Source organism: Clostridium sp. LBM24168 (assembly GCF_052953915.1).
Genome location: NZ_CP196861.1, coordinates 57,672 through 115,342, shown reverse-complemented (window position 1 = coordinate 115,342; position 57,671 = coordinate 57,672). Strand labels below are relative to the sequence as shown.

Annotated in this window: 55 protein-coding genes, 1 other RNA gene, 1 pseudogene and 1 riboswitch (2 of these 58 cut by a window edge); of the genes and pseudogenes, 13 read left to right on the top strand and 44 right to left on the bottom strand. The window is 34.0% G+C overall.

What is annotated here, in order from left to right; translation table 11 throughout:
• Together ACSVC9_RS00595 and ACSVC9_RS00590 are read right to left on the bottom strand one after the other, a co-directional pair.
• Positions 1-1,091: the 5' portion of a sugar diacid recognition domain-containing protein gene (locus tag ACSVC9_RS00595; protein ID WP_446898459.1), read on the bottom strand. It extends 64 nt beyond the left edge of the window; only the first 1,091 of its 1,155 coding nucleotides appear in the window; it begins with the start codon at positions 1,089-1,091; its stop codon lies beyond the left edge, outside the window.
• Between the two features lie 97 nt (positions 1,092-1,188).
• A complete protein-coding gene (locus ACSVC9_RS00590; protein ID WP_446898458.1) occupies positions 1,189-1,605 on the bottom strand; it encodes a putative ABC transporter permease in 417 nt (138 codons plus the stop codon).
• 103 nt (positions 1,606-1,708) lie between these two features.
• Here ACSVC9_RS00590 and ACSVC9_RS00585 point away from each other — a divergent pair, with 103 nt between their 5' ends.
• Together ACSVC9_RS00585 and ACSVC9_RS00580 are read left to right on the top strand one after the other, a co-directional pair.
• Positions 1,709-1,942: a hypothetical protein gene (locus ACSVC9_RS00585; RefSeq protein ID WP_446898457.1), complete on the top strand. Its 234-nt coding sequence runs from the start codon at positions 1,709-1,711 to the stop codon at positions 1,940-1,942.
• Between the two features lie 30 nt (positions 1,943-1,972).
• On the top strand, positions 1,973-2,227 hold the full coding sequence (locus ACSVC9_RS00580) for a spore coat protein (RefSeq protein WP_446898456.1): 255 nt from the start codon (positions 1,973-1,975) through the stop codon (positions 2,225-2,227).
• Between the two features lie 49 nt (positions 2,228-2,276).
• Here the strand turns inward: ACSVC9_RS00580 and ACSVC9_RS00575 are convergent, their stop codons facing one another.
• From ACSVC9_RS00575 to ACSVC9_RS00545, 7 genes are all read right to left on the bottom strand, one after another.
• The gene (locus ACSVC9_RS00575) at positions 2,277-4,295 is read right to left on the bottom strand and encodes an alpha-glucosidase (protein ID WP_446898455.1); all 2,019 of its coding nucleotides are present in this window, start codon (positions 4,293-4,295) and stop codon (positions 2,277-2,279) included.
• Between the two features lie 26 nt (positions 4,296-4,321).
• The gene (locus tag ACSVC9_RS00570) at positions 4,322-4,990 is read right to left on the bottom strand and encodes a DUF4867 family protein (protein WP_446898454.1); all 669 of its coding nucleotides are present in this window, start codon (positions 4,988-4,990) and stop codon (positions 4,322-4,324) included.
• 30 nt (positions 4,991-5,020) lie between these two features.
• The gene (locus ACSVC9_RS00565; RefSeq protein ID WP_446898453.1) at positions 5,021-6,355 is read right to left on the bottom strand and encodes an L-fucose/L-arabinose isomerase family protein; all 1,335 of its coding nucleotides are present in this window, start codon (positions 6,353-6,355) and stop codon (positions 5,021-5,023) included.
• 71 nt (positions 6,356-6,426) lie between these two features.
• Positions 6,427-7,536, bottom strand: coding sequence for an ABC transporter ATP-binding protein (locus ACSVC9_RS00560; protein WP_446898452.1), 1,110 nt, complete (start codon positions 7,534-7,536; stop codon positions 6,427-6,429).
• Between the two features lie 14 nt (positions 7,537-7,550).
• Positions 7,551-8,381: a carbohydrate ABC transporter permease gene (locus ACSVC9_RS00555; protein ID WP_446898451.1), complete on the bottom strand. Its 831-nt coding sequence runs from the start codon at positions 8,379-8,381 to the stop codon at positions 7,551-7,553.
• A gap of 22 nt (positions 8,382-8,403) precedes the next feature.
• Complete coding sequence (locus tag ACSVC9_RS00550; RefSeq protein ID WP_446898450.1) at positions 8,404-9,312, bottom strand: carbohydrate ABC transporter permease; 909 nt, start codon at positions 9,310-9,312, stop codon at positions 8,404-8,406.
• A 69-nt stretch (positions 9,313-9,381) separates the two neighbouring features.
• A complete protein-coding gene (locus ACSVC9_RS00545; protein WP_446898449.1) occupies positions 9,382-10,656 on the bottom strand; it encodes an ABC transporter substrate-binding protein in 1,275 nt (424 codons plus the stop codon).
• Between the two features lie 293 nt (positions 10,657-10,949).
• Between ACSVC9_RS00545 and ACSVC9_RS00540 the strand changes: the two genes are divergently transcribed.
• Positions 10,950-12,200, top strand: a complete 1,251-nt coding sequence (locus ACSVC9_RS00540; protein ID WP_446898448.1) for an ROK family transcriptional regulator — start codon at positions 10,950-10,952, stop codon at positions 12,198-12,200.
• Positions 12,201-12,233: 33 nt separating this feature from the next.
• On the opposite strand, the gene ACSVC9_RS00535 is transcribed toward ACSVC9_RS00540, so the two are convergent.
• The 6 genes from ACSVC9_RS00535 to hpsG form a co-directional block, all read right to left on the bottom strand.
• Positions 12,234-13,091 (bottom strand): NAD(P)-dependent oxidoreductase, encoded by an 858-nt coding sequence (locus ACSVC9_RS00535; protein WP_446898447.1) that lies wholly within the window; start codon positions 13,089-13,091, stop codon positions 12,234-12,236.
• Positions 13,092-13,110: 19 nt separating this feature from the next.
• On the bottom strand, positions 13,111-13,974 hold the full coding sequence (locus ACSVC9_RS00530; RefSeq protein WP_446898446.1) for a class II fructose-bisphosphate aldolase: 864 nt from the start codon (positions 13,972-13,974) through the stop codon (positions 13,111-13,113).
• A 14-nt stretch (positions 13,975-13,988) separates the two neighbouring features.
• Positions 13,989-14,723 (bottom strand): GntR family transcriptional regulator, encoded by a 735-nt coding sequence (locus ACSVC9_RS00525; RefSeq protein WP_446898445.1) that lies wholly within the window; start codon positions 14,721-14,723, stop codon positions 13,989-13,991.
• Positions 14,695-15,876 (bottom strand): diphosphate--fructose-6-phosphate 1-phosphotransferase, encoded by a 1,182-nt coding sequence (locus ACSVC9_RS00520; RefSeq protein WP_446898444.1) that lies wholly within the window; start codon positions 15,874-15,876, stop codon positions 14,695-14,697. The genes ACSVC9_RS00525 and ACSVC9_RS00520 overlap by 29 nt, the downstream gene beginning before the upstream one ends.
• A 101-nt stretch (positions 15,877-15,977) precedes the next feature.
• Positions 15,978-16,871, bottom strand: coding sequence for a glycyl-radical enzyme activating protein (locus tag ACSVC9_RS00515; RefSeq protein ID WP_446898443.1), 894 nt, complete (start codon positions 16,869-16,871; stop codon positions 15,978-15,980).
• A gap of 19 nt (positions 16,872-16,890) precedes the next feature.
• Positions 16,891-19,380, bottom strand: coding sequence for a (2S)-3-sulfopropanediol dehydratase (gene hpsG, locus ACSVC9_RS00510; RefSeq protein WP_446898442.1), 2,490 nt, complete (start codon positions 19,378-19,380; stop codon positions 16,891-16,893).
• 462 nt (positions 19,381-19,842) lie between these two features.
• On the opposite strand from hpsG, the gene ACSVC9_RS00505 reads away from it, so the two are divergent.
• Positions 19,843-20,874 (top strand): ABC transporter substrate-binding protein, encoded by a 1,032-nt coding sequence (locus ACSVC9_RS00505; RefSeq protein ID WP_446898441.1) that lies wholly within the window; start codon positions 19,843-19,845, stop codon positions 20,872-20,874.
• Position 20,875: 1 nt separating this feature from the next.
• Here the strand turns inward: ACSVC9_RS00505 and ACSVC9_RS00500 are convergent, their stop codons facing one another.
• Complete coding sequence (locus ACSVC9_RS00500) at positions 20,876-22,288, bottom strand: MFS transporter (RefSeq protein ID WP_446898440.1); 1,413 nt, start codon at positions 22,286-22,288, stop codon at positions 20,876-20,878.
• Between the two features lie 79 nt (positions 22,289-22,367).
• Complete coding sequence (locus ACSVC9_RS00495; RefSeq protein ID WP_446898439.1) at positions 22,368-23,756, bottom strand: hypothetical protein; 1,389 nt, start codon at positions 23,754-23,756, stop codon at positions 22,368-22,370.
• Between the two features lie 152 nt (positions 23,757-23,908).
• Here ACSVC9_RS00495 and ssrA point away from each other — a divergent pair.
• Together ssrA and sugE are read left to right on the top strand one after the other, a co-directional pair.
• Positions 23,909-24,269, top strand: a transfer-messenger RNA (tmRNA) gene (ssrA, locus tag ACSVC9_RS00490).
• A 996-nt stretch (positions 24,270-25,265) separates the two neighbouring features.
• Positions 25,266-25,365, top strand: a riboswitch (guanidine-I (ykkC/yxkD leader).
• 61 nt (positions 25,366-25,426) lie between these two features.
• Complete coding sequence (gene sugE / locus ACSVC9_RS00485) at positions 25,427-25,744, top strand: quaternary ammonium compound efflux SMR transporter SugE (protein ID WP_446898438.1); 318 nt, start codon at positions 25,427-25,429, stop codon at positions 25,742-25,744.
• A gap of 340 nt (positions 25,745-26,084) precedes the next feature.
• Here sugE and ACSVC9_RS00480 read toward each other — a convergent pair whose 3' ends face one another.
• On the bottom strand, positions 26,085-26,315 hold the full coding sequence (locus tag ACSVC9_RS00480; protein WP_446898437.1) for a hypothetical protein: 231 nt from the start codon (positions 26,313-26,315) through the stop codon (positions 26,085-26,087).
• A gap of 159 nt (positions 26,316-26,474) precedes the next feature.
• On the opposite strand from ACSVC9_RS00480, the gene ACSVC9_RS00475 reads away from it, so the two are divergent.
• From ACSVC9_RS00475 to ACSVC9_RS00465, 3 genes are all read left to right on the top strand, one after another.
• A complete protein-coding gene (locus ACSVC9_RS00475) occupies positions 26,475-26,669 on the top strand; it encodes an alpha/beta-type small acid-soluble spore protein (protein WP_446898436.1) in 195 nt (64 codons plus the stop codon).
• Positions 26,670-26,798: 129 nt separating this feature from the next.
• Positions 26,799-27,290 carry a hypothetical protein gene (locus tag ACSVC9_RS00470; RefSeq protein WP_446898435.1) on the top strand — a complete coding sequence of 164 codons (492 nt, stop codon included), beginning with the start codon at positions 26,799-26,801 and terminating at the stop codon, positions 27,288-27,290.
• A gap of 164 nt (positions 27,291-27,454) precedes the next feature.
• Entirely contained in the window at positions 27,455-28,675 is a 1,221-nt protein-coding gene (locus ACSVC9_RS00465; protein ID WP_446898434.1) for an MFS transporter, read from the top strand.
• A gap of 12 nt (positions 28,676-28,687) precedes the next feature.
• On the opposite strand, the gene ACSVC9_RS00460 is transcribed toward ACSVC9_RS00465, so the two are convergent.
• The 3 genes from ACSVC9_RS00460 to ltrA form a co-directional block, all read right to left on the bottom strand.
• A complete protein-coding gene (locus ACSVC9_RS00460) occupies positions 28,688-28,906 on the bottom strand; it encodes a hypothetical protein (RefSeq protein ID WP_446898433.1) in 219 nt (72 codons plus the stop codon).
• An 85-nt stretch (positions 28,907-28,991) separates the two neighbouring features.
• The gene (locus ACSVC9_RS00455; RefSeq protein ID WP_446898432.1) at positions 28,992-29,474 is read right to left on the bottom strand and encodes a hypothetical protein; all 483 of its coding nucleotides are present in this window, start codon (positions 29,472-29,474) and stop codon (positions 28,992-28,994) included.
• A gap of 133 nt (positions 29,475-29,607) precedes the next feature.
• On the bottom strand, positions 29,608-30,852 hold the full coding sequence (gene ltrA / locus ACSVC9_RS00450; RefSeq protein WP_446898431.1) for a group II intron reverse transcriptase/maturase: 1,245 nt from the start codon (positions 30,850-30,852) through the stop codon (positions 29,608-29,610).
• Positions 30,853-31,555: 703 nt separating this feature from the next.
• Here ltrA and ACSVC9_RS00445 point away from each other — a divergent pair.
• Entirely contained in the window at positions 31,556-32,101 is a 546-nt protein-coding gene (locus tag ACSVC9_RS00445; RefSeq protein WP_446898430.1) for a CGNR zinc finger domain-containing protein, read from the top strand.
• 2 nt (positions 32,102-32,103) lie between these two features.
• Here the strand turns inward: ACSVC9_RS00445 and ACSVC9_RS00440 are convergent, their stop codons facing one another.
• The gene (locus tag ACSVC9_RS00440) at positions 32,104-32,544 is read right to left on the bottom strand and encodes a GNAT family N-acetyltransferase (RefSeq protein WP_446898429.1); all 441 of its coding nucleotides are present in this window, start codon (positions 32,542-32,544) and stop codon (positions 32,104-32,106) included.
• Between the two features lie 236 nt (positions 32,545-32,780).
• Here ACSVC9_RS00440 and ACSVC9_RS00435 point away from each other — a divergent pair, with 236 nt between their 5' ends.
• Positions 32,781-33,119 (top strand): PadR family transcriptional regulator, encoded by a 339-nt coding sequence (locus tag ACSVC9_RS00435; RefSeq protein ID WP_446898428.1) that lies wholly within the window; start codon positions 32,781-32,783, stop codon positions 33,117-33,119.
• The gene (locus ACSVC9_RS00430) at positions 33,112-33,672 is read left to right on the top strand and encodes a DUF1129 family protein (RefSeq protein ID WP_446898427.1); all 561 of its coding nucleotides are present in this window, start codon (positions 33,112-33,114) and stop codon (positions 33,670-33,672) included. Before ACSVC9_RS00435 ends, ACSVC9_RS00430 begins: the two co-directional genes overlap by 8 nt.
• Before the next feature lie 88 nt (positions 33,673-33,760).
• Here ACSVC9_RS00430 and ACSVC9_RS00425 read toward each other — a convergent pair whose 3' ends face one another.
• The 4 genes from ACSVC9_RS00425 to ACSVC9_RS00410 all read right to left on the bottom strand — a co-directional run bounded on the left by ACSVC9_RS00425 (position 33,761) and on the right by ACSVC9_RS00410 (position 38,232).
• Complete coding sequence (locus tag ACSVC9_RS00425) at positions 33,761-34,900, bottom strand: acyl-CoA dehydrogenase (protein WP_446898426.1); 1,140 nt, start codon at positions 34,898-34,900, stop codon at positions 33,761-33,763.
• Between the two features lie 47 nt (positions 34,901-34,947).
• Positions 34,948-36,381 carry an FAD-binding oxidoreductase gene (locus ACSVC9_RS00420; RefSeq protein WP_446898425.1) on the bottom strand — a complete coding sequence of 478 codons (1,434 nt, stop codon included), beginning with the start codon at positions 36,379-36,381 and terminating at the stop codon, positions 34,948-34,950.
• 106 nt (positions 36,382-36,487) lie between these two features.
• The gene (locus ACSVC9_RS00415) at positions 36,488-37,426 is read right to left on the bottom strand and encodes an electron transfer flavoprotein subunit alpha/FixB family protein (protein WP_446898424.1); all 939 of its coding nucleotides are present in this window, start codon (positions 37,424-37,426) and stop codon (positions 36,488-36,490) included.
• Between the two features lie 20 nt (positions 37,427-37,446).
• The gene (locus ACSVC9_RS00410) at positions 37,447-38,232 is read right to left on the bottom strand and encodes an electron transfer flavoprotein subunit beta/FixA family protein (RefSeq protein ID WP_446898423.1); all 786 of its coding nucleotides are present in this window, start codon (positions 38,230-38,232) and stop codon (positions 37,447-37,449) included.
• A 452-nt stretch (positions 38,233-38,684) separates the two neighbouring features.
• Between ACSVC9_RS00410 and ACSVC9_RS00405 the strand changes: the two genes are divergently transcribed.
• Positions 38,685-39,173, top strand: a complete 489-nt coding sequence (locus ACSVC9_RS00405) for a MarR family winged helix-turn-helix transcriptional regulator (protein WP_446898422.1) — start codon at positions 38,685-38,687, stop codon at positions 39,171-39,173.
• Positions 39,174-39,220: 47 nt separating this feature from the next.
• On the opposite strand, the gene smpB is transcribed toward ACSVC9_RS00405, so the two are convergent.
• From smpB to ppsA, 18 genes and pseudogenes are all read right to left on the bottom strand, one after another.
• The gene (gene smpB, locus ACSVC9_RS00400; protein WP_446898421.1) at positions 39,221-39,691 is read right to left on the bottom strand and encodes an SsrA-binding protein SmpB; all 471 of its coding nucleotides are present in this window, start codon (positions 39,689-39,691) and stop codon (positions 39,221-39,223) included.
• 30 nt (positions 39,692-39,721) lie between these two features.
• Positions 39,722-41,863, bottom strand: a complete 2,142-nt coding sequence (gene rnr / locus ACSVC9_RS00395; protein WP_446898420.1) for a ribonuclease R — start codon at positions 41,861-41,863, stop codon at positions 39,722-39,724.
• A 115-nt stretch (positions 41,864-41,978) separates the two neighbouring features.
• Positions 41,979-42,212, bottom strand: coding sequence for a preprotein translocase subunit SecG (secG, locus tag ACSVC9_RS00390; RefSeq protein WP_446899774.1), 234 nt, complete (start codon positions 42,210-42,212; stop codon positions 41,979-41,981).
• Between the two features lie 125 nt (positions 42,213-42,337).
• Complete coding sequence (eno, locus tag ACSVC9_RS00385; protein ID WP_446898419.1) at positions 42,338-43,636, bottom strand: phosphopyruvate hydratase; 1,299 nt, start codon at positions 43,634-43,636, stop codon at positions 42,338-42,340.
• A gap of 67 nt (positions 43,637-43,703) precedes the next feature.
• Positions 43,704-45,233 carry a 2,3-bisphosphoglycerate-independent phosphoglycerate mutase gene (gpmI, locus tag ACSVC9_RS00380; protein ID WP_446898418.1) on the bottom strand — a complete coding sequence of 510 codons (1,530 nt, stop codon included), beginning with the start codon at positions 45,231-45,233 and terminating at the stop codon, positions 43,704-43,706.
• 25 nt (positions 45,234-45,258) lie between these two features.
• Positions 45,259-46,005, bottom strand: a complete 747-nt coding sequence (gene tpiA, locus ACSVC9_RS00375) for a triose-phosphate isomerase (RefSeq protein WP_446898417.1) — start codon at positions 46,003-46,005, stop codon at positions 45,259-45,261.
• 59 nt (positions 46,006-46,064) lie between these two features.
• A complete protein-coding gene (locus tag ACSVC9_RS00370) occupies positions 46,065-47,261 on the bottom strand; it encodes a phosphoglycerate kinase (RefSeq protein ID WP_446898416.1) in 1,197 nt (398 codons plus the stop codon).
• Between the two features lie 108 nt (positions 47,262-47,369).
• Entirely contained in the window at positions 47,370-48,374 is a 1,005-nt protein-coding gene (gene gap, locus ACSVC9_RS00365) for a type I glyceraldehyde-3-phosphate dehydrogenase (RefSeq protein WP_446898415.1), read from the bottom strand.
• Positions 48,375-48,463: 89 nt separating this feature from the next.
• A complete protein-coding gene (locus ACSVC9_RS00360) occupies positions 48,464-49,483 on the bottom strand; it encodes a sugar-binding transcriptional regulator (RefSeq protein ID WP_446898414.1) in 1,020 nt (339 codons plus the stop codon).
• 148 nt (positions 49,484-49,631) lie between these two features.
• The gene (gene rpoN, locus ACSVC9_RS00355) at positions 49,632-51,020 is read right to left on the bottom strand and encodes an RNA polymerase factor sigma-54 (RefSeq protein WP_446898413.1); all 1,389 of its coding nucleotides are present in this window, start codon (positions 51,018-51,020) and stop codon (positions 49,632-49,634) included.
• A 120-nt stretch (positions 51,021-51,140) separates the two neighbouring features.
• A complete protein-coding gene (locus ACSVC9_RS00350; RefSeq protein ID WP_446898412.1) occupies positions 51,141-51,980 on the bottom strand; it encodes a DegV family protein in 840 nt (279 codons plus the stop codon).
• 17 nt (positions 51,981-51,997) lie between these two features.
• On the bottom strand, positions 51,998-52,465 hold the full coding sequence (gene trmL / locus ACSVC9_RS00345; RefSeq protein ID WP_446898411.1) for a tRNA (uridine(34)/cytosine(34)/5-carboxymethylaminomethyluridine(34)-2'-O)-methyltransferase TrmL: 468 nt from the start codon (positions 52,463-52,465) through the stop codon (positions 51,998-52,000).
• 129 nt (positions 52,466-52,594) lie between these two features.
• Positions 52,595-53,173, bottom strand: coding sequence for a 5' nucleotidase, NT5C type (locus tag ACSVC9_RS00340; protein WP_446898410.1), 579 nt, complete (start codon positions 53,171-53,173; stop codon positions 52,595-52,597).
• 683 nt (positions 53,174-53,856) lie between these two features.
• A complete protein-coding gene (locus ACSVC9_RS00335; RefSeq protein WP_446898409.1) occupies positions 53,857-54,117 on the bottom strand; it encodes a hypothetical protein in 261 nt (86 codons plus the stop codon).
• A gap of 56 nt (positions 54,118-54,173) precedes the next feature.
• Complete coding sequence (locus ACSVC9_RS00330) at positions 54,174-54,662, bottom strand: flavodoxin family protein (RefSeq protein WP_446898408.1); 489 nt, start codon at positions 54,660-54,662, stop codon at positions 54,174-54,176.
• A 469-nt stretch (positions 54,663-55,131) separates the two neighbouring features.
• Complete coding sequence (locus tag ACSVC9_RS00325; RefSeq protein ID WP_446898407.1) at positions 55,132-56,514, bottom strand: radical SAM protein; 1,383 nt, start codon at positions 56,512-56,514, stop codon at positions 55,132-55,134.
• A 33-nt stretch (positions 56,515-56,547) separates the two neighbouring features.
• Positions 56,548-57,240 carry a FadR/GntR family transcriptional regulator gene (locus ACSVC9_RS00320; RefSeq protein WP_446898406.1) on the bottom strand — a complete coding sequence of 231 codons (693 nt, stop codon included), beginning with the start codon at positions 57,238-57,240 and terminating at the stop codon, positions 56,548-56,550.
• A 220-nt stretch (positions 57,241-57,460) separates the two neighbouring features.
• Positions 57,461-57,671, bottom strand: a pseudogene (ppsA, locus tag ACSVC9_RS00315) (phosphoenolpyruvate synthase); its annotated part runs 2,291 nt beyond the window's last position; the annotation flags it as partial.

Genomic DNA, 57,671 nt, shown 5'->3' with positions numbered 1-57,671 from the left:
TTTGGATTCATATTCGTAAGCTTGTATATTTTATTAAGACGGTAATTCAGGGTATTCCTATGTATAAACAACCTGTTGGATACTTTGTTCAGTTCGCCATTTTCCTCTATAAATACTTTAAGCGTTTCCCTTAATTCACCATTTTTATCGTTTACAGCAATCATATTATAGTACTCTCTCAATTCATTAACCTTCCATTGGGCATTATCCTGCGCAAACAACATCTCATATTTTAGAAAATCAAAAATATATACATTATCGCCGGGATGATTTTTTTGTCCAAAAATGAGAGTTTGATTTGCTATTTCATAGGATTTATGTATATCGGATAATTTATTATATATTTTTCCCACTGATATTTTGACATCATTATCAGTTTGTTTCTGTATTTTCTCATGAATTTTCTTTATTCTGTCCATGCAGTTTATTGTCTTGTAATGGATAGTAGGACATTTGTATATGAGAACAATCGTCTTTGAATCGATAACTGCCACAAGTGACTCCTTGAGTGCTCCTTCGAGAATTTTTACTATATTGTTCAATAAATCCAGATCTTTTCTCCGTGAAATCTTTTTAAAATCCACCTTTACAATAAAAATTGCCATGGGATAATTATAATCCAGTTTGAATTTTTTCGTATATTTTTGAAGCAGGCGAAATGATACTTGATTGTTGTTTATAAGGGATATTATCATATCCTCTTTGATCCTGTTGCTCCATTCAAGTTCCCTCATGACATATGCCTGCTCTATCATCATCTCTGCAGTCATCTTGATCAATTTACCATAACCTATAACCTCATCCCTTTTGCCTGTGATACCAATTACTCCCACAACATGATCCTGGAACTCAATGACTACATTAGTTCCCTGCTGTACTCCATTCAACTCCCTGCACTGCTTTTCATCAATATTGAATTCAGATTTTCTTTCAATTGCAAGAATTGCACCCTCATGAACATTGCCCACTCTATTTTTATCACCGGATGCTATAATTATTCCCTTGTCATTCATAATATTCACATTTTTATTGACAGCTTTCATAGTCCTTTCTACTATTCTTTCAGCAAGTTCTCTGCTTAGAACCTCCATTGAATGTTCCTCCTTAAAAATATATAAACATCTTACTGACAACGATTTTATATTATTTATTTCAATATTATCATATCACAAACAATGGCGTTCAATTTTAGGAATCCCTCTTTACAATCGTAAATTTCGAAAGCATATCATGCACCTTTTCAAATAGAAGTCCGACTACAAACCACACTGGAATGAAATCCAGCCTTATAATTCCATTTATTGAATAGGCACATCTACCATAATTCCAAGGACAATCTCCAACCAGAAACTTTATTGCATAGCCGGTAGCATATTCCATAAAAAAAATAACAAGTGTATACACGCCTCCCCGCAAAACAACCGGCCAGTTTCTGATTCTATCATGAACAGGTTCAAGGAAAACCGCCATTCCATATATGGGAAACATCCATATATATGTGAAAGCAGGCAATTTCAAGTTTCCCTGAAGCAGTGCTCCAAAACCAGTCCAAACTATTTCCATACACCATCCCAGCAGCCCATAAATTATAAATCTACTTTTCATAAACATATGTTTTACATTATATGAATTTATATGCAAGTAAATTTTTTCATATTTATTTATATTTGGGTAACAATATAATTGTACAAATAAGGAGGCGATATTCATGATGCAACAGACAATTACTCCTCGTGAATCACTGGAACTTCACGAGATACTTTCTTCCAAAAATCTTTGCCTTACAAAAGCAACAAGTGCAATTTCTCAGGTTACTGATCCTCAATTAAAACAAATTCTACAGGATGACATAACCAAAACAAGAACTCAAATCACAGAATTGAAAACTTTGATGCAGAAATCCGATTTAGCCAAAAGAGCTCTGGCAGGAAATCCTGTATAATATGGAAACAATGAGAAAAGGGGTGTAACAATGAATGATCAAATGATAGCTGCCGATTTCTTGGCATCCACAAAGGCAAGTATGAAAAATTACGCTTCTGCCATTTCAGAGACAGCTTCACCGGAAGTTAGAAACATATTGAAAAAACAATTAGATGATGCTATATGTATGCATGAAAAAATTACAGAATACATGATAAGCAAAGGATTCTATAACGCTCATGATCCACAAAAGCAATTTAAAATGGATATGCAGGCAGCAGATACTGCCTTGAACCTCAAATAATTGCACTGAAAAATACATTGGTGATATTAATATCACCAATGTATTTTTATCAAAATCCCCCGTATTCTATATTCCCAATTTTTTTGAATAGATCTTTATATTCTGAGTTTTTTCTATAGAATACAGAAGGCTGTCCAATAGGAACCTGTATACTGATTTCTCCACCTTCATACTCTTTTCCCGTCCATAAATGCACCCAATTATCTTCTGGCAAATACAATTTCCACATGCGTTTACCGGGTTTATAGACAGGTGCTACCAAAATATCCCTTCCATACAAATATTCATATTTAATCGTATAACATTTTTCATCATTCTCATAATGCATGAATAATGGTCTCTGCAGTGGAATACCTTTTTGTGAATTTTCTTTCACTATGGATTTAGTATATTCTGCCAACGAGCTATATACCCTACTCATTTTAGCAAAATGACATATAGTTTCATCATCTGAATCAAATTGCCAATTATCCTCCGGTCTATTACCCTCATGAGTTCTCATTATAGGTGTAAATGCAGCCATTTCCGCCCACCTCATAAATAACTCCTTTGTTCTCTTCATTTCAAACAATGTAGTATATCCTCCTATGTCACTGTGATGTAATCCATACCCAGTCATACCAAGTGATAAAGCGGCCGGAATTACAGAAGCCAGTCCATCATCAAGGCTCCAGTTTACATTTTGGTCTCCCGCCCAAATCATGGTAGAATATTTCTGACTTCCCGTGGAGCCTGATCTCATAAAAAATACAATGTCATTTATCTTTCCGGATTCTTCCACTGCCTCTCTATTTATTCTAGCCCACATTGCGGGCCAGACATTGTGCATTATTTCAGGACTCATTCCATTTTTTAAAACAACATCGGCTGGAAGATATTCTCCAAAATCTGCCATCCAACCTGAAAGTCCCAAATCTATCATTTCTCTTTTTATTAGGGATTTATACCATCTGCAAGCTTCCGGCATAGTAAAATCAACTATTCCGGCATAAAATTCTCCAAATTCCACAAGATAATCTTTCCCATCTTTGTCTTTTGCCAGATATCCATTTTTACTGGCTTCTTTAAATAAAGAGCCTTCAACAGCTAAATATGGATTTATATATCCTAAAAATCCTATTCCTTTTTGCTTTAATTCCTTGATTATCTTATCTAAATCAGGATACAAATTTTTATCCCAGGTCCAGTTCCACATGAGTCTTTTTCCAAAAGAGGTAATCCTGATTCCCTCCCAATCCTGGGCCCATATGCCGCTCACCTTGACTCCTTTTTCCAAAGCATCTTTTAGCTTACCGAGCACTACATCAGTTCCACCCTGTATTCCAAGCCACACTCCGTTATAAACCCACTCTGGAAGTTCTGGCTGTCTTCCCAAAAATCCAGTTAATTTCATGATTAGTTCCAGATAATTTTCTCCGGATTCAAAAATTATCCTTTTAGGCACATCCCATATCTGCAGTTCGTGAAAATTGCTGTTGCTAAAATCAAAATCCATATAGGAGCTGCCGTCAACATGGCAATAATATTTCCTGCTGGAAATAAAAGTCGGTTCCGGGAAGAATGTAGTATAATAATCTCCGCCGGATTTACCCATTGAATCTGCTAAAAAAGTGACATAAGTACTCTTATTCCTGCCGATACCCTGTTCAGAAGTCCACAATGGATAATTTCTTCCCCTAAGATCAAAATATGAAAATTGCTCTCCACACCCATATACATGTTCTCCACTTTCAGCTTTTATTCTTATCCACAATCTATTGAATTTATATGGATTTTCTAAAAATTCAATTATACTCCTTCCCTTATCTTCATAAAATTTTACTTTCAGGGAATAAATATTTTTTCTAAAAAAAGTAATTGTAACCCCATTATTATCTTCTACTAAATTAAATTCATTTAGTGCTATTTTTTCAAATATATGGTCTTTTATATCAAAGTTTCCCCTAAACATATTATAGTCTGCCTTGCCTTTTCCAACATAAATGCATGGGTTTTGAATGCTATGGGTTATTAGTTCCTTTTCGTCAATCAACAAACTAAAACCATTTTCTTTATCTCTGATCCTCACAATTATTTCCCCTCTTTATAAGCATTTTACTTGATTTTTATCTCAATGTTTTCCCCATCTATTCCTGCATAAGCTCCATTTTCGATTAGATTTTTTTTATCTCCATGAACCAAAAGCCATTTATTCCTGGCAAATAGAAGCTTATCTTTATATCTGCTTTTATTATTTTTCAATGGTTCATTAGTTCCTCTGGGTAAAACAACTATACATTTGAATCCTTCTTCTGAGGTTTTACAGGGGCCAAAATGCAAGGTAGTTTCATAAATTTGTACCGCAGTCCCCTTTTTAATGAAGAAAGCTTCAACTTTACTGGATGAATATTTATTATCCTGTATATCCCTAAGTTGTCCAAGGAAAAGTACCAAATCTGTAACAGCTACATCTATTTCACTTCCCATGTGATATTCAAGTCCATTCAACGTAGAATTTGGTCCATTACAGTACCCTATTTCTATAGGCATCTCTCCATAAAATTCGCTCTGGAGCCTATCTTTTATTTTAGTATTTTCCATTTCAGGGACTGATGCCAGATATGTATTGCCGTTCCCAGGAATAGACGTATTTTGCTCCATATATTGTATTATTTCATTAAAATTATAATCTTCTATTAATCTTCCATATTTTATGAAATCATCGTCATATGGAGACTTTATTCTTATATGAGGATTTAATTCTGCCAGTTCTTGCTGATTCACAATACTTTCCTCCTTGTTTGCAATTCTAAATCAATATCGATATATTTTTATATTCAATATGTGGCACATGACTTCAATCTTAGTAACTATATCGCCATAGGCAACCACAAAATGGGGTTCCCATCCGTCTTCCACAAATTTTGCTATTTTTTCTTCAGCCTTTCCCCCTTCAGGTTTTACAGTTACTGAAGTTCCAAAGAACTTTCTGGGTTCATTCAGGGCTTCACCCTTATAAACAAACATTCTGAAACCGTCTGAATATTTTCCAAGTCTTAGCACAGTAACAGTCCCATTTTTTAATCCAAATTCCATAGTTGGTCCAATTTTACGGTTTGGATGTACTCCAATTTTCGCGCCCTCTCTTTCACAGGCAAGAGAACTTGCACCTGCCCCACAATGCCAATAAACAATACTATCGCATTTTTCATCTACAGCTACCGGATCTCCAAAATACACGGCATTTTTAGTAAGCTGTAAAGCTATAAACATTGTCAATGCCCCTACTACATCCGTCTCACAAGCTGATGCCACGCCATTATCATTCATCATTGACAATACGGTGCAGACGGGAGCATCAAATTTCTCGAAAAAATCAGGCCAGCACCTGGAAGCTACGGCATCAGCTCCCGTATTTACTACAAATTCCTGATAAGCTGTACGCAAACGTGCATATTTTTCCAAACTTTCAGGGGATACGGCATCACAGGCTATAGTACGTGACTTTAGTTCTTCCAGGGCTGGTGATATGTCATCAATACTATATTCCGCGGCTTTTTCCATTATCTGTGATGCCTCAATTTGAGAAATTCTAGAACCAAAAGTAGCTGCAAGCTTTGATTCATCAATGGCTCCAAATCCAAAACCTGCTGGCTGAGAGCCAATAACTCCAATTACCAGGTTCTTTAATTTTTTAATCACGTCAACAGCTTCTCCTATATCACTTATCCTTTTAACCAATTCATCTTCATCTGGATTTCCAAATACAAATTTGTGTTTATGCCCCTGGGTATATACACTGTTACCGGCAGAAAAAGCACCTGTAAGGGAATTAAGCTTCAAACGCCCTCCATCCATTGAAGGCTCACGTACTGCCCAGATCACTATGGGGCAGTCAAAACGGCGTGTTAATTCTGTAACAAAATCTCCACCAATGAAGGTCGTAGATTGATAGATAATCAAATCCGGCTTTGAAATATTATCAGCAAACTCGCCCAATATCTCTAGAGAAGTGATAAGTTCATCTGGTTTTATGATATTGTCGAAAATTCCTCCAAGCATTTTACAGGATCTTTTAAAGTTTTCCCTGGCATCCGGCATAAAAAATGTAGTACGTGCAAATGGGAAAAAGGCTACTTTAATATTCATAACCAAACAACTCCTTATTTTAGTTAATCCTCCAACAACTTTTCCTAATTTTTTACTACTTGAAGTTAAAATTAGATTATGGTTTGCTGTGTTTCTCTATCAAATATATGTACTTTACTATTATCAAAGGCTACTTTTATATTATCTCCTACCCCTATTTTCGAAGTACCTGCTGCTCTTACAGTAAAATCAGTTTTTCCTTTACTTAAATATAAAAATGTCTCAGATCCCATAAGCTCTGTTACAATTACTCTGGCACTAACTACAGAATTGCCGTACCTGTCAATAGATTTCTCATTGCTATCTATATTTTCCGGTCTTATCCCCATAATTACATCTTTATCCATATATCCTTTTTCTCTGATAATTCTACTATGTTCCTCATTTAACGGTAATGATTCGTTATCGAACCGCAGAACAAATTTACCATTTTCTTCTACAACCCTGGCATCTATAAAGTTCATCTGAGGGCTTCCTATAAATCCGGCCACAAAAATATTTGCGGGATGATTATATATCTGCTGTGGGGTATCAACCTGCTGCACTATACCATCATTTATGACCACTATCCTTGTTCCCAAGGTCATGGCTTCCGTCTGATCATGGGTAACATAGATAAATGTAGTTTCAAGTTTTTTATGAAGCTTTGCTATCTCCGTTCTCATCTGGACTCTAAGTTTTGCATCAAGATTAGACAGAGGTTCATCCATTAGAAATACCTTTGGATTTCTTACTATGGCTCTTCCCATTGCAACTCTCTGTTTTTGACCTCCTGACAGGGCTTTTGGTTTTCTATCCAGCAAATGCTCAATATCAAGAATTTTTGCTGCTTCCCTAACTTTGCTGTCTATAACTTTCTTGGGTATTTTTCTAAGCTTTAATCCAAATGCCATATTACCATATACAGTCATATGGGGATATAATGCATAATTTTGAAACACCATGGCTATATCTCTATCTTTAGGCGGAATATTATTTTTTAATTCTCCTCCTATATATAATTCACCTCTAGAAATATCTTCCAGCCCAGCTATCATTCTCAATATGGTGGATTTTCCACAACCTGAAGGCCCTACAAAAACAACAAATTCCTTGTCGTCTATCTCAAGGTTGAAATCTTTTACCGCCGTAACATTGCCAGAATATATTTTATATATGTGTTTTAAGGATAAATTAGCCACTAAAAATCACTCCTTTAACTTTTAACTGCTCCACTTGTAATACCAGATATGATTCTTCTTTGAAAAATCAGTACTAGTACTATAACCGGAATTGTAGCTATAATAGACGCTGCAGATACTTGACCCCAAGGCACATTGTATTCACCCTGAAGCATAACTATACCTACCGGTACAGTTCTTATATCCCCGTTCGTAGCAAAAATAAGCCCAAAAAGGAATTCATTCCAGGCCGTTATAAATACCATTATAAAAGTAGTAAATATACCTGGTGTAACAAGCGGCATTATTATTTTTAAAAATATTGTAAATGGTGATGCTCCATCAATTTTTGCAGATTCATCCACCTCTTTGGGTATAACCTTGAAAAAAGCCTGTAGATTCCAAATAGCAAGAGGAAGAGAAAAAGTAATATATGGAAGTATCAATCCCCAATAGGTATTTAACAATTGTGTTTGTTTGAATATTATAAATAATGGACTGACTAAGGCTATTCCAGGAAAAATCGATACCGAAAGCACAAATGCCAGTATAAAATTTTTTCCTTTAATATCAAGCCTTGCGACTGCATAAGAGCAAAATATTCCTATAACCAAACTTATTATAGTCGAGGTAATGGAAACTATAAGGCTGTTTAATATATACTTTAAAAAATCAGTTTGAGTAAAAATATAAATATAGTTTTCCAGATGTATTCCATGGGGAAGCAAACTCATATCTGAGTTATTTAGTTGTGCAGAACTTCTAATGGATACAATAAACTGCCAGTAAACCGGGAAAAGTGATATTATAACTACTAGAATTACCAGTATTATAAAAAATATCTTATTTGTTATTCTATAATTCATGGTCAGTACCTCCCTATAGCTTTTACTTCTCATCCTCAGAGCTCAAAAGTTTAAGATAAATTAAACACAATATAAATATTATTACAAAAGCCAGCATGGCAACTGCCGAACCATAACCAATATCCAGATTATTAAATAGCTGTTTATATGCATACATTATAATGGATATTGTGGAATTTCCAGGTCCTCCGGCAGTCATTCCATATATGGTATCAAATATTCTGAGGGCTCCAATTATTCTAAAAAGCAACACCACAATGACTATATTCTTTATGTATGGTAAAGTTATACTCCAAAATTTTCTAAAATATCCGGCTCCATCTACATCCGCTGCTTCATAAAGTTCTTTTGGAACGGTTTGAAGTCCTGCTAGAAGTAATAGCGCCATAAAGGGCAGTTGTTTCCAAACATCGGCTATTATTATAGCCCACATGGAATATCCAACAGTTCCAAGCCATAATACAGGAGTTTTAATTATATGCATATTTATGAGTAATTCATTTATTATACCTAATTTATCATTGAACATAAATTGCCAGATCAAGGCGACAATAATTCCAGGTATGGCCCAGGGTATAAGTATTGAAGTCCTCACTATCCCCTTATATCTAAAATTGGCATTCATAATCAATGCCAGTACAAAGCCCAGTACCAATTCAATTATTACTGAAAAAAAGGTAAAATAGAATGTATTTTTCAGTCCCTGCCAAATCACCGGATCTGTCCCCATTTTTACATAGTTTTTTATACCGATAAACCTGGTTGCACCTGGATTTTGAAGCTGCATATCAAAAAAACTATTCCAAAATGTTTTTATTATTGGATACACTGCGATCATGATTATTACAATTAATGCAGGCGCTACCATCAAATATCCCAATCTTTTTTCAGAAAGGTCTCTTCTATTTGCATTACGTCTTGTCCAGCCCATACTGCAATCCCTCCACGTTGCTTTAGGACCAAGCTAAAAATATATTAATTAGCTCAGTCCCTTTATTTTCTATTTATTGTTTATATTTTTCAAATCCTTTGCAGCATTTTTTAATGCATTATCTATAGGAACTTCACCTGTAATCGCTTTATGAAGATTGACCTGCAGGGCATCCGATATCTTTGCATAATATGGAGAAACCGGTCTAGGCTTTGCAACCTTCAATATAGGAAGTAAATCTTTATATTGTGGAAATTTGGCCAATATTTCCTTGTCAGAATATAAACTTTCCCTTGTTGACATATATGACCCTTCAATAGCATTTATCTTCTGTCCTTCATCGCCTGTAACAAACTGAATAAATTTCCATGCTTCTTCCGGATGTTTTGAATTCTTGTTTATACCTAAATTCCATCCACCAAGCGTAGCTCCTGGTTCTGTCCCATCTGGACCTATTGGCATAGGTGCTATTCCAACTTTTCCTTTAACAGCTGAACCCTCCGCATTTACAACCGTATAATTAAGCGGCCAGTTCCTCATGAATAAAGTTTTACCCTGTACAAACTGATCCGTACAATCCTGTGGTTTATATGTAACTACACCTTTCGGGGCAACATTCTGATCTATCAGATTTTTCATTATTTTTATTCCGGCAATTGATTGTGGTGAATCTATCACGACTTTCCCATTGTTGTCAATGATGCTTCCACCATTACCAAATATGAATTCAGAAGCATTGCAGACTATTGCCTCATTTTGAAATGCTTGAAACAATATTCCCTGGTTTATTCCATTTTTCCCTATGTTATCCTTACTTATTTTTATTAATTCATCCCATGTCTTTGGAGGCGTAGGAATCAGATCTTTTCTATAAAACAGTACTCCTGCATCTGTAGAAAATGGTACTCCATAAATACTTCCTTTGTATTTTACAGAATCAATATTTCCTGAAAAAAATTTGCTCTGTGCATCTTTAGTAAAATATTTATCCAGTGGTAGAAGCCATACTGCCGATGAAAATTCACTTGCCCAAACAACATCCATGGTAACCACATCTATACTGCTATCTCCTGTGGATAGTGCTGTTGTATAAACATTGTGCTGTTCTGTCGACGTGGAAGGCAAATTTTCAATTTTAACTTTTATGTTGGGGTTTTTCTTTTCAAAAGCTTCCACTATTTTTGAAGCCGCCGGTGTTGCATCCTGACCCCTTTTCCAGACTATGGTTACTTGTTTGCCTGAATCCGACTTTTCACCAGAACTCTGCTGACCACATCCAGACATGATTATACTAGTTCCCAATATACCTGCCAGTATTGAAATTATAAGTTTTCTCTTTTTCATATACTTATCCCCCTATTTACAAATTTTCAACATACAAAAAAAGCCAATATGCATCTTAAAATAATTCAATTTTAAGACGAACACCAGCCTTCAGTTTTTCTGATCAGCTTTATTCACTTATTTTCTATGCGTTTAATTAATCATATCATAGATATTTTTTGATGTCAATAATTAATTAAAATAATTAATTAATTTAAATTTATCATATAATACTTGTCATAAAATATTTTAATAGTCTATAATGAGTTAGAAAGAAAAAGATATACTTACATTTCATGGATAGGAGTTTTACAATGATAAAAAAAGGTGTCAATTTTTCAGACTTAAAAACAGCAAATAGGAAAAATATACTTATGGCAATAAAAAATTTTGGTGCTATTCCCCGTAAGGATATATCAGATATTATTAGTTTAACTCCTGCCGCAGTTACTATAATAACAAATGAAATGAAGGAAGAGGGTATTCTCGTTGAAAGAGGCAGACTAATAGAAACTGATAAAAGAATAGGGAGAAAAAAAATACTTATAGATATAAATTATAATTTTAAATATATAGTTGGTATTTCCATTGAAAGTGATACCGTTGGCATCGGGCTCTGCAATTTAAAGGGTGATGTGCTGGATAACCGGCAATTTGATATTCCTCAGGAGGACAGAGGTTACGGTATAAATATTTTACAGTTTATAAGTCATACTTGTAGTAATTTATTTTTAAAATACAATGTTAAAAAACATGATATTTTAGGAATAGGTATAGGGATAATTGGCTCCGTAGATATTTTGAATGGTATAAGCAAAGATAGCTATGGTATTTTTGAAAAAAATTTCCCTATAAAAGAGCTATTTGAAAAGCAATTTAACATTCCAGTGTGTATTGACAATAATGTACGTGCATTGGCCATGGCTGAGATTGACTTAAAATCTTCTCAATTCAAAGAAAATAACATGATATTCGTAAAATATGGTCCGGGAATAGGTACGGCTATCATTATCAACAATGAAATATATCAAGGCAGCAACAATAATGCAGGTGAACTAGGTCATATAATAGTTAAACAAAATGGGCAATTGTGCAAATGCGGCAAAAGAGGCTGCCTTGAAACAGTAGCTTCTCAAAATGCTATTTTTTCCAGTGTCAGAAAAATATTTTCCAGAAGCAAAACTCCATTTCTCTTCGAAATCACTGAAGGTAATCCCGAAAATATAAATCTGCTTAATATAGTTAGAAGCTCTCAAAATGGAGACGAAAATATAACTGATATTCTTAACAAAGCCATGTTTTATTTTTCATCGGCCCTATCCACAGCTATTACTCTATATGATCCTAAACAGGTAGTCCTTTATGGTGAAGCCTTCAATTATGATTTTTTTATAGATAAATTAAAATTACATCTGGAATATATTACAGACAACGCCAATATAACAGACATTATAAGTATAAGTAAAATAGAGTATAATTATAAATTCTTGGGTGGAGCAGCTCTGGCATTAAGAAATTTTTTCTATAATAGAGGTGGAAAATCTTTAGCCAAATATATGGATTAGATGAGCTTATAGATAGTCCATCCTCCATGATTTCTACATACTTTTAACTACTTTGATAGTAGCTGAAAAATCTTCTTTCCCATAACCTTCATTCATGGCTTTTTTATAAACTTCCCTTGAATTTTGGGCTCCTGGCAAATTCAAATTTAACTCCCCAGCAAGTTTTACTGCTATATTTATATCTTTATTCATATTTTCAACCGAGAAGGCGGTAGTAAAATCATTATTTTTTATGGCATTTTTTTTGCTGTCCAGGTAGAAATTCTGACCTCCTCCATAGGATATTGCTGTAAATACATCATCTATATTAAGTCCTGACTTCTCCGCCAATGTCACCATTTCATTAACCCCATTTTGAATTTGCGAAACAAGCATATTGTGACATATTTTCATCACAAGGCCTGAACCATTTAACCCCATGTATATTATGTTGTTACCCATATATTCAAGTACTGATTTTGCTCTTTGAAAAGCATCCTTTTCGCCGCCTACATAAATTCCAAGTTCTCCCTTTATTGCTGCAGCCTTACTTTTTACAACAGGTGCATCTATCATTTGGCTTCCCTTTTTTCTTACCTCAGCTGAAAGTTTTCTGGAAACAGATGGATCTATAGTGCTCATCTCTATGAGAAGCTTCCCTTCCGTTAAAACAGGTAATAATTCCTCATAAACTCCCACAACATGCTCACTTTTGGGAACCATGGTCAAAATCACATCGCACTTTTTCCCTATTTCTAAAGAGGAAGCTGCAGCCTCAGCGCCCATAGAAACTAATTTTTCAATTTTTTCTGAGTTCAGGTCAAAAACTAAAACCTTCTCCCTACTTTTTTTCAATATATTTTCGCACATGGATTCACCCATGATTCCAAGACCTATAAATCCTATTTTCATAATCCTTATCTCCTATTTTTTAAAATTCATCGGCTCTATTATCAGAGCCAAACAGTTTTATCTTTTCCTTGACTTTTTCCTTCATTGCTTCTCTTCCATTACCAAGCAGCACTCCCAATTGATACTCTTCAGGATTATTTTTCAAAGTCTCATAAACTCCTTTTGCAAAAGCTTGTCTTAACTCCGTATCAACATTTATCTTGGCCACCCCCAATGAAATAGATTTTCTAACTTGATCATCAGGGACTCCAGAACCCCCATGTAATACAATGGGTCTTTTGACAACATTCGAGATATCTTTCAATCTCTGAAATGCAAGCTTGGGAGTTTTTTTATAGACTCCATGAGCCGTACCAATGGAAACAGCCAGATAGTTTACGCCGGTTTTTTCTACGAATCTAAAGGCTTCATCACATGTGGTAAGCATTGCATCTTTATCTCTTACAGAAATGTCATCTTCTGTCCCTCGGATTTTACCTATTTCGCCTTCAGCTCCAATGTTGAGTGCATTTGCAAATTCCACTATTTTTCTTGTAGTATCTGCATTATCTTCAAAAGCCAGAGCCGACCCATCAAACATAACTGACTGAAACCTCAGCTGGATTGCTTCCAGGGTTTGTTCATAGGAATGACTGTGATCCAGATGTATACATACAGGTACGGAAACATCTCTTATAAAACAATCCACCATTTTCCTCATCTCATAAAGCCCCATATTTTGAATTACTTTTTGCCCTATCTGCATCATTACAGGTGCTCTCTCCTCCTCCGCCGCCTTCAACACTGCCTGGATACCTTCAGCATTGTGAATGCTAAAGGCCCCTATGGCATATTTATTTTTCCATGCATGTTCAATTAACCTCTTCCCTGATATATATGGCATGCTAACATTCCTTCCTATCTTTTCAATTCTATATCATATTTGTAATAATCACTTCTATATCTAGTTTTTGTATACTCTATGGGCAGATCATCCAGCCCAAAACTTAATCGCGTCATTTCCAAGACTGCAGTTCCCGGTAAAATTCCCAAAACATCTGCTTCTTCAGCAGTACAGTTGACTGCCGAAATTTGTTCTTTTGCATTTTTCAGATAAATATTGTTATTTTCCAAAACATCATAATAGTTTATCTTGTCAAGCTCATATTTATTCAGTAAAGTACCAATATGCTCCGGCCAGTAGGTACTTTCCACGGCTACAGGAATATCATCAACAAAACGTACACGTTCCACCAATAGTATTTTTTTATTTTCAGGAATTTTCATGATATATTTTTGATAAAAAAATGTATCTTTGAATTCACACCTAAGTACCCTGGAGTGAGGGCTAAACCCCTTTTCCCTTACTTCTTCCGCAAAACCAGTCAGCCTGCCGAGCTTCTCCATAATATGTGGATGCTTTACTACAGTACCCTTGCCCTGCTTTTTTTCTAGGAAACCATCCTGAACCAGAAGAGAAATAGCCTGACGTATGGTAGTTCTACTTACATTAAATTCTTTCATAAGCTCCTGTTCTGTGGGTATCAAATCGCCCAGAGTCCAGATTCCTTTTTCTATGCGATAAGCCAATATATTTTTTATTTGAATATATAATGTTACATTATTACTTGAATCTACAATATTTTTTTTCATATTCTTTTCTCCTTCCAAGAGCTGGGGGACAGGAGAAATAATCGTGTCCAATCAAGGGTTTCAACCAATTATAATACCGTTTTGGATCACTAATAAATTCATCTGGAAGTCTTCTTTCTCCTTCATTGGTTACTTCTTTAAGTAAACAGCTCTCTAGAGAATAATTATATCCCTTAGAACATCTATTTTGAATGGTGACCATAATATTTGAGTAATTATCTTTTAAAAACCTTGCTGCTTTTTTCCCTGTTTCATAAGCTTCCAATCTATCTTGATCAGAAACTGCCAGTGAAAAACTTCTCTGATTCATTCCCAGGTTTTCTGCCCTTGCCGACAACCCCAGATTTGATCTAACTAAATTTTCAAGATTATTAGATATTCCGCCCAAAACGACCCTGCCATTTGTTACAGATTTTTGAATTTGATTCTCATCATCCAATTTTATCCCTTCACTGACTACAACTACAGCTGTTCCATATTCTTTTACCAGATTTTTAACGTCCATCAGGAATTCCTTTATTTCAAATTTGTTTTCCGGCAAGTACACTATATGTGGACCCTGTTCTTCAGATTCCTTCAATAATCCGGCGGATGCAGCAAGCCACCCTGCATTACGTCCCATGGTTTCAATTATTCTAACCTGTTCAAAATTTTTCATCGACTCCAAATCTTTACTGATATCTCTTGCAGAGAATGCAACAAATTTAGCTGCACTGCCAAAACCAGGTGCATGATCCGTCTTTCCCAAATCATTATCAACTGTTTTAGGTATGCCTATAATCTGCAATTCATATCCCATGATATCAGCTCTATTACTGATTTTTTGCAAAGCTGCCATAGTACCGTTTCCACCAATAAATACAAGTGAGTGGATACCATGGGATTTTAAATTTTCAACAATTACTTCTATTTGATCGTCAGTAAGATTATATCTGCCTGAACCAAGGCATGCTCCTGAAACATACTTATATTTTTTTATCAGCCTCAGAGTTTCACCCTGAAGTTCCACAAGGTCATTATCTACTAACCCCTGATAACCATTTAATACACCATATACTTCACTATTATCATCAATACCATCTAAAAATCCTACCAGACTAGTATTTATAACAGCAGTAGGCCCTCCAGCCTGCCCTATTGCAATTTTATGCACGTCTGTCTCCTTCCATATTTACATCTTTTTATTAAATAATTCATAGTAATGTTACTATCTTTATATAAACATAGCTATGTTTATATAAAGATAGCTATGGATCACTTGTGAAATTGCCTTTTTAGGCTATCCATTTTTTGTGAATCCAGCTTCACATCACCTAGTGGATACTTCCTGCCAAGCGCGTAATACTTGGGTTCTCCAAGTCTATGATAAGGTAACAATTCATATTTTACATTTGGAAACTGACTTATAAAATCAAAAATTTCCTGAATATCCTCCTTTGTGTCATTAAATCCAGGTATCACAGGCGTACGTGCAAGTACAGGCAAGTTCCTGTATTTTCTACACATCCTACTAAAATTCTCCAATATCAATTCATTGGAAACTCCGATAAACTGCTTGTGTTTTTTGTTATTCATGGATTTTATATCATATAAAACATTGTCCAAATATCTGCATGCTTCATCCAGTACTTCCCACTTTACAAAACCTGAAGTTTCTATAGCACAGTTGATTTTTCGATATTTAGCTTCCTTTAAAATAAAAATTGCAAATTTACTTTGAAAAAGAGGTTCTCCCCCGCTTAACGTCAGGCCACCATTTGAATTTGCATAAAATATGCTATCTTTTTCCACAATATCAACTATTTCTTCTGCAGTCTTTTCATATCCCATTATGTGAAGAGCCTGTGAAGGACAATTTGATGCACAATCAAAGCAACTTTTACATAAGTTTCTGTGGATGGAAACTCCTTTTTCTGTTATTGAAATTGCATTATTTTTACAGGTATTTTTACAAATGCCACATCCAATACATTTTTGCCGGCTATAAGCCAATTCATATTTTCCACTTTGGGATTCGGGGTTGGCACACCATAAACAATGCAATGGGCACCCTTTTAAGAACACAATAGTACGAATACCTGGTCCATCATTAACTGAGAAATTTTGTATATTGAATATAGTACCGCTGTTATCTAAATGTGTGGCCATAGAATCCATATCTCCTTTTTTAAATCGCCTCATGTTCTGTTCTCAATATGATATCATCCTGTAATTCAGGTGACAAATCTACAAAATATGCGCTATATCCAGCTACACGAACTAATAGGTTTCTATATTTTTGTGGATCTTTTTTTGCTTTATACAAAGTCTCCTGATTGATGATATTAAACTGCAAATGCCACAATTTCAAATCACACCAGCTCTTAATGAATGCAATTAATTTTTGTGTTCCTTCACTACCTGCAACAGTAGCCGGGCTCAATTTAATATTCAATAATCTGGAAGCCCTGTTTTTAAAAGCAGGATTCTTAGTATTATAATTTGAAAGTAAGACTGCTGTAGGCCCTTTCACATCAGCACCATGAGATGCAGAGGATCCATCAGATAAGGCAGTGCCTGCTTTTCTTCCATTAGGGAGTGCTCCAATAACCCGTCCAAATGGGATATGGGATGTAACCGGAACATATCTAAGATCAAGATAGATACCAATTTTTTTAGAGTACTTATTTGCAAATTTAACCGCTTCCAAGTCTATATTCCTTGCAATATCATCTGCATAAGGATCTGCATTTCCATAGCAAGGTGAATTGATTAAAATTTGTCTTATAACTTCCTCACCTTCAAAATTTTTGTCAAGAGCATTCCATATCTGATTTAAAGTCAATTTTTTTTCATCAAATACATGCTTTTTAATAGCTGACAGCGAATCCGCAGCACTTCCAAACCCGATCAAGTCAAAGTAGCCCAGATCAATACCACCATCTATATGTGCGGAGTGCAAATCCTTATAGTTTTTCATGCACAAATCATGTAATGCTGAACCAAAAGGTGAGGCAAAATGTTTTTCTCTTAAGTTTGTTACAATATACTGCTGCTTAAATGCCTGTTTTAAAAGGTAGGTCTGTTGTTTAACATAGGCATCCCAAAAATCCTCCCATGTCTTGAATTTATCCAGGGAACCTGTCTCTATTGTCAAAAGTTCATCGCCATATTTTTTAAGACGTCCATTATTCAGTGTCAATTCAATGGCTGCTCCAAGATTTATATAAGCGCAGGGACTTGTATAAGTGTCTCTATTTGGCATTCTCACTTCTGTGCATCCAGATACAGCATAATCATTGGCTTCTGCAAATGTGGCTCCCTTTGATACAAGCAGAGGTACTACTTCCTCGTCATTAATCAATTTCGGGAAACCAGAGCCTTCCTTAATTGTTTCTGCAACTTCATTTAGATACCTTTCTGGAGACCTTGAATGTATACGTGCCGCCAAATCCGGATAGTTCAATGGGAATTCCCTTTTGTCCTCAAGGAAAATATAGGTGAGTTCATTTGTAGCATCATGACCATTTTCATCCACTCCCCCAATTGTAACAGCTTCCCAGTGCGCATAACCTTCATTAAAGCAGGCACCTGCTGGACTAACATACAGATCAAGGTATTGTGCCATACCTAGCCACATGCACTGGAGCAGCTCTTTAACTCCGTCCCTGTCTATTTTTCCTTCTTCCAAATCTTTTTTGTAAAATGGGAATAAGTATTGATCCATACGCCCATTTGAAATTGTTGCCCCAGTTTTTTGTTCCAATCTAGAGAACATTTGAAGAAACCACTGCGACTGCATTGCTTCATGGAAATTTCTTGCAGGATATTCTGGTACATGACTACAAATATCCGATATTTCCAATAATTCCAGTCTTCTTGTTTCATCTTTTTCATTTAAAGCAAGCTTTTTTGCAAGTTCGCTATGTCTGTGCGCCCATAAAACTATTGCATCGGAAACTATTACAATACTTTGAAGAAAAGGGGCTTTCTTAATTGTATCAATGGGGTTAAACTCATCCAGTGAATCCAATTTATTCTGTGCTTCTTCTTTTATTGCCTTGAACCCTTTCGTGATTCCCTTTTTATAATCGTGAACCCATTGTAATGCAGAACGCATAGAAGATGTTTCATTTACTATATATCTTGAAGAAAAAATATTGTTTGGATCATAAGTAACTTTTAATACATCTTCCGGAAGTGCCTTCGCTAGACTTTCATAATAACTTTTGTCCTTCCAGTAAGGTGCTATCTCATCTTCAATAGTGCGCAGGTCCTCTTCATCGATGTCAAAAGGTGATTCTACTCTTTTTCTTATACTTTCTGCAAAATTTTCCAGGAAACAGCCATCTAGCTCTGGATAAATCAACCCATATTTCCCTTCGCCTCCAACTCTTCCCACCAACAATTGATCATCGTCAATATAGACAGGTATATTTTCTACTATATGGTACAACGCTTTTGCCCATCTTAGAATAAGAGGTTGTCCTTCTGTTTCTTTAAAAGATTCCGTAAAGTACTTTGCCCTGTTTATATCTACCAATGAACGTGAATTACAAAAAGATTTGTATATTTTTTCAATTCTGTCTGACCTTTTGGACTTGCTTAAAATAGAACTTAGATTTTTTGAATTTGAAATCAAACGTTTTTCCTGTGGTGATAAAACATTACCTGACATATTAAATTACCTCCTTTTTATTATAGTATATGCATATTAAAAATAAATTTTGAAGCCCAAAAAGACCATGCTAAATTTAAATAAAAATATACTACACCATACTTTTAGTACATTATAAAATACTAAAACCAAATAAAATACTAAAACCAAGTAGTTTTAAATTCATTTAAAATTTGCATGATCTCTAGTTTTTCTAGTCAATCATTTTCATTTAATTGCTTTTTAATTTATTTTTAAACACAAATAAACATTATTTAAGTATACTTTAATGTTGGTTCGAGTATACCCCATATCTTTTTATATGTCAAGGTAAATAATATTTTAGTAATATAATGCCATAAATTTTATCAATCTATTAGATTTTTTAGATAAAACTATTGATATTTACACCATTAGTTTTTATAATATAAATATCAATATATATAAGAAAATTCAGACTTATTTTTAAAGGAGGCCGATCTTATGAATGAAGCTTTAGAAAGCATACTCGTTACTGAGGATACCAACCTTAAAAATCTCAATTTTATAGGTTTAACCAGCTGTCCCATGAAACAAATCTTCAGAGAAAATTTAGAAGACACTCTCCAGAAATACAAAAAAGACACGGACAAAACTTTAAAATGCTACACACCCACAGGTTGTCATAGTAAAGAACTTGTGGAAGAGGTACTGCTGACCCCAAATTTTGAAGAGTTTCCAGATGTATTCACATGCCTTGGTTTTAAAAATATGTTCAGGAGCAATATAATAGACAATTTTGCAGCCAAAGGGCTTTTCAAATCAACCCAGAGCAGCAACATAAACAAATCTCTCGAGGATCTTGGATTAATCGACCCTGAAGGTGTATTTTCCATGTATTCCATATCTGCAGAAGTAATCCTTGTTGATAAAAATAAACTTGGTAATCTTCCTATACCTAAAACATGGGGTGATCTATTAAATCCCATATACAAGGGAAAATTAATAATAGGCGGATGTGATGGTGACATTCATGAAGACCAGCTTCTATATTACTATAAAGAATTTGGACATGATGGAATAAACGCTCTGGCAGAAAATTCCAAGAACACCTGGCATCCAGCTGAGATGGCAAAATCAGCAGCCATGTCAAGCAGCCATGGTGCAGCACTTTATATAATCCCCTGGTTTTTTGCAAATGCTTGTCCTAGCAAACCACATCTACAAATCGTATGTCCGGAAGATGGTGCCATGGTGGGACCGTCCTGCATTGTAGCAAAAGAATCAAAAATCAAAGAAGTAGGCATACTTGTGGATTCCCTGTTAAATTCTGAATTTGGAACAAAATGTGCAGATAACCTGTATCCATCTTTAAACCCCGACGTAGACAATAATATACCTGAAGGCTTTAAATTCAAGTGGCTTGGTTGGGATTTTATAAGATCTCACAATATGGAAGAAACCACAAAAAAAATAACTGATGAATTTATAGAAACTTTCAACAGTACAGAAAGCGATATTGTAATTGAAAGATAATTTATTCATATTCTCTAATAATCCTTACCACAGTCAATATCATACCTAATACACATATAAAGGCCGCAGACAAATATACTACTTTCATGCCATACAAAAAAACCTCCGGCCTTCCCTGTATGAACCCGGTAACTTTATAGCCTATTCTACTGCTCATTCTATTGTAGAGAAGTGCAACGGAAAAAGTTATACCTGATACCATACCTATATTCCTTACAAGTGCATTCATACTTCCTACTATGCCCAGTTTGTTCCTCGGTGCCAATGACATTACAATAGCGTTATTTGGAGATTGAAACATACCGTTGCCTATTCCAATAGCAGCAATACAAACTGCCATATTAAAATAAGTTGATTTCAAATTCAGAAAAGCCATTGCACAAAGCCCTGCAGACATAATTAAAAGTCCAATTGCCGTAAGTACTTTAGGCCCTATCATATCAGCTGCATAACCACTTATGGGTGCAAATACGGCCATACTTACAGGAAGGGCCAGCATAATTATTCCGGATACAGCAGGTGATATTTTCATGGCACTTTGAAGATAGAAGGGCTGAATTATATTTACACAGAACATGCACAAAAAAGAAATAAACGCACAAAGTATGCTTATATCAAAAAATTTGTCATTGAACATTGACAAATCCACCATTGGATCTTCTGAATGCTTCTCTGTAAAATAAAAACCTATTCCACAGAGTATTCCCAGGATAAAGCTTATAATTATTTTTTTGTTGCTCCAGCCAAGTTCTTCTCCACTCAAAAATGCCCAAAAAATAGAAATTATAAAAATTATAAACAGTAGTGCCCCTCTTAAATCAAAATTCAGAGCTTTTTCTTCTATTTTCTCCTTAGGTAGTATGATTCTCCCTGCAATAAATGCAAAAACAGCTATTGGAATGTTTATAAAAAATATAGACTGCCAGTTAAAAACTTGTACCATAATTCCGCCAACTGGAGGGCCTACCATGCTGCCAATAGCTACAGTACTTCCCAAAAGTCCAAGTGCTCTTCCCCTTTCCCCTTTTGGAAAGGAAGCAGCAATTATAGCCTGATTTACAGACATAAACATTGCAGCTCCTAAAGCCTGAACCACCCGTGAAAAAACCAGGAAGTCTATATTCTGGGAGATTGCACATAAAAATGATCCAAGCCCGAATATCAAGAAACCACAATTAAAAATAATTACCTTCCCAAATTTATCGGACAGCTTTCCAAATATAAGTATAAAAGCCGATATCACTATCAAATAACTTGTAACTACCCACTGTATGCTGTTTATTCCCACTTCAAGATGTTTTGCCATAACAGGAAGTGCTATATTTACAATACTGCCATCTATAGTTCCCATGAAAGGTGATATCAAAACTACAGCCAATATTTTCCATCTGTTTATATAAATATTATCATCCATTGTATATTCTCCTGTCAATAATACATTATATTTAGAAATATACAAATATAAACTAAATTTGTCAACTCTATTTTATGAATTATATAAGAAACACTGCGAATATGCTAGTTACAACAAGCCCCAGTATTACAGGTTTCAAGTTTCTCTTTGTAAGTTCAAATACATCTACTTTACATATGGCTGCCACAGGTATTACAGCCCATGGAATTATAGTTCCTCCTCCTACATATATAGCTGCTATCTGACCCATTGCAGTCAATACATCTATTCCGCCTCCAAGAGAGATGGAAAACATATGTGCTACAGAGCCTACCAGCGATATACCTGAAAATCCGGAGCCATCAAGTCCTGTTATAGCCCCTACCAAAGTAAGGGTTCCCGAAGCCATAAGCGAATTTAAAGGTACTGCGTTGGAAAGTGCAACTCCAAGATCGTTTACTATTCCACTTGAGTTTCCCGGCAGTACTTTTGTGAATATTTCATTAAATGCTGAATCACCCAGATAAAAAAATGCTGCTATTGGAATTACCACTCCAAATATCTTGAATCCAAACTGCAGTCCCTCTACAATGTCCTTCGTTATCATCTCAAGGCATTTCCCCTTATATGCAATAGCTGATATGAGGCTTAAGATAAATACAGCAGTTCCACCTATGAGAGCCGTAGCATCACCACCTTGAAACCTATAAATATACATGACAACTATATCGAATATAAAAATTCCGATAGTCGCTACAGCCAGTATTTTGCTAAGTTTTTCTGATATCAGCAGTCCTGGTTCATCCTCCATTTCATCCTCTACTTCAAATTTCATATCCACTTTTCCATTTTTCATATCCTTTTTAAGCATATAAAAAGCACTTACTGTAGTAACTACTCCCATTACAATGGTCAGTGGCACACTTGCAGATATTACTTTGGATACAGGTACTCCTGCTGCATCAGCTGTAAGCTTTGGAGCCGCCTGTATTATAAAATCACTGGATAGCGCTATACCATGTCCAAACAGGTTCATTGCAACTGCTGCCCCTATGGCTGGAAGCCCTACCTTTTTAGCTATAGGGAGAAACAAAGCCCCTATAAGTGCCACTGCAGGTGAGGGCCAGAACAGCCAGGAAAGTACCATCATAACCAATCCTATCACCCAATAAGCCGTTGAAGGTGACTTTATTATCTTTTCAAAAGGCTTAACCAGCTGTCTATTTATACCAGCTGTCATCAGTACTTTGCTCATTGCAGTTATTATTGAAATAATAAATATTGTGGGCATAAGTTCTTTTGTGGCATAGACAAGACTGTTAAATATAGCCATAACGGATTTGGATATAGATGCTGTTGCAAATATTCCAAGAATAAAAATGCCGATCATACATATTAGAGATATATCTCTTTTCATTATCATAGCTGCAATTATTATAATTATAAAAACGAGATATATAAAATGCAGATTTGTAAGTATAACACTCATATATTTCCTCCATATCAATAGATATATTAATAAAATATGCATATAAAATTCTACGGTGATATAGAATTTCAAATATTTTTTTGACATATGGATATTTAGGTGTTATAATTAAGAACTGCACTGGATATTAAAGAGTGTAGTACTTTTTACAGGGGGGCGTATTTGGCTTCGACGGGGGCAAGTTGGGTTTGAGAAGCGAGTCGAGGGAACCTGTGGACCCGCGTTAAAAAACTATGGGATTAAATATAAACGCAAACAATAACGAAGAATTAGCTTTAGCAGCATAGTCTGCTAACCGTCAGTCCAGAATTCCCGCGATCTGGAATCTGGCGCCGATAGCGGGGCCCCGAGTCCAGGAAAGCTTTGACCTGGAAACGGAATTTATGAAGCTACTGAATTCAGAAGCCTGTCCTTAGGCGTCTGAAGGAGGGAATTTCAAACTAAGGACTGCACTCGGAGATGCTCAAGCGTTTCTGCTTTCGGACAGGGGTTCGACTCCCCTCGCCTCCACCAAATAAATCCACAATTGATATAAGAAAATATAGACATAATATATATACATAAAAACATAACTCCAGCTAAATTCAGGCTGGAGTTTTTACTTACTTCATAAGGCATAGACAAGTTACAATTAGAAGGCTCTGATTTTAATGATTGGCTTCACGATGTATTTGTAGGACTGTACATCAAAAAAGCCCGTATAGCCGGAATCTCCTTGGGAGCATGGCTTGCGCTAAAGTTTGCCACCGCAAATCCCAAAATGGTCGATAAACTTGTTCTGCTGTGCCCAGCCGGTGTTGGTCCGCAAAAAACTTCCTTTGCATATGTGTCATTATTCTACATGCTTTTAGGAGAAAACGGCGTTGAACGGCCGTACCGTAAAGTGAACGGGGAAAACCCATACTACAGGAGATAATGGATTATCAAAAACTGATTGAGAAAAACTTTAATTTCAGGCGGGAGAAAATTCCGCTTTTTACAGATGCCGAACTGTCGCAATTGACGATGCCGTCCCTTTTATTCGTGGGACGAAAAGACATAATGTTTCACTCGCTGAAGACAGCACAACGCTATAGAAGCCTCGTACCCAACTCAAAGGTTATCGTGCTGCAGGAAGCGGGTCATACACTTATCAATTTAGCGGATGACATATTAGCGTTTTTGCGGCATTAAAATGGCAAAAAGGGTCTTCAATAGAGAGTAATTATATAAATAAGAAAAGTACCTTACTACAGGTACTTTTCTTACGAGATTCATAATCTCTAAAATTAAATGGTAGCTTAAACAAGATTTAATATCACCAAAATTAAACAGTAAGCTTAAAGAAGCAATTTCTGTTATCACACATATGATAACGTTATAATATATTGTAAATGTTTTTATGTTATAAATCAATACCTATTTTATAAAAAATAAAAATACCTAATTAAATTGTACCTGTTTATGCATAATAGTTGACTAACTATATTTTTCTTGCTAATATTTAAATAAAAAATAAAACATTAATAGATTAAAGTTTTATAGGGTTCCGCAGTTTAAAATTTCTGGTCTGGTCCAAGATAAAACGCACAGTATACTGTGTTCACGGAAGGATAAAAGCCTGGGAGATATTTTTTAATATCAACTGTGACTTTTTTATTTTTTGTATATTATGAGAAAGGGTGAAAACTATGAAATGGACAATATTAGTCATTGCAGGCCTATTTGAAGTATGGTGGGCCGTAGGTTTAAAATTTTCGCATGGATTTACAAAACTCATACCAAGCATATTTACAATAGTAGGCATGATAGCAAGTTTCTATTTTTTATCCTTAGCGTTAAAAACCCTCCCTTTGGGTACAGCATATGCAATTTGGACGGGAATAGGAACTATTGGTACTGTGATTTTAGGGATAATATTATTTAAAGAGCCTATCACTATGATCAGATTAATTTGTATCGGATTCATAGTAGCAGGAATAGTTGGTTTGAAACTTGTATCCCATTAACTTTTTAATAATTTTCAAACTTGTTAGATCACAGAATGGAATAAACCCTAGAGCAGTTTTCTCCCCAGGGTTTATTCTACTTCCATTGAGCCACTGTATTTCCAATCCGGCCTGTTAAAATGATTATTTAAACTTTTTAGTCTTTATCAAAAAATTTAGGGTATAAGTATAATATACACCCACTTATTAGAGAGAGTATAATATAATTAATTATGTTACCTCTTAATTTTATAATTTGGAATCCTATGAAAAATACCAAAAATATAACTATAAAATTTATTATTGCAAGTAATCTTTCCTTTTTTATATAATCATCCCCTTATATCAATAATATGAACAATCAGTTTGTTTTCCAAAACAATTTCCATACATCTTTTAATGTAAAATTCTTTTTTATAAAAGTCAGATATAGAAAAAACAAGCTAAAAACAGCTCCCCAAATTATATCTCCCAGGTTTTCAATTTTAAACCAGAAAGCCAATTGTATAAAAATTATCAGTATATAAGTTACAAGAAAGTATTCAGCATCATTTCTTAATTTTTCAATATTGAACCATAGAAATCGCTTCATTTATATACACTCCTATACTAAAATAACTAACTTCACAGTTTAATAATACCATATTTCAGTTTATCCTTGCCACATTGAATAATAATCCACTAATACCTTCAATTTACTAACATAATAATCATCATGTAGTAAACAATACTACAAAAAGGAGTGTTTACTATGCCATATAATAATAGAGCAGCGGCAACACAAATTAAAGAAAAATTAAATCAATTTAAAATAAAATCCGCTGCAGAAGTAGGTATACATTTAAAAGATGGTTACAACGGGAATCTAACTGCAAAAGAAGCCGGATCTATTGGCGGTAATATGGTTAAGAAAATGATTCAGGCTTATAAGCAAGAGCTTCTGTAAAATTTGACTCCAGCTTGATTTTCAGCTGGAGTTTCCTTTAATTCTCTAGTATAACTATTCTTAATAATACACAAACTTTAACTGTAGTTTAAGCAGATATCCATCATAAATTAGGGGAGAGTGATATAAATGAAGAAAATTTTTTATATAGTTACATCCCTACTGATTACGATAAATCTAGTAGGTTGTGGAACTCAACAGCAATCTAACAATATAAAAAATAAAACTCAAAATATAACGAACAAGGCTAAAAATGATTTAGTAGAACTACCTAAAAATCTAAGCACTGATATGGGACCTGGTAAATTTCATATATCTTCATCATCCAATAAATTCAAGGATGGAAATATTCCAATTATAGATACTAAGCAAAATAATTCATCACAAAAAGTTGAAATAGTTCCAAGTGAATTTAATAATAAATATTTAAGCTATATATTTGTAGATGGTACTTTTAATTCTAAACAACAGTTGTCCAATAATAAAACAAACATAGGATTAAAGGGAAATTCCATTAAAGCAGGTAAACATAGAATAGATATTGTTCAATTTAACAATAATAAATCAACTGATACAGTTCTTACTCATAAAACTGCATATTACTATATTAATGCAGTATAATAGAAAAAGCCCTGGCCTTCTCCAGAGCTTTTTTCATGTGGCTATACCTTTCCACCATTGTTCCAGATAATACTATATGTTATAATAGTTTGATTATAACATATAGTATTAGTAAAACTTTTAACCATACCAGTAAATAATATAGAAATGAAGGTGGAATTGGTATGCAAATTAATAATAAAAAAGAGAAAAAGATGTTAGGAATTGAACGTAATATCTTTTTTACTGGTATAACTAGTTTTTTAACAGACACAACTACGAAAATGATATATTCCATTATGCCAATATTTTTAATGTCTATATGTGCATCAAAGACAGAAGTATCTCTTATTGAAGGAATTGCAGAAAGTACAGCTTCAATTCTTAAAGCTGTATCAGGGTGGTGGAGTGATAAAATCGGTAAAAACAAGCCCTTTATGGTTATGGGCTATAGTTTTACAGCTATTTTATCTCCATTGTTTTCAATAGTAACTTCACCTCTACAGGTACTAGCTATCAGATTTAGTGAAAGAGTTGGTAAGGGGATAAGAACCGCTCCAAGAGACAGCCTTGTAGCTGCTTCATCAAGTGATAGTGAAAAAGGAAAAAATTTTGGATTTCACAAGGCTATGGATAACAGTGGAGCAATATTAGGACCTTTATTTGCTTTTATAATTTTATCGGCCTTTCCCAATGATTATCGGAAGGTATTTATATTTTCAGCACTACCCGGTATACTTGGATTACTTACTATAATTTTCTTTGTAAAGGAAACTAAAAAAAGTAAAGATATTCTTCCTGAAAATATTTCTCTTAAAGACTTTTCAACTAAATATTATATGTTTCTAGTAATTGTTTTCATATTTACCTTGGGCAACTCAACTGATGCACTATTGTTAGTAAAGGCTAATGATATTGGTATACAAGCCTTATTTATACCTCTTGTATATTTGATATTTAACTCAGTATCAGTTATATTTGCTGTTCCCATGGGAGTTCTCTCTGATAAATTTGGCAGAGAGAGACTTATTATCTTTGGATATCTACTTTATTCTATAATATACTTCAATTTTGGAAGAACAAGTAATAAAATACTATTGATTTTACTATTTGCACTATATGGAATTTATAGTGCAGCAACAGATGGAATACAAAAAGCATTGGTTTCAGATCTCATAGATAAAAATAAGCGAGGAACAGGATTGGGAATATATAATTCATTAATAGGTATAACCCTACTTCCTGCAAGTCTTATAGCTGGTATATTATATGATAAAATTAACAATAGCGCTCCTTTTTATTTTGGTTCAGCAATGGCTTTAATTGCTGCAATACTAATGTTCGTATTTTACAAGGGATTAGGGAAAAGACACCGTGTGTCAGTGACAAATGGCATGCGAAATTAATTAGGCTAAACCTTAACATCTATTGTCTATTAGAACACTCAGATTACGGGAAAGTAAATCATAATCTTCCGTAAAACTAATTAATTCCAATTTTCTACAGGTTGTTTGGGGCAATTCCCTTAAGGGAATTTTATCTAATATTTTTCTTGTTTCCCAATCGTCAAATTTAGTAATATCTTTTATATTCCTAACATTCTTCCTGTTTACAGGACAGATAATTTGACATCGCATACAACCTATTAAACAATTGTGCCACTTTACCTTCAAGCCCTTTTTGAAATCTCCACTATTTTCATTTTGAAGTGTAATACATTTACTAGATAGTGTACCCTCCCCAAGAATCATTTTCACAGGGCATATCTGATACATATACTCCGAGCCAATAAAAGCTGCTTTCACTGTTTATGTAACAAATATTGTTTTTTCCATATGATCCTAATCCACTTTTTACTAATACAGGCTTACAGGGAACATTAATCTTGATTAGCTTAAAGGTTTCAAATGAAAGTACTTTTTTAAGTATTCTATTTATTTTACCTATTCTTCTGTGTTCTTTCTCAAATTCACTACTTGAATTCAATAAATACATGGGCGGCATAATTACAGCATATTCTTTTAAACCCAATGTAAAATATACTCTTGCCATCGGTTGTGGAACTGCTACAACTATAAGTGATTTTGGTTTTAAGAAATTTTCCGGTATTTTATAATCAAACTTATTTAAATATGTTCCAATGTTTATATTGATGTCTTTATAAGCTTGCCTTGTATTTTCCATGTCCAGTTGTATATCTTTCATATGTCTAAAAGAAATAACTCTTGCTTTGAAACCATATTTTTCAATTCTCTTTATAAAGTAAGTAAACCAAGGGAACTTCCCCCTTAGTTTCTTTCAGAACCGTACGTGAACCTCTCAGCTCATACGGCTCCCATTATTCAGTCGTTGGTAATATCCCTAATTTCCACTGTGCAAACAATTTTCTATCTCTTAGTGCAATACTTCCTAACCAATACTCTGCTTTCCTTCTATGTTTTCGTTTCTTGTATTTCCTACGAACCCATTTAACTAAGCATCCATTGATATATCTAAGTACTCCATACATTTCAGATTTATAGAAATGTGTGTAATAGTTAATCCATCCCTGTATCTGTCTATTAAACATATTCGATATATCCCACAAATCCTTGTCTACCTTAAGTTGCAGTTTCCATTCCCTTACTTCCTTGCGAATTGCTTTCTTTGCCTTTTCTGCTATCGCAGGTAAAAAGCTTGTAAAATATCTACCATATTTGTTCTTGGCACCTCTCGGTTTAAATGTGTACCCAAGAAAATTAAATGATATATTAGGATAATCTCCTTTTCTATCATCATCTTTACAGTATACAATTCTTGTTTTCTCAAGATTTAACTGTAATCCATATTGTTCAAACCTTGCCTGCACTCTTCTCTGTAGATATTTTGCTTGCTTCAAGGATACACAGTGTGCTACTGCATCATCAGCATATCTGGCCCAAGGAATCGTTTTGAATTCTTTCACCATAAAATCATCAAATACATAATGTAGGAAAAGATTTGCAAGTACTGGGCTAATGACACCACCTTGCGGTGTACCAGAATTTCTCGGAACTATTGCTCCATCTTTCATTCGAAATGGTGCAGTCAACCACCTCTGAATGTATAAAATAACCCATTCTTTTTGAGTGTGCTTCTTTACCATTTTTATTAAAATATCATGCCTAATGTTATCAAATAGGCCTTTAATGTCAAATTCAAGAACCCAGTTTTTCCTCCAACACCTCATTCTAGTGACCTGTAATGCTTGTATTGCTGATTTATTTGGTCTGTATCCGTAAGAATCCTTGTAAAATATAGCCTCTACTTGTGGTTCAAAGTATAATTTTGCTACCATCTGTGCAATTCTATCTTCAACAGTAGGAATACCCAATATTCTGGTTCCACCATTCTTCTTTGGAATTGCTACAGCTTTAACAGATTTAGGAAAATAACTTCCTGATGACATCCTATTCCATATTTTATAGAGATTATTCTTTAAGTTCTTTTCAAAATCTTCTATGGATTGTTCATCAACTCCATATGTTCCTTTGTTTGCTTTCACTTTCTTGTAGGCTGTAAATACAGCTCTTTTAGAGATATTAAACGGCTTTGTTTCTTGCATAAGTTCCTCCTCCTTTCAAAGTTGACTTATTCTCGAAACTGAATAACTTGAAGTCCTTCGCTCCACCTCCATTACAGAAGCTTCATTACTACTATGACTCAATCTGTCCCCATACTCGCATTGATACTCTTTTCTTACGGTTCTTCCGCTTGAAATACTCTCTTAACATCGAGCCGTGGGTTCCCACGTTCCATACAAACGCCTATGCTAAAGTCATGCCACCTTTATGCCGTCCACCGCCTAATCGGTAAACAGGTTTCCTCTAGACTTATCCTAGGTTAACGACTACCCCCTAGTTTTGATGGAATCTATACGCTTTCGACACTTTCATAAGTGGTTCATATGGTCATTCATCTCTTTAGCACCCACTTGACAGTTATGTACTGCCTTTTCCCTAGCGCTTAATACCATAGCTTTTGACTACAGCATCTTAGGGTAGTTTGAAATCTCCACCTGTATGGCGATTTCGGTGGGCCTACCACCATCATTTGTATAGCATAGCTATCTTCAGGTAACCCTTTGGGTTTCCTGGAAGCGCCTTCGTGGCACACAATCATCAGCATAGCTTTTCATCTATTTGCACCTCTTTATTTTATTATGTATAATGTAACTATCAACTTTGTATAATATAGTTACATGGATATAATAAAATAATAACATCAGCTTAGGTAACGGTTAATATAATTAATGGAGGTTACATAAAATGGAGTTTTTATGTATGGATTTTATAAACAGTCAATGGTACAAAACACATAAAATTTTTAAAGATCCTTTAAATGATAAAACCTTGTTTAAAGCTCTTTGTACTAAATGGAATTTACCAATCAACCATATACCTGATGAAAAAATGATTAATAAATTATCAGAACTTAGAGATTTTTTAAGCTATATAATAAATAAACTATATATAAAAAAGACATTAAATTTGGAAGACATTAACAAGATAAACCAATATCTTAAAATTTCATCTTCTTATAAAGTATTAAAAAAAGATAAGGGGAAGTTTTACTTAGAGACTGTCCCAGTTGAACCCCATCTAGATTTGGTTATATTTAAAATCATTTCATCTTTTGTAGAGCTGATAACAAAATATGATATAGACAGAATCAAGCTTTGTCAAAATCCTGACTGTAAATGGATTTTTTATGACGAAAGCAGAAACCATACAAGAAAGTGGTGTGACAACACCTGTGCAACTCTTATAAAAGTTCGCAGATTTAGAGAAAATCAAAGACATAAACAAAAATAAAATTAGGTCAGATACTTTTTAAATCCTTTAACAACGTTATTATTATATCCAATTGATTCATAAAATTTATGGGCCCCTTCTCTATTAAAAGCCGATACTAACATTGTAAAATAGCAATCTTTATTTTTGGCAAAATCCTCAATAAAAATCATTAGTGCCTTACCTATTCCCATCCTCCTACAATCATTTTTTACAATTACATTCTCAATAACCATAAATGGTTTACATTCTCCACCTAGATCTTGACAAATAATACCTAATAGTGAACCTATTAAATTACCACTATCATCTTTTGCTCCAATCAATATATAGTTCTTATTTGAATTAATCCACCTAAACTTATCTTTAAATTTGGTGAAATTTGTTTTTCTACCTAAAAGTTGTTCATATAAAGTTGCTAAATCGCCCAATTCACTATATGTTATATTACTTATAGTAACCAAACTTATCTCACTCCCTTTTTTAATTCTAAGTTCATATTGTATTATAACTTAAAGTTTTATGTTTTTTATTGTTTTTACTGCTGTAAATATTGTAAAAACTGCTAATATCACATATTAGCTATTAATCTTATTATGGGTTATTTTATCTATTATGCTTTACATAATAGATAAATTCCTATATAATAATATCAGTGCTAATATGCAATACATAATAGTTTAAGGTCAGGAGGGGTACTTTGAAACAAACTCAACTTTTGAAAGGTATACTTGAAGGATGTGTTCTTTTAATTGTTTTGGAGGATGAAATATATGGATATGAAATGATTCAGAGGTTAAAAAAATACGGTTTTAAAGAAATAGTAGCTGGCACAGTATATCCATTATTGCAAAAATTAGAAAAGCAGGGTTATCTTTCGAGTAAAACAAAACCTTCACCAGAAGGTCCTGATAGAAAATACTATTGTATAACTTCAGAAGGAAAAATTCATTGTCAGGACTTTATTGAACAATGGAATAACCTGGCATCTAACGTCAACAATCTAATATGCCTGAAAGGGGAAAAATTATATGAGTAGTCAAAATATTTCTATTAGAAAAATTATCAAACAGAATAATCAATTACGTGAAAAACTAAAGAGTGACAACAAAGAATATTATGAACAACTCTTGTTATATATCCGCAGTGCCGGATTATTCTATGACGATTATGAGATGGAAAGCTTATTACTGCAAATTTTACAAGATATAATTTCTTCCCAGAATGATGGACAATCTGCTGAAGAATTTTTTGGAAAAAGTCCACAAGTAGCAGCAGATGAATTAATCCATAATCTTAGTAAATCCAGCAAAAAAGAAATATTGAAACTAATAGGATTAATTTTTGGAATTAGTTCATTTTTTGTCATACTTAATGTACTAATTACTCATAATAAAGGAATAAATATTTTTGTATTAATTCTAAATGGTTTACTAAGTTTTCTATCTGTAGGTATTATATTTTTTATAATGCATAAAAGTATTTATAGAAAAATAATTAAAGGAAAATTTGCCTCCTTTTTAATCCTGTGGTTACTTTTTACGCTGATTATTATATTATTCATATTGATTCAAACGAGAATCAGGTATTAACCTATTTAAATCTAATACTAAAAAACAGATGCCCAGGAAATTATATTCCTGAACATCTGTTTTTTATTTAATTTCAGTTATCTATTTATTATCTAAGCATCCAGCCAGAAAGTACCATCATCTGAACTTCTGATGTTCCTTCATAAATTTCTGTTATTTTTGCATCACGCATCATTCTTTCAATTGGATAATCAGCTGTATATCCATATCCACCAAATAATTGTAAACAACGGCTTGTTACATCAGAGGCATTTCTAGCAGCAAATAATTTTGCCATTGAAGCATAAGGTGTAAATCTCTTATAATTATCTTCTGCATATGCAGCTTGATATACCAAAAGTTTTGCAGCTTCTGTATTGGCACGCATTTGAGCAAGTTCAAACTGTGTGTTCTGGAATTTTGCAATAGGGCGTCCAAACTGAACACGTTCCTTAACATATTTTACAGTTTCATCTAGTGCACCTTCTGCAATACCAAGAGCCTGTGCAGCTATACCAACACGTCCTCCGTCAAGAGTTGCCATTGCAATGTTGAATCCTCTGCCTTCTTCTCCTAAAAGATTTTCTTTTGGAACTATGCAGTTATCAAAGAATAATTCACATGTAGAAGATGCACGGATTCCCATCTTTAATTCATGGCTTCCAACAGAGAAACCAGGAAAATCTTTTTCAACTATAAATGCTGAAATACCTTTTGTTCCTTTACTCTTATCTGTCATGGCAAAAATAATATATACATCTGCATATCCTGCATTAGTTATAAATATTTTACTTCCATTTAATACATAATGGTCTCCTTCTAATACAGCTGTTGTCTTTTGCATAGAAGCATCAGTTCCGGCAACAGGTTCTGTCAATCCAAAAGCACCTAATTTTTCACCTGAAGCAAGTGCTTTTACATATTTTTCTTTTTGTTCATCTGTACCATATTTGTAAATTGGTGTTGTACCAAGACTTGTATGTGCTGAAACAATAACACCTGTTGTTGCACAACATTTAGATAATTCTTCTACACATTGTACATAACTTAATGTATCCATGCCAGCTCCACCATATTCTTCAGGAAATGGAATTCCAAGCATGCCCATTTCAGCCATTTTTGCTACATTTTCTTTTGGGAAACGCATAGCTTCATCAATTTCTTTTGCAATTGGTTTTACCTCTTTTTCTGCAAAATTGCGGTACATTTCTTGTAATTGTTGGTGATTTTCATCTTGTTTAAAATCCATATTAATTTTCCTACCTTTCTTTTTTTATATAATATATTTTAATTTTATTATTTAACACCATCTAATGGATAGCATACTTTACCCGGATTCATGATGGAATTCGGATCAAATACCTTTTTAATGCCTCTCATCAAGTCTATATTTGTTTCTCCAACACTATCTGCTAAATAACTCATCTTTCCACTACCAATTCCATGTTCACCTGAAACAAGTCCGCCAGATTTTGTTGCTTCATCATAAATAATCTTGAAGAATTTATCAACTCTTGATTTAAATTCTGATTCTTCAAGGTCATTACTGCATTCATATATGTGAAGATTTCCATCACCTGCATGACCAAAGCTCTTAATTATCAAGCCACAATCTTCACCAGCTTTATTTACAAATTTAAGATAAGATGCAATTTCGTTTACTGGAACTACGACATCACATTCATCTAATAATTTTGTTTCAGCTGTAATTGCTTCCAGGAAGCTAGAACGTGCAGCCCATGCATCTTTCATCTTTGCAGGTGTATCAGCTACAAGAACATCGATTGCTCCTGCTTCTAATACCAGTTCACTTGCCTGTTCAATAAGATCATTTAATTCATCTTCACTACTTGCATCCAGGGTAACAAGTAAATAAGCATTTGCAGTTACTCCATTAATTACTTGTGGGAATACACTCTTTCCAATATATCTTTCACTGGATAAAACAATTTCTCTTTCCATAAATTCCAATGCTTGAGGATTCAAATGTGCCAGCTTAAATTTAGGAACGGTAGAAATACAATCATCTAAATTTTCAAAAGGAATAATTAAACTTGCAGCTACCTTTGGTGCCGGCATAACTTTCAAAGTAAGTTCTGTAATGATTCCAAGAGTTCCTTCTGAACCAATCATTAAATTCAAAAGGCTATAACCTGAACTTGTTTTTGATACTGTAGCTCCAAAATTAGTAATTTCTCCTGTTGGAAGAACAACTGTCATTGCACGTACATAATCACGTGTTGCACCGTATTTAACGGCTCTCATTCCACCAGCATTTGTTGAAACGTTCCCACCCAAGCAAGCAAACTTTTCACCAGGATCTGGAGCATATAATAATCCTTGTTTTGCACAATCCTCTGCAAGATCGTTTAACAAAACACCAGCTTGAACATGAACAACAAAATTTTCTAAGTCATAAGAAAGTATTTTGTTCATCTTTGTAATATCAATTAAAACGCCACCTAAAAGTGGAACTGCTCCACCTACAAGTCCTGTTCCTGCTCCCCTTGGAGTTACTGGTATTTTATTTTCATTACATATTTTTACTACTGCAGCAACTTCTTCTGTAGAATGTGCTACCACTACAACTTGTGGAGCTGATTTTCCATAAATAGGCATTTCGTCATGGCAATAATCTTCATTTATATCATTGCCTGTTAAAATATGTCCTGGAGCTGCCTCCTGTAATTTTGAGATCAATTCTTCTGTCAATTGATTATACTCTGGCATAATAATCATTCCCTTTCTAAACTTTTTTTATTATATAATGTTTTATATAATGCTCCGATTAATGGAGCATTATATTTGTAAACAAAACTAAGGAATAGAAAAATCTTTACTGAACTTTTACCTTCTTCATCTCTTCAATCATAATTGGAAGAATGTCAATTGCATTTCCAACAATACCTACATCAGCAATTTCAAAAATTGGAGCATCTTCATCTTTATTAATTGCTACAACATAATTAGAACCTGACATTCCAGATGTATGTTGTGTTGCTCCAGAAATACCACATGCAATATAAAGTTTTGGTGCTACAATCTTTCCTGATTGTCCAACCTGATGCGCACGAGAAATCCATCCATCTTCAATTATTGGTCTTGTTGCACCTACTACACCACCAAGTACATTTGCTAATTCTTCTACAAGCTTGAAATTCTCTGCACTTCCCATTCCACGTCCACCAGAAACAATAACCTGTGCTTCTTCCAAATTAACGGATTCAGAAATTTCTTTTATTGTATCAACAATCTTTGTCTTAATAGCATCACCTGGAATTTCCACTTTTTTCTCCGTAACTCCTGCATTTGAAGCAGGTTCTGGCTTTGGGAAACTTCCATTTCTAGTTGTAACCACGGCTGTACCTTCTACTTCAATATGTTCTAAAACTGTACCGCCATAAGCTGGTCTAGTATATATAACTTTACCATCAGTTTTATTTATTCCTATTACATCACTTACACATCCTAAACCTATACGTCCTGCAATACGTGGTGCAATATCTTTAGCCACTGTTGTATTGGCTAACAGAACAACATCCGGATTCTGTTCCTTAACAGTTTCTGATAATACCTCTGTTAAAGTATCACGGTCTGTAGCAGCAGCTGTAAAAATAACTGGAATTCCAAAAGCAGCTATCTCATCTGCAGCACCCCTATTACCTACTACAAGAGCTGTTCCCTCTGCATCTAATGCTTTTACTGCACTAATCAATTCAAGGCTCCCGCCTAATGCTTTTTCTCCATCTGTTTCAATAAACAATAATGCTTTCATACTTTCGCTTTCCTCCTTAATTAGATTGCCTTATCTTTTTTCATTTGCTCCATAGCAACACTTACTGCCAATGCAGCATCTTTCTCTTGAATTTTGATACCAGCCTCTTTCTTAGGAGGTTCAACGTATTCGATGCAACGCACTTTTGCTTGTTTTACCTCTCCAATTTCTGCTGCTGAATAAGTTGGAATAACTGCCTTACGGCTTGCCATTTTATTTTTAATAGTAGGATAACGTGGATCATAATCTGGTTTACTTACCGTTACTACAGCTGGAGTTTTTAAAGCAACTACATCATATCCTTCTTCAGTTTCCTGGTGAATTTCTATGCCATCATCTTTCAAATCGATTTCAACTGCACTACTAACAAAGCCTGTTTTCAGTTTTTCAGCAAGTATTGCTCCTACTTGACCAGTAATTTCATCTGTGGATTCCTTTCCACAAAGAATTAAATCAAATTTTTCACCCTTGTCTTTTTCAATTTTATGAATAGCATCTACCAGTACATCAGCTGCTCCAATAGCATCTAGATTTGCATATGAATCATCTTTTACAAAGAATGCTTCTTTAGCCCCCACAGCAATACAATTTTTTAATGTGTTTAAAGAATCTTCTGCTCCAACAGTTAATACACTAACATTTCCACCATTAGCTTCCATAAAACGAACTGCTAATTCTAATGCATATGTATCAAATGCATTTGCTACCAAACTGACTCCATTTAAATTAGGTTTTTTTGTCTTATTATCCAAATGGATTTCAACAGAATCATCTGGAACCTGTTTTACACATAACAGAATCTGCATATTTTCCCTCTCCTTTACATTTTTACATTATTAAAATGTTTTTTGATAGAACCATTGTGTGTTTAAATTTTTTTAATTGTTCCGTCATTACCAAAATGAATTTTTTCATCATATTAAATATATGTAATATTTTTGTTTTTATACAGACATGGCTCTACAAGTCCCATGCAACAGCTCCTCTTAAGAAATCAACCTGTAAAATAATTATAAATTTTTGCAACATACCATTTTATAACTATCGTTTCCATTAATTTCTACAAAAGTATTGTTTGATGGTACTCTGGTACTACCACTTAATTAAAATCTTATCACAATATATAAAATGCTTCAAGTAGTTAAATAATTTTTTTAGTAACATATTCTGAAATTTTTTTAGTTTTGCAAAATAAAAATTGGAATTTTAACAATAGTTGTAGTAGCATTATTAGTAAGAATACTTTTATCAGGAGAAGGTGAGTACAATATCACTAAATGAAAAAAAATCATCATTTGAAAATAATAGGTTAGTGTCAATACAGGCGGATAAAATAATTAATATATTTAAGAATATACAGAAATCTTTAAGCGTAAGATTCAAAAAAAGCGCAAATGAATATGGATTTACGGTACCACAGCTTTCAGTTATATTTCATTTGTATAAAATGCCATATATAACCCTAAATGAATTAAGTGGATGTATGATGCTCACTAAAAGTACTGTTTCAGGTATAATAGACAGACTTACAAAGCAAGGTATAGTAATCAGGGAAATCCCGAAGGATAATCGTAGAATTGTGAAACTTTCTCTTTCTGAAGATTTTAAAAAAGGACATGATATACCCTGTATGAAAAAAAAATTTATTTCCGATTGCATTTTTGACATTATAAAAGATATGGGACCCATGGAAACGGAAAAATTTATTTCCTCCCTGGAGCACTTCAATTCACTCATAAAAAAATGACAACAATGAACCAGCCTTTTGAAGTCTGGTTCATTGTTGTTTATCTTTTACCTATACCGCTCTTTCATCTGCCTATCTATATCCCTCTTTGCTGCCTTTTCCAAAAGTGAATTCCTCTTGTCATAATCTTTTTTTCCTTTTGCAACCGCCAGATTTACTTTAACCATTCCATATTTAAGATACAGAGCAAGAGGTATTAAAGTATATCCCTTCTGGGCAGTATATCCGAGTAGCTTGTTTATTTCAGATTTATGGAGAAGTAATTTTCTTGCTCTAAGTGGATCTTTATTATATATATTTCCTTTTTCATAAGGACTTATATGCATATTTCTAACAAAAATTTCACCGTCTATTATATCAGCATAACTATCCTTTAAATTGGCCTTTCCTTCCCGTATCGATTTTACTTCCGTTCCAACAAGTTCTATACCTGCTTCCATAGATTCTTCTATAAAATAATCATGCCTTGCTTTTCTGTTTTCTGCAAGAGTTTTATTTCCGGTTTTATTTTTAACCATAAATCTTACATACCCCCTTTAATTCAAACTTTAAATTTCCTCATTTATTGGCTGCTCATCGATTTGTTTGACAAGTGCAAAATAAATCTCATGGGTTGCTAAATCTACTTTTGACACCTTTACCCTGACTTCATCGCCCAATTTATAAATTTTTCTAGACTTCTCTCCCACAAGTGAAAGATGCCTGTCGTCATATATATAGTAATCATCGGTCATAGCACTTAAATGCACCAAACCCTCTATTGTATTTTCAAGTTCTATAAACATTCCAAAATTAGTGACAGACGATACTATTCCATTATACTCCTCACCTATTCTCTTGCTCATATATTCCGCCTTTTTCAAATCATCAACTTCTCTTTCGGCATCCTGGGCTATTCTTTCCATATCAGAGGATTGCCTTGCTGCATAGTCTACTTTTACATTTAAATTATTTATTTCTTTTTCATTCAGTTCTCCGTTTATGAACTTTTTAATTATCCTGTGAATAATCAAGTCAGGATACCTTCTTATAGGTGAAGTAAAATGGCAGTAATACCTGGCAGCTAGCCCAAAATGCCCGGTACATTTTGGAGAATATCTGGCCTGTTTCATGGATCTAAGTAACAACGTACTGACTACAGTCTCTTCTTTTTTACCCTTTACCTTTTCCAAAATCTCCTGGAGTACTTTTGGATGTATTTCCTGTCCCCATTTTATAGTATAACCAAGATTGTGTACAAATTCATTAAAATGCATGAGTTTTTCTTCGTCTGGATCTTCATGTATCCTGTAAACAAAAGGCATGTTGGTCCAAAACATATGTTCGGCTATAGTCTCATTACATACAAGCATAAATTCCTCTATTATATGATTGGAGATTCCTCTTTCATAGGGCTTTATTTCTATAGGTCTTCCTAGATCATCCAGTATTATGCTACATTCTTGAAAATCAAAATCTACGGCACCTCTAAGTATCCTCTTTTTATAAAGTATTTTTGCAAGTTCCTCCATAAGTTTAAAAGTAGGCACAAGATAACCATATCTGCATATTACTCCTTCATCTTCACCTTTTAATATCTTTGTGACATCTGTATATGTCATTCTTTCACTGGTTCTTATTATACTCTCTACAATTTTATGTTCTATAACCTTACCTGTACCATCTATCTCCATAAAACAGCTGAGGGTAAGCCTGTCAGTCTTAGGATTTAAGCTGCATATTCCGTTGGACAGCTTTTTTGGCAGCATAGGTATAACCCTGTCAATTAAATAAACAGACGTTCCACGCTTGAGTGCTTCCCTATCGAGAGGACTTTTGTCTTTTACATAATTGGATACATCTGCTATATGAACTCCTAAATAAAAATTCCCATTTGGAAGTTTCTCAAGGGATACTGCGTCATCCAGATCCTTTGCATCTTCACCATCTATTGTCACTATAGTAAGATCTCTTAAATCCTCTCTTCTCCTGTATTCCTCTTCCGGTATCTTATCAGGTATGGCTTCAGCGTAGCTTTCAACTTTTAGTGGAAATTCCTCAGGAAGATCATTCTTTTTGATTATAGTTAAAATATCTATTCCCTTTTCACTTTTCTTTCCCAGTACATTTATTACTTTTCCTTCGGGATTTCTCCTACCATCGGGCCATTCAGTTATCTCTACAATAACCACATCCCCTGTCTCTGCATTTTTTTTGCAGTTCTTGGGTATGAATATGTCCTGATATATCCTCTTTTCCTCAGGCACCACAAACCCAAAATTTCTACTGTCTTCAAAAGTACCTACAACAGTCTTATTGGCCCTTTCAAGTATTCTTATTATTTCACCCTCGCACTTTCTGCCCTTATTCTCTTCCTTCAAAATCCTAACTATGACTTTATCACCATTCATAGCCCCGTTTAAGCCGGAAATTGGGATAAATATATCCACACCCTCTTCAGGTACAACAAAACCAAAACCTTTTTGATGTCCCTGAAATTTTCCCGTTACGAGCCCCATTCTATCAGGTACCCCGTATCTGGCAGTCCTGGTCCTTACTATATGTCCTTCTTTTTCCATATTTCTAAGTATTTTCTTGAATTCCTTCTTTTCATCTTTTTTTATTTTAAAAATTTTCTCAAGTTCTTTTATATCCATAGGCTTATATGCCTTTTCTCTCATAAAATTTAAAACTGCTTCAGTTATATTCATATATTTTCACCACCTTTTATTATATTGATATAAATTCCTTGAAAATATTCAATAAATTCTCAACAGCATAAAAATAAATACAGCAGGAACACTCATCTACTGTATTTTACAAAAATCATTTCGCCAAATTTTGAATCACACATAATAATGCAAATATTATGGCTAGAACAACAGTCAACCTGGATAACATTGCTTCAGAAGTTCTAGATTTATTCCTTGAATAAAAGCTTTCAGTTGTCCCTCCAGATATAAAACCGCTCAGGCCATTAGTCTTTCCAGGTTGAATAAGTACAACTGCTATTAAAAGTATGGATACTATAACCTGTAATATTAAAATAAAATTATGCACCAAACTGACCCTCCTAATGTTTAACATGAATTATATTTTAACACATCTACATTTTAATTTCAATTTCAATAGATTTTAAAATTTTAAGAATAGAGCAGGACTACACACCTGCTCTATTGAAAATTCTATTTACTTTTCAAATTATAAAATGCACCGACTCCTCTAAATTCTGCCGCTTCTCCCAGCTCTTCCTCTATTCTTAGAAGCTGATTGTATTTTGCAACCCTCTCTGTTCTTGCAGGTGCACCTGTCTTTATCTGGCCTGCATTCACGCCTACAACAAGATCAGCTATGGTAGTATCTTCTGTCTCTCCGGATCTATGGGAAACTACTGCAGTATACCCAGCCCTTTCTGCCATTTCTATGGCATTCAGGGTTTCTGTGAGAGTACCTATCTGATTTAATTTTATAAGTATGGAATTTGCTACTCCAAGATCGATTCCCTTTTTAAGCCTTGAAGTATTTGTCACAAAAAGATCGTCTCCTACAAGCTGAATCTTGCTTCCGAGCTTCTCAGTAAGAACCTTCCATCCCTGCCAGTCTTCCTCTGCCATTCCATCTTCAAGGGATATTATAGGATACTTGTTTACAAGATCCACATAAAAATCCACCATCTGTTCAGGAGTTAAAATCTTTCCTTCACCTCTCAGATTATACTTTCCATCTTCAAAGAATTCAGATGAAGCAGGATCAAGTGCTATATATATGTCTCTCCCCGGCTTATATCCAGCTTTTTCTATAGCCTCCACTATCACCTGTATTGCCTCTTCGTTGGATTTTAAATTAGGAGCAAATCCACCTTCATCTCCAACTCCTGTATCATAACCCTTTGATTTTAAAATTGATTTTAATGTATGGTAAACTTCTGTACTCATTCTCATTGCTTCACTAAAATTAGGAGCTCCTGCAGGCATTATCATAAATTCCTGTAGATCTACATTGTTATCAGCATGCTTTCCTCCATTTAGTATATTCATCATAGGAACTGGAAGAACTTTACCATTAACTCCACCTATATATTGATATAGGCTGAGTCCGAGATATTCTGCTGCTGCCCTTGCACATGCAAGTGATACTCCAAGAGTTGCATTGGCACCTAATTTTGCCTTGTTTTCAGTACCGTCCAAATCTATCATAGTCTTATCAATTATAACCTGATCAAATATGTTCATTCCTATCAATTCTTCTGCTATAATATTATTCACGTTGTCAACGGCTTTGGTAACACCCTTTCCCTGGTACTTATCCTTATCTCCGTCTCTAAGCTCTACAGCTTCAAAAGCTCCTGTAGAAGCTCCTGATGGCACACCTGCTTTTCCTACAGTACCATCTTCTAGCGTTACTTCTACCTCTACTGTAGGATTGGCTCTTGAATCAAATATCTGTCTTGCACTTACATCTACAATTTCCACATAATTTTTCATAAATACCACCGTTAAATGAATAACGGTTCTTTCAACTCCTTTCCAATACAAAATTTTAATACATATTTTATTTAATAAGGCTCTTACCAGTCATCTCCTGTGGTCTTTGAAGCTTCATTACATCAAGAATAGTAGGCGCAATATCTGCAAGTATACCTCCGTCTCTCAGTTCAGAAGCATTTTTTGAAACATATAGAAATGGCACTGGATTTGTGGTATGGGCCGTCATAGGCTTTTTAGTATCATAATCTATTTCTTCTTCAGAATTACCATGATCAGAAGTTATAAATAATATACCGTCTTTCTCTAATATTTTGTTCGCAATTTTGCCAAGACATACATCTACAGCTTCAATTGCTTTTTTTGCGGCCTCAAATATTCCTGTGTGTCCAACCATATCTGGATTTGCAAAGTTCAATATAATCATATCATATTTATCCTGATCCAGTCTTTTTAAAAGTTCATCTGTAACTTCATATATGCTCATTTCAGGCTTTAAATCATAGGTAGCTACCTTCGGAGATGGTATAAGCACTCTATCTTCATTTTTATTTGGTTTCTCCACCCCACCATTGAAGAAGAAAGTTACATGTGCGTATTTTTCAGTTTCAGCTATTCTAAGTTGATTTTTTCCCAAACTACTTACATATTCACCCAGGGTATTTTTATAATGTTCATTTCTAAAAGCCACATCTACATTCTTGATTTCAGAGTCATACTCAGTCATAGTTACAAATTCCAGATTTAGATTTTCTCTCTTAAATCCATCAAATTCTTTATCCACTATGGCTCTTGTAAGTTGCCTTGCCCTATCCGGCCTGAAATTGAAGAAGATGACTGAATCCCCATTTTTTATAGTAGCCACAGGATCTCCATTCTTTTTTATTACTGCAGGAACTATAAATTCATCAGTTTTTCCATTTTTATATGAATTATCTATTGCCTCACAAGCACTGTCAGCTTCAACGCCTTTTCCAAGGATAAGTGCATTATATGCGAGTTCAACTCTCTCCCATCTCTTGTCTCTATCCATTGCATAATATCTTCCCGACACTGAAGCTATTTCACCTATTCCTGCTCGCTTTATATAGTCTTCCAGATCTTTTATATACTCCTTTGCAGAAGAAGGTGGAACATCCCTTCCGTCTGTAAAAGCATGGATATATACCTTTTTGATTCCCTTTTGTTTTGCAAACTTCAAAAGTCCCTTTAAATGCTGTGAATGTGAATGAACTCCTCCAGGTGATACAAGACCAATGAGATGAAAATCGGAATTGTTTTTAAGTACATTATCTGCCGCTTTATTCAGAGCCGCATTTTCGAAAAAATCTCCATCTTCTATGGACTTCGTTATCTTGGTAAGAGCCTGGTACACTATTCTTCCTGCACCTATATTCAAATGACCAACTTCAGAATTGCCCATCTGTCCAGCCGGCAATCCCACACTTAATCCACTTGCTCCCAGTTGGGTATGAGGATAATTATTATAGCATTTATCAAAATTTGGTTTGTTTGCTGCTTTAACTGCATTTCCTTCAGTTCTGTCAGAAATACCAAAACCGTCAAGTATCATAAGCATTACTGGTGTTTTCTTCATATTTACCTCCAAATTTTATTACAAATTAATAGTTTACTATCTTAGAGAAATCTTCTGCTTTCAGGCTTGCTCCTCCAATCAATCCTCCATCTATATCCGACTGTGCCATTTGGGACTTTATTGTAGCAGGCTTAACAGAACCTCCATATTGAATTCTGGTTTTATCTGCAGTATCTTCTCCATAAAGTTTTGCTATTACACTTCTTATATATGATATCGTTGCATTAGCCTGCTCATCCGTAGCTGTCTCTCCCGTACCTATGGCCCATATCGGCTCGTAAGCTACAACTAATTTTTCCACCTGTGCTTTTTCAAGCCCTGCGAGGTCAAGTTTGATCTGTTTTCCAAGAACCTCTTCAGTAACATCTGCTTCTCTCTCTTTCAGAGTTTCACCGCAGCAAACTATGGGAATCAAGTTATGTTTAAAGGCTTTCTTTACCTTTTTGTTTATAGCTTCATCTGTTTCATTGAAATACTGTCTTCTTTCGCTGTGTCCAAGTATTACGTATTCTACCCCCATTGTTTCCAACATAGTAGGTGAAACCTCTCCCGTATATGCACCGCTTTCCTCGAAATGCATATTCTGAGCACCAACTTTTATGTTGGTTCCTTTTGTAGCTTTAAGCACCGCATCAAGGCACACATAAGGCGGGCATACGACTACATCACATTTAGCATCCTTTACCAGTGGTTTTAATTCCTCAATTAATTTTACTGCTTCCTTAACAGTCTTGTTCATCTTCCAATTTCCTGCAATTATTGCCTTTCTCATTTATACCATACCCCTTTTATTTTAAAATTTAAAGCTAAAATTTTAAATTTTGATAACTATTATTTGTCATTAAGTGCAGCTATTCCCGGAAGTTCTTTTCCCTCAAGAAATTCAAGAGAAGCTCCACCACCAGTTGATATATGTGTCATTTTATCTCCATATCCAAGTTGATTTACTGCAGCTGCACTGTCTCCTCCGCCTATTATTGTTGTAGCTCCGGATTCTGCCATAGCCCTGGCCACATCATTAGTTCCCTTTGCAAATTTAGGGAATTCAAATACTCCCATTGGTCCATTCCATACAACAGTTTTCGCATTGTTTATTTCGTCCGTAAATAATTTAATCGTTTTCGGTCCTATATCCAATCCCATGTATCCATCTTTTATATTGGGATCTCCTATTACAACAGCTTCTGCATTTGCATCGAATTTATCTGCTGTTACAGTATCAAGTGGAAGAAGCATTTTAACATTTTTCTCTTTAGCCTTATTGATCATTTCTTTTGCATAATCAATTTTATCTGCTTCAAGAAGAGAATTTCCTATATTATATCCTAGTGCCTTTTCAAAAGTATAGGCCATCCCACCACCAATTATAAGGGTATCTACTTTTTCAAGCAAATTGTTTATAACATTTATCTTATCTGAAACCTTTGCGCCCCCAAGTATTGCAACAAAAGGCCTAACTGGATTTTCCACTGCATTTCCCAAAAATTTAAGTTCTTTTTGAATCAAATACCCACATACAGCTATATCCAGGAATTTAGTAACACCAACAGTAGAGCAGTGTGCCCTGTGAGCTGTACCAAATGCATCATTTACAAACACATCTGCAAGAGATGCAAGCTCTTCTGAAAAGTTGTCTTCGTTTTTGGTTTCTTCAATTCTATATCTTGTATTTTGAAGCAATATCACGTCTCCATCTTTCATTTTTTCAACTGCAGCTTTTGCATTTTCTCCTACTACATTATCATCTGCAGCAAATATCACTTTTTCCCCAAGCATCTCCGAAAGTCTTTTTGCAACAGGCTCAAGTGAAAGTTCAGGCTTTGGCTCCCCTTTTGGCTTTCCAAGATGAGAACACAATATAACTTTAGCACCTTTTTCTACAAGATATCTTATTGTAGGCAAAGCACCTATTAGCCTATTTTCATCTGTTATTTTTCCATCCTGAAGCGGTACATTAAAGTCGCATCTAGCAAGAACCTTTTTCCCCTTAACACTTATGTCTTCGATTGTTTTCTTATTAAAAGCCATAATTTACACCCCTTTAAAAATTTTTATTTATTTTTGATTTTAAGATTAAAGATCCGGCATTATAGCCTCAACTACAAAACCAGATCTTTTACTGTATCATAAATTTAACTATTTAGCAATCTTTGCAAAATAAGTTAAAGTCCTAACTAATTGTGAAGTGTATGACATCTCATTATCGTACCATGCAGCAGTTTTAACCAGCTGTGATCCATTTACATCTACAATCTTAGTTAAAGTTGCATCAAACAGTGAACCATAATTTATCCCTACAACATCCGCTGAAACTATCGGGTCCTCTGTATATCCAAATGATTCATTAACTGCTTCTTTCATGGCTGCATTAATTTCTTCCACGGTGACATTCTTTTTCAAAACTGAAACCAGTTCAGTTATTGAACCAGCTGGAACTGGAACTCTCTGAGCATTTCCATCAAGTTTTCCCTTCAAATCCGGAATAACCTGGCTGATAGCTTTAGCAGCACCAGTTGAATTGGGAATTATACTTACAGCAGCGGCTCTAGCTCTTCTCAAGTCACCCTTTCTATGTGGTCCATCAAGTGTATTCTGGTCATTCGTATATGCATGAATTGTAGTCATAAATCCTTTCTCTATACCGAATTTATCATTTAACACTTTAGCCATGGGAGCCAGACAATTGGTTGTACAAGATGCCCCTGATATAACTGTTTCAGTACCATCAAGTGAATCATTGTTTACATTGTAAACTATTGTCTTTAAATCATTTCCCGCAGGAGCTGAAATAACAACTTTTTTCGCTCCTGCTCTTATATGAGCTTCAGCTTTTTCTTTTTTAGTAAAAAATCCAGTACATTCAAGTACAACATCTATTCCAAGTTTTCCCCAGGGCAATTTTTCAGGATCTGCCTCTGCAAAAACTTTTACTTCCTTTCCATTAACTACAAAAGCTCCATCCTCAACTTCGATGTCACCATTGAATCTCCCCTGTGATGAATCATATTTGAATAAATGAGCTAACATCTTCGTATCAGTTAAGTCATTAATTGCAACAACCTCTAAATCCGGCACTTCAAGAATTCTTCTCAATGCTAATCTTCCTATTCTTCCGAAACCATTAATAGCCACCTTTGTCATTTAAATTCCTCCTAAAATAATAAATTATTTGTAAATCTGAAATAGAGATCTTTTGTAGTACAGGTACCTTATCAAAATATGCTATAATTTTAAAAAACTTGACCGTTTATAAACTCCAAAATTCTTTTTGCAGCACCTTCATCTGTAATAAGCACACTGTTATGATTATTTATTTCAGTAGAAAGTATTGCCTCTGCCTTACTGGATCCTCCAGCCACAGCTATCAGGGTATTTATCTCATGTATCCTGCTATTTTTTATTCCTATGCTTGGAGTTGCATATACTATATTTCCCTTTTTGTCAAAGTAATAGCCGAAGGCCTCTCCAAGGCCACCTTTATTTTCTATTTCTTTTATCCTGTCATCGTTCAGTCCTCTTTTTTCTGCCATTTTATCAGCTCTCCCAATACCATATATCAATATATCTGCATTATAGATATTTTCCAGTACATCTTTTATTGATTTTTCTTTTATCATGGTACTTATGGCAGATTCGCTTAAATTATCAGGAACATGAAGCAATTTATATCTTCCATCCATTTTTTTTGCCATCTTTGCCGCAAGAGTATTTGCCTGTGTCTCAACGTTCGTACCCATACCGCCTCTTGCAGGTACTACAAGGACATCTTTTACAGAATTAATTACAGGCATATTATCCACTACCTCTTTCATAGTAGAACCTCCTGTAATTGCAAGTATATTTCCGTTCTGAATTATACTTTCAAGATAATTTGCAGCTACTCTTCCAATTTCATTCATTATAATCTGATCTTCATCACAATCTCCTGGAACAATTATTACTTTTTTCAATTTAAATTTTGCCTTTATGGCACTTTCCACTTCAGAAAGACCTCTTAACTCATGTATGGATTCCTTAAGTTTTCCTATAATTTCTTCTCCATCTTTTGTTATAGTCATTCCGGATGTATTTATTTCAATGAATCCCTGAGTTTTTAAAAAATTAATTTCTGTTCTCACAATTCTTTCACCAATACCCAAATCATTGGCAAGTACCCTTCTACCAACAGGTTGATTATAGTAAATAGTTCTCAAAATATTGTATCTTTTTTCTAATAACTCAACTAATTCCGGTACTATTTTTTTCTGCAATTTAAGTACTTCTTCCGTAACATCACCCCCCTTGGTACATTATTATCCCATTAATGCTTATATTGTCCCACTCCTATTATAAAACATCTAGAGTTTTTTTTAAATAGTATTTTAAAAAAATATTAAAAATACTTCTTTAAGAAAATTTTTAAAATCTTTTTCTACACTTTGATGATCTTATTCCAAGTTCTTCTCTATATTTTGCCACAGTTCTTCTTGAAATATTCATATTCTTGTGATTAATCAAATCACATATGGCCTGATCAGATAAAGGCTTTCTTTTATCTTCGTTTTCTATTATTGTTTTAATATTTTTTTTAATAATATATACCGAAATATTTTCTTCACTTGAAGATGCCGAAATTCCTGTTGTAAACAGGTCCTTTATTTTAACCGTTCCTCTACTTGTGTATATATACTTGTCCCTTATGGCCCTGCTTATAGTCGACTCATGCATATCAAGACTTTCGGATATTTCTCTTAAAGTCATAGGCTTGAGATAATCATCACCATAATCAAAATAATCCTTTTGAAGTTCAAGTATTTTTTCAAGAACCCTATATATAGTACTTTTCCTGTGCTGTATACTTTTTAATAAAAATACTGCACTGTTTAATTTATCCTTTACATAATTCACTGCATTATTATCTGGATTTTCTGTTTTACCTTCATTTTTTATTATATCTTTATACATAGAATTTATGGTAAGTCTTGGAAGTAAATCATCATTCATAACTATATAGTACTCATCATCAATTTTTTTTATGTAGGCATCCGGCATTATATATTTTACTTCCTCACCAGTGTAAAATCCTCTGGAAGGCTTAGGTTCCAATTTTTTTATTATATCCCCACAACTCTGCGCTTCCTTCACATCTATATCCAATTTTTTTGCTATTACATTATATCTGTTTTTAGCCAACAGCTCCAAATAATTATCTATAATTTCTATTACATTTTCATTTTCGATATTTCTTTTTTTTAGCTGGATTTTAAGACATTCTTTTAAATCTCTTGCTGCTATGCCGTCAGGTTCCAAAGATTGTACCTTTTTTACACAATAATCTGCGAATTCATCTGAAATGTTAAACTCATTTTGAAGTTCATTCTCTGATAGAACAAGGTAACCCCTGCCATCTATATTTTCTATAATATATGCACATATAACTTTCACGTAATCATTTTCACTTAAATCTCTAATCTGTTCTATCAAATATTCTTTCAATGAACTTTCTCGTGAAATAAAATTGAAAGGCGAAATTTCTTCACTGTTATTTCTCTCATAACTATGATGGCTGTAATTATCAAATTCAAGATTTTTTATAATTTCTTTATAATCTAGCTTAGTTTGCTCTTTATCATTATTTTTGAATTCAGTTTCTTTAAAATCAAGAATTGGATTTTCCTGTACTTCTTTTTCGATATACTCTTGAAGTTCAAAGCTCGACATCTGGAGAAGCCTTACCGAGAGCTGCATCTGTTGCGTCATTACCAATCTTTGTTTCTGAATTAAATTAAGTCCGAAATTTAGTCTCATAACTCGCACCCCAATCAACTATTTTAATTATATTATATCATGAAGTTACATAAAATATAAATGCACAAAAAATTTGCACTATATAAAAATCAAAGTGCAAATTAAATCACAGCAGATACTTTAGTAATTTTCCACAAAGAATAAGCCACAAGCGTCAGCTCCAGAATGTACTCCAACCACACATCCCACTTCACTCTCTATAAAATCGATATTTCGTTTTATCAGTTCGTTCCTAAGGGGATCAAGTATTTCAGTTTTACCTACATGCAGCAGTATGGAAAGCTCACCGTCTTTTATCCCTTTTCTGTCTATATAGTCCAACATAGCCTTGAGAACCTTTTTGTTTCCCCTAACTTTATCTGCTACAGCCATCTCTCCATTTTTAGCTTCTATTATTATCTTTATTCCCAAAATATTTACTATAATACCTGCCGTCTTTGACAAACGTCCACCTTTTACCAAATTATCCAGGCTATTAAATTCAAGAGTACTTTTAATATGAGGTACAATTTCCTTAATCTTTTCTTCTATCTGTTCCATGGTATAACCTTTTCTTATAAGTTCAGCTGCTTTGACAACTTGAATTCCAAGTCCAGAAGTTACATTAAAACTGTCTATAACAACTATATCCTTTGTTTCCAGTGCATCTCTGGCAATACAAGCAGACTGATAAGTACCACTCATCCTGGAAGATAAATGAATGGACACTATTTTATAACCTTCATCAAGATACTTTTTATAGCATTTCATAAATATTTGAGGATTTACCTGTGCCGTAGCAGGAAACTCCTCACTATTTTTCATCTTTTCAAGAAGCACTGGGAGTTTTATGTCAATTCCATCCCTATAGGTTTTTTTGTTAATAATTACAAAGAGGGGAAGTACCTCTATATCATACTTTTCTATTATAAAATCTGGCAAATCCGCTGTACTATCAGTAATTAATTTTATCTTATACATAAAATTAATACCCTCCTTTACTTCATTATAGGGAAATTCATCTGTCTTAGTGCCTCATAAGCAATTATGGCCACAGTGTTAGATAAATTTAGAGATCGTGTAGTAGTATTTATCATGGGTACTCTTATACAGTTCTCGTGGTTTTGTTCTCTAATATAATCAGGCAACCCACAGGTTTCTCTTCCGAATACTATAAAATCACCATCTGTATATTTAACATTATGATAATAGTTTTCACCATGGGTAGTGGAAAAATAAAAAGTACCATTTTTATACTTTTCTCTCAATTCCTCATAGGAATCATATAATGTCAAATCCAGATATGGCCAATAATCAAGTCCTGCCCTTTTTAAATGTTTTTCATCCAGACTAAATCCAAGTGGCTTTATTAAATGTAATTTAGAACCTGTAAGCACACATGTCCTGGCTATATTCCCTGTATTTTGAGGTATTTCGGGCTGGAACAATACTATATTTAAACTCAAAATTTTTCCCCCTTTAAAAATAAAAAAATAACATATTTAAAATAATACTTATACCGGATAGTATAAAGTCCTATTAAATATATTACTATATTACAATTATTCAGTCAAAAAATAATAAAAAAGATGCTGCTATACAGCTTTGCCCTGCAGCAGCATCTCCTCTATTACTCCATATATTTCATCCCAGTTAAAAACTCTTATTATATTTTCATTTAAAGGATTGCGGTTATAATTGGTATCTATCAAAAGTACCTTAAAACCACTTTTCGAAAGCTGGACAGCATTTTCATAACTGTCTTCCACAAATATATCACATTGAAGTTCCCTAGCTTTATCAACTTTATAAGTAGTTCCCAGGACAAAAACATCATCATAGGGAATTCCATGCCTGCTCAAGTAATGATAAGTCAGTATTTCCAAATCCTTGCCTCTTGCAGTAACAAAATATATATTATTTTTATCAAATAATTTTCTTATAATAATGCTGGCATCTTCTCTTATAGGTTCAGCATCATGAATTTGAAACTTATTTCTCTCATAAAATTCAAGATATTCATTTCTTGATACACCCATTACCCTATCTACATTGTATCCTATAACTTCTTCAGGTTTTACATTTTTATTAAAATACCTATTTGCACTATCAAGCCAATAATATGGATCTGTAATTGTTCCATCAATATCTATACATATACTAAGATTCTTCAATTTATACATCCACTCCTTAAAAAATCAATTTCAATATAATTTTCATGCAATAGTACATAATAGTCTACCTGCCAAGCAAATGTTACTCACATATATCATGATATAATAAAAGTATTAAAAGAATATTAAACAGAAGTTAGGTTTTTGATAACAATATTCGAACAAGAAAAAAGACACCTGGAATGTAAGTGTCTTTTTTCCCCTCTAAGTTTTTAAACTTAGGACGCATTTTTTTCATTAAGGGATTGGCTTTTAATAAACATCTAATATGTTTTATATATTACTACTAATTTATTAAAAAATCAATAGTTTTATTAATAAATTATCAAAACTAAAGTAAAAAAAATAAATACTAACAATCGTAGCCAATAATTGTTAGTACTTATTTCAGGAAAATGAAACAAATGAATTATCAATGGTAATGGCATCAATAATTTAATAATGTTATATTTATTTTAATACTGTTTTATTAATAAATCAAGTAATTTATTAATGTTTTGTTATGTTATGTTCATTTTTATTATATTTTGCAGTTTATATTATTATGTACTATTTTCTTCACAAGTTTTAATAGTTCCTCCCTTTCCTCCTACAAACTTTTCTTATAATAAGATTCCGTTTTTCGAGTCTGTTTATTAGACCTGTAAGAGTACTTTTTGGTATTTTCGATTTTTTCTTAAATATTATCTACGAATTATAGTATTAACAAGCACAAATAGTGCAAATGCAGAAACAAACCACATAAAAACTGCCAATTCTTTTTGTTTTTGATATACAAAATAATTAATACCACTCAGCAGCATTGTCAGACACAAGCCTCCTTGAGTTAAAACACGTAATATATAAGAATTTCTATTACCTACAGATAGCGATGCAAATATAATGGTCAAAATTGAAGTAAGTAAAATTGTAACCAGTACTCTTCTTTTAATATTTATTTTCATAATTCCCAACCTTTCTTCTTGCCTTAGTGAATAAATTATTATTATAAATGAGATCTTTATTTTTTACAAACATCTTCAGCCCATTTTACAGCTTTTTCTACATTTTTTTCTGTATCATTTTTAAGAGGATTTTTGAACTCAATTTCACCTAAAAATTCATTTTCTCCAAGTTCACTTCTCATATTTTCAAAGGTTTTTCCATTATTTCCACCGTTACAGCTAAATAAAGCTATTTTCTTGTGTCTTAAATTTGTCCTGGCAAAAAAGCTTCTCATAGCAGGAGCAAAATTCCACGCCCAGACTGGAGTTCCAATAAATAAGACATTATATTCTTCAGGGTTTATATCATAGGGCAAAAGTTCCGGTTTTTCTTTACTCATAGATTTTTTCCCACCTATCAAATATCTCATTTTACTTTTTGAATCTATATCTTTTTTTGGTTTTATCTCCAATATATCACCTGATACAGCCTTTGAAATAGCTTCGGCCATTAATTTTGTATTTCCTTCAAGAGAATAGTATACAACAAGAATTTTATTTTCCATAACAGAATCTACCTCTTTTCTATACACTAAATTTTATTCTATTTACATATTATAATAAGTAATTAAAAAAATCCATTTAAATATAAATTATATAAACTGGCTTCAATGAAAAAATAGATCAGAAACAAAGCTAGACAAGGATGTCGGGGTTTACCCGATTTTATCTTATCTAGCTTTGTTATTTGAAACAGTGAAAATGCTATGTATATATGCGTTACACAGGGTACACAGCCGATCATGAGTTTTTATCGTGGCAATGGTAACAAGAATTTTCTCCTATGTTTATCCTCTTGGCGTGTACACGAATATCATTGCCCCGATTTTATTGGTTGTCGGCTGCATTGATTTTGGTAGATAGCAGGATAGTTCTTTGTTTTATTCAGGAACTATCCATATTCTCCACCTTTATTCCCTGAGCTTTATATCTTTGAGGGACCTGTATTAATGAAAACAGGTTAGAAAAGTAACTTTAGCCTTTAGCAAACTTATCATTGCCACTCTCCTTGAAAAATTCCTTCCAGGTTTTTTCAGCATATGGTGCAAATTCTTCCGATGATTTCATTATCTTTTTATGAAATTCAGCATCATGAAGCATTTTTTCTGCTCCAGCATCGTCCGGTTTTGCCCCTACCTCCTTACATACATTTATTATGACATTGGTATTATCTATCATGCTGCACGGCCTCAGCATGTTTTTATTATAGGGCTGCATGGATCTTAATTTCTTAAAGAATGGATCCCTAAATGCATCTATCAAATGTCTTCCCTTCAAATTAACAGTTGAAAAATGTGAAAATATGCAAGGCTCAACATCTTCTTTTGAATTAACGTGGAAAAAGTATTTACCTGCAATACATCCACCAACATATGGAGCATCATTAAAGAAGTCGAGAGTAAAATACGGTTTATTAGCCCTTATTTCTCTAGATCTCCTTCCAAGATAATCTCTCTGTTCTCCCGTAAGCATCATATCAAAATCTTCATCGTCCCCATTAACAGGCATGAATAAAAAGTACCAGCTCATTTTAGAGCCTTTTTTAATTAACATATCTGTAAATTCATCACTGAGCACTGCATTTATATTGGTCCTAGTAACAGCTGAAGACACCCCAAATAGTATTCCTCTTTCATGAAGTATATCCATGGCTTTCAATACCTTTTGATATGTGCCTTTTCCCCTACGCTCATCTGTATCCTTTTCGAAACCTTCAATTGAAAGCATAGGTATTACATTACCACTTTTCTTAAGTCTATCTGCAATTTTTTCATTAATAAAAAGTCCACTGGTAAATGGTGTAAACATTATGTCATCATATTTCTCATAAATGTCCAGAAGATAGTCATTGAAAAAAGGTTCTCCACCTAAAATAATAATATAATAAATTCCAAGTTCCCTTGCCTCTCCTATAATCCTATCAACTTCCTCTGGAGGGATATCATCCTTTTTACTAAAACTTGAAGCGTAACAACCCTTGCAATGAAGTGAACATCTCATAGACGGACTTAAAAGCATAACAAATGGTACTTTAGTATCCTCTTCATCCATATATTTCTGTCTTCTCGGTCCAGCAAACCAGTTTGCATTTGCAAAAAAATTAGAAAAGAACTTTTTCAGGCATTTAGTATCCGTATTTTTTAAAATATCCTGAATATATTCATGTTTATATTTATCATTGTTATAATAACTCTCAACAAACTCAATCTGGGCCAATGCAGATTCATCTTTAGTTAGCATTTTAATACCCTTAAAAATTTTGCCTATGTTTTTTTCTGGATTTTTATCAAGATAACCAACAATCTTATTCACAATAGCTTGTTTAGTAGTTTTTTCTAAATTATCTTTTATTTTCATGAAAATTCCTCCTTAATTGCTTAAACAGCCTATTTACTTGTTCAACATACGACTTAACAACTCTTTTGCTTCACCTAGATATTTATTGACACTATCAAAAGCTAATTGTTCATCTCCAATACGAATAGCTTCAAAGAGATTAGTATGAATTTCATTTTCAGAATGAAGCAGATTTCTGCTCTGCAAAATCGCGTTAATGTTATTTTCCAATGCATCCGTAATGTGTGTATAAAGCTCGATGAACATATTATTATGCGTGGTTTTCACAACAGATTTATGGAAAGCAATATCTTTTTTTACAAATTCAAAAAAATTATTCCTTTTTAACTCTCCTTTGCATTCATTTAGACATCTTTTAATTTCTTTGAGGTCATCCTCAGTTCTTCTTTCGGCAGCAAGCTGAGCTGCCTCCCTTTCAAGACCCAAACGTACTTCCAAGGTTTCCAAAACATTACTTTTTTTAATCTTTCGTTTCAAGACCAATCCCAAATCACTGGATGACATTACTGTAGTGCCGATGCCTTGGCGTGTTTCAAGCAATCCGACATGAACCAGTGACTGGATAGCTTCTCTTAAAGTATTCCTGCTGACATCAAACTGACTCATTAATTTAGGCTCAGTTGGAATTCTCTCTCCGACTTTCCACCGACCGCTTTCTATCATCTTCTCTATCTGTGCCGCCACTTGTCCCACTAATGTTAAGCGTCTTGCTTTTTGAATCCCCATTTGTAAAATTGCCTCCTCCAAACATAGGATGATAGTATTTATACTATGATAGTACTATTAATTTATGCTTATGTCAATTACCGTAGTTACAATAAAAACATAATATTACCCAGTATTAATATTACCCAAATATAAAAAAATATAACTGAAAATCAAAATTTCCAGTTATATAAAACTAAGTCCAATCTATTTTGCACAAATAAATCTATATTCTCTTTCTCTACAGGATTTCTACATAGCCTTCAGTTCCATGTACGCGAATTCGCTGGCCATCCTTTATCAATCTTGTAGCGTTTTCTACTCCGACAACTGCCGGCAAACCATATTCGCGTGCGATAACTGCTCCATGGGTCATTAGTCCGCCAACTTCGGTAACCAGGCCTTTTATGGATACAAACAATGGTGTCCAACTAGGGTCAGTAAAAGAGGTA

Bases quoted from the DNA above. Each gene is read 5' to 3' on its own strand.
- ACSVC9_RS00590 (WP_446898458.1), bottom strand. From the start codon at position 1,605: ATGAAAAGTAGATTTATAATTTATGGGCTGCTGGGATGGTGTATGGAA.
- ACSVC9_RS00585 (WP_446898457.1), top strand. From the start codon at position 1,709: ATGATGCAACAGACAATTACTCCTCGTGAATCACTGGAACTTCACGAG.
- ACSVC9_RS00580 (WP_446898456.1), top strand. From the start codon at position 1,973: ATGAATGATCAAATGATAGCTGCCGATTTCTTGGCATCCACAAAGGCA.
- ACSVC9_RS00565 (WP_446898453.1), bottom strand. From the start codon at position 6,355: ATGAATATTAAAGTAGCCTTTTTCCCATTTGCACGTACTACATTTTTT.
- ACSVC9_RS00555 (WP_446898451.1), bottom strand. From the start codon at position 8,381: ATGAATTATAGAATAACAAATAAGATATTTTTTATAATACTGGTAATT.
- ACSVC9_RS00550 (WP_446898450.1), bottom strand. From the start codon at position 9,312: ATGGGCTGGACAAGACGTAATGCAAATAGAAGAGACCTTTCTGAAAAA.
- ACSVC9_RS00545 (WP_446898449.1), bottom strand. From the start codon at position 10,656: ATGAAAAAGAGAAAACTTATAATTTCAATACTGGCAGGTATATTGGGA.
- ACSVC9_RS00540 (WP_446898448.1), top strand. From the start codon at position 10,950: ATGATAAAAAAAGGTGTCAATTTTTCAGACTTAAAAACAGCAAATAGG.
- ACSVC9_RS00535 (WP_446898447.1), bottom strand. From the start codon at position 13,091: ATGAAAATAGGATTTATAGGTCTTGGAATCATGGGTGAATCCATGTGC.
- ACSVC9_RS00530 (WP_446898446.1), bottom strand. From the start codon at position 13,974: ATGCCATATATATCAGGGAAGAGGTTAATTGAACATGCATGGAAAAAT.
- ACSVC9_RS00525 (WP_446898445.1), bottom strand. From the start codon at position 14,723: ATGAAAAAAAATATTGTAGATTCAAGTAATAATGTAACATTATATATT.
- ACSVC9_RS00515 (WP_446898443.1), bottom strand. From the start codon at position 16,871: ATGGCCACACATTTAGATAACAGCGGTACTATATTCAATATACAAAAT.
- hpsG (WP_446898442.1), bottom strand. From the start codon at position 19,380: ATGTCAGGTAATGTTTTATCACCACAGGAAAAACGTTTGATTTCAAAT.
- ACSVC9_RS00505 (WP_446898441.1), top strand. From the start codon at position 19,843: ATGAATGAAGCTTTAGAAAGCATACTCGTTACTGAGGATACCAACCTT.
- ACSVC9_RS00500 (WP_446898440.1), bottom strand. From the start codon at position 22,288: ATGGATGATAATATTTATATAAACAGATGGAAAATATTGGCTGTAGTT.
- ACSVC9_RS00495 (WP_446898439.1), bottom strand. From the start codon at position 23,756: ATGAGTGTTATACTTACAAATCTGCATTTTATATATCTCGTTTTTATA.
- sugE (WP_446898438.1), top strand. From the start codon at position 25,427: ATGAAATGGACAATATTAGTCATTGCAGGCCTATTTGAAGTATGGTGG.
- ACSVC9_RS00480 (WP_446898437.1), bottom strand. From the start codon at position 26,315: ATGAAGCGATTTCTATGGTTCAATATTGAAAAATTAAGAAATGATGCT.
- ACSVC9_RS00475 (WP_446898436.1), top strand. From the start codon at position 26,475: ATGCCATATAATAATAGAGCAGCGGCAACACAAATTAAAGAAAAATTA.
- ACSVC9_RS00470 (WP_446898435.1), top strand. From the start codon at position 26,799: ATGAAGAAAATTTTTTATATAGTTACATCCCTACTGATTACGATAAAT.
- ACSVC9_RS00465 (WP_446898434.1), top strand. From the start codon at position 27,455: ATGCAAATTAATAATAAAAAAGAGAAAAAGATGTTAGGAATTGAACGT.
- ACSVC9_RS00460 (WP_446898433.1), bottom strand. From the start codon at position 28,906: ATGCGATGTCAAATTATCTGTCCTGTAAACAGGAAGAATGTTAGGAAT.
- ACSVC9_RS00455 (WP_446898432.1), bottom strand. From the start codon at position 29,474: ATGAAAGATATACAACTGGACATGGAAAATACAAGGCAAGCTTATAAA.
- ltrA (WP_446898431.1), bottom strand. From the start codon at position 30,852: ATGCAAGAAACAAAGCCGTTTAATATCTCTAAAAGAGCTGTATTTACA.
- ACSVC9_RS00445 (WP_446898430.1), top strand. From the start codon at position 31,556: ATGGAGTTTTTATGTATGGATTTTATAAACAGTCAATGGTACAAAACA.
- ACSVC9_RS00430 (WP_446898427.1), top strand. From the start codon at position 33,112: ATGAGTAGTCAAAATATTTCTATTAGAAAAATTATCAAACAGAATAAT.
- ACSVC9_RS00425 (WP_446898426.1), bottom strand. From the start codon at position 34,900: ATGGATTTTAAACAAGATGAAAATCACCAACAATTACAAGAAATGTAC.
- ACSVC9_RS00420 (WP_446898425.1), bottom strand. From the start codon at position 36,381: ATGCCAGAGTATAATCAATTGACAGAAGAATTGATCTCAAAATTACAG.
- ACSVC9_RS00415 (WP_446898424.1), bottom strand. From the start codon at position 37,426: ATGAAAGCATTATTGTTTATTGAAACAGATGGAGAAAAAGCATTAGGC.
- ACSVC9_RS00410 (WP_446898423.1), bottom strand. From the start codon at position 38,232: ATGCAGATTCTGTTATGTGTAAAACAGGTTCCAGATGATTCTGTTGAA.
- smpB (WP_446898421.1), bottom strand. From the start codon at position 39,691: ATGGTTAAAAATAAAACCGGAAATAAAACTCTTGCAGAAAACAGAAAA.
- rnr (WP_446898420.1), bottom strand. From the start codon at position 41,863: ATGAATATAACTGAAGCAGTTTTAAATTTTATGAGAGAAAAGGCATAT.
- eno (WP_446898419.1), bottom strand. From the start codon at position 43,636: ATGAAAAATTATGTGGAAATTGTAGATGTAAGTGCAAGACAGATATTT.
- gpmI (WP_446898418.1), bottom strand. From the start codon at position 45,233: ATGAAGAAAACACCAGTAATGCTTATGATACTTGACGGTTTTGGTATT.
- tpiA (WP_446898417.1), bottom strand. From the start codon at position 46,005: ATGAGAAAGGCAATAATTGCAGGAAATTGGAAGATGAACAAGACTGTT.
- ACSVC9_RS00370 (WP_446898416.1), bottom strand. From the start codon at position 47,261: ATGGCTTTTAATAAGAAAACAATCGAAGACATAAGTGTTAAGGGGAAA.
- gap (WP_446898415.1), bottom strand. From the start codon at position 48,374: ATGACAAAGGTGGCTATTAATGGTTTCGGAAGAATAGGAAGATTAGCA.
- rpoN (WP_446898413.1), bottom strand. From the start codon at position 51,020: ATGAGACTAAATTTCGGACTTAATTTAATTCAGAAACAAAGATTGGTA.
- ACSVC9_RS00350 (WP_446898412.1), bottom strand. From the start codon at position 51,980: ATGTATAAGATAAAATTAATTACTGATAGTACAGCGGATTTGCCAGAT.
- ACSVC9_RS00335 (WP_446898409.1), bottom strand. From the start codon at position 54,117: ATGAAAATAAATATTAAAAGAAGAGTACTGGTTACAATTTTACTTACT.
- ACSVC9_RS00330 (WP_446898408.1), bottom strand. From the start codon at position 54,662: ATGGAAAATAAAATTCTTGTTGTATACTATTCTCTTGAAGGAAATACA.
- ACSVC9_RS00325 (WP_446898407.1), bottom strand. From the start codon at position 56,514: ATGAAAATAAAAGATAATTTAGAAAAAACTACTAAACAAGCTATTGTG.
- ACSVC9_RS00320 (WP_446898406.1), bottom strand. From the start codon at position 57,240: ATGGGGATTCAAAAAGCAAGACGCTTAACATTAGTGGGACAAGTGGCG.